Annotated in this window: 50 protein-coding genes and 1 riboswitch (1 of these 51 running past the window's edge); of the genes, 24 read left to right on the top strand and 26 right to left on the bottom strand. The window is 74.9% G+C overall.

Annotated features, from left to right (window positions below; translation table 11 throughout):
• The 3 genes from AB6N24_RS06080 to AB6N24_RS06070 all read right to left on the bottom strand — a co-directional run.
• Positions 1–1333, bottom strand: partial view of a cellulase family glycosylhydrolase gene (locus AB6N24_RS06080; protein WP_489672052.1) — the 5' portion only. Its footprint begins 917 nt before the window's first position; the window shows 1333 of its 2250 coding nt (coding positions 1–1333); it begins with the start codon at positions 1331–1333; its stop codon lies off the left edge, out of view.
• Between the two features lie 116 nt (positions 1334–1449).
• Complete coding sequence (locus AB6N24_RS06075) at positions 1450–3765, bottom strand: glycoside hydrolase family 6 protein (RefSeq protein WP_412868523.1); 2316 nt, start codon at positions 3763–3765, stop codon at positions 1450–1452.
• A 287-nt stretch (positions 3766–4052) separates the two neighbouring features.
• Positions 4053–5039 carry a LacI family DNA-binding transcriptional regulator gene (locus AB6N24_RS06070; protein WP_412868522.1) on the bottom strand — a complete coding sequence of 329 codons (987 nt, stop codon included), beginning with the start codon at positions 5037–5039 and terminating at the stop codon, positions 4053–4055.
• 132 nt (positions 5040–5171) lie between these two features.
• Here AB6N24_RS06070 and AB6N24_RS06065 point away from each other — a divergent pair, with 132 nt between their 5' ends.
• Positions 5172–7883 (top strand): substrate-binding domain-containing protein, encoded by a 2712-nt coding sequence (locus tag AB6N24_RS06065; protein WP_412868521.1) that lies wholly within the window; start codon positions 5172–5174, stop codon positions 7881–7883.
• Positions 7884–7961: 78 nt separating this feature from the next.
• On the opposite strand, the gene AB6N24_RS06060 is transcribed toward AB6N24_RS06065, so the two are convergent.
• Together AB6N24_RS06060 and AB6N24_RS06055 are read right to left on the bottom strand one after the other, a co-directional pair.
• The gene (locus AB6N24_RS06060) at positions 7962–9788 is read right to left on the bottom strand and encodes a DEAD/DEAH box helicase (RefSeq protein WP_412868520.1); all 1827 of its coding nucleotides are present in this window, start codon (positions 9786–9788) and stop codon (positions 7962–7964) included.
• Between the two features lie 214 nt (positions 9789–10002).
• Complete coding sequence (locus tag AB6N24_RS06055) at positions 10003–10422, bottom strand: CoA-binding protein (protein WP_412868519.1); 420 nt, start codon at positions 10420–10422, stop codon at positions 10003–10005.
• A 114-nt stretch (positions 10423–10536) separates the two neighbouring features.
• Here AB6N24_RS06055 and AB6N24_RS06050 point away from each other — a divergent pair, with 114 nt between their 5' ends.
• The 9 genes from AB6N24_RS06050 (at position 10537) to AB6N24_RS06010 (ending at position 18433) form a co-directional block, all read left to right on the top strand.
• Positions 10537–11994, top strand: coding sequence for an RNB domain-containing ribonuclease (locus tag AB6N24_RS06050; RefSeq protein WP_412868518.1), 1458 nt, complete (start codon positions 10537–10539; stop codon positions 11992–11994).
• Between the two features lie 157 nt (positions 11995–12151).
• Positions 12152–12739: a cardiolipin synthase ClsA gene (gene clsA, locus AB6N24_RS06045; RefSeq protein WP_412868517.1), complete on the top strand. Its 588-nt coding sequence runs from the start codon at positions 12152–12154 to the stop codon at positions 12737–12739.
• Between the two features lie 44 nt (positions 12740–12783).
• Positions 12784–13692, top strand: a complete 909-nt coding sequence (locus AB6N24_RS06040; protein ID WP_412868516.1) for a DUF881 domain-containing protein — start codon at positions 12784–12786, stop codon at positions 13690–13692.
• 22 nt (positions 13693–13714) lie between these two features.
• Complete coding sequence (locus tag AB6N24_RS06035) at positions 13715–14047, top strand: small basic family protein (protein ID WP_034628570.1); 333 nt, start codon at positions 13715–13717, stop codon at positions 14045–14047.
• On the top strand, positions 14044–15534 hold the full coding sequence (locus AB6N24_RS06030; RefSeq protein WP_412868515.1) for a DUF881 domain-containing protein: 1491 nt from the start codon (positions 14044–14046) through the stop codon (positions 15532–15534). The genes AB6N24_RS06035 and AB6N24_RS06030 overlap by 4 nt, the downstream gene beginning before the upstream one ends.
• A 133-nt stretch (positions 15535–15667) precedes the next feature.
• The gene (locus AB6N24_RS06025) at positions 15668–16189 is read left to right on the top strand and encodes an FHA domain-containing protein (protein WP_412868514.1); all 522 of its coding nucleotides are present in this window, start codon (positions 15668–15670) and stop codon (positions 16187–16189) included.
• Positions 16186–16998 (top strand): transcriptional regulator FtsR, encoded by an 813-nt coding sequence (gene ftsR / locus AB6N24_RS06020; protein WP_412868513.1) that lies wholly within the window; start codon positions 16186–16188, stop codon positions 16996–16998. Before AB6N24_RS06025 ends, ftsR begins: the two co-directional genes overlap by 4 nt.
• A gap of 76 nt (positions 16999–17074) precedes the next feature.
• Complete coding sequence (locus tag AB6N24_RS06015) at positions 17075–17641, top strand: bifunctional nuclease family protein (protein ID WP_412868512.1); 567 nt, start codon at positions 17075–17077, stop codon at positions 17639–17641.
• Between the two features lie 192 nt (positions 17642–17833).
• Positions 17834–18433 carry a MerR family transcriptional regulator gene (locus AB6N24_RS06010; RefSeq protein WP_412868533.1) on the top strand — a complete coding sequence of 200 codons (600 nt, stop codon included), beginning with the start codon at positions 17834–17836 and terminating at the stop codon, positions 18431–18433.
• A 67-nt stretch (positions 18434–18500) separates the two neighbouring features.
• On the opposite strand, the gene AB6N24_RS06005 is transcribed toward AB6N24_RS06010, so the two are convergent.
• Complete coding sequence (locus tag AB6N24_RS06005; RefSeq protein WP_412868511.1) at positions 18501–19277, bottom strand: ParA family protein; 777 nt, start codon at positions 19275–19277, stop codon at positions 18501–18503.
• A 168-nt stretch (positions 19278–19445) separates the two neighbouring features.
• Between AB6N24_RS06005 and AB6N24_RS06000 the strand changes: the two genes are divergently transcribed.
• The 9 genes from AB6N24_RS06000 (at position 19446) to AB6N24_RS05960 (ending at position 29656) form a co-directional block, all read left to right on the top strand.
• Positions 19446–22847 (top strand): pyruvate carboxylase, encoded by a 3402-nt coding sequence (locus AB6N24_RS06000; RefSeq protein ID WP_412868510.1) that lies wholly within the window; start codon positions 19446–19448, stop codon positions 22845–22847.
• A 78-nt stretch (positions 22848–22925) separates the two neighbouring features.
• Positions 22926–23579 (top strand): MBL fold metallo-hydrolase, encoded by a 654-nt coding sequence (locus tag AB6N24_RS05995; protein WP_412868509.1) that lies wholly within the window; start codon positions 22926–22928, stop codon positions 23577–23579.
• Between the two features lie 73 nt (positions 23580–23652).
• The gene (locus AB6N24_RS05990; RefSeq protein ID WP_258727079.1) at positions 23653–23859 is read left to right on the top strand and encodes a hypothetical protein; all 207 of its coding nucleotides are present in this window, start codon (positions 23653–23655) and stop codon (positions 23857–23859) included.
• On the top strand, positions 23856–24368 hold the full coding sequence (locus tag AB6N24_RS05985) for a GNAT family N-acetyltransferase (RefSeq protein ID WP_412868508.1): 513 nt from the start codon (positions 23856–23858) through the stop codon (positions 24366–24368). The genes AB6N24_RS05990 and AB6N24_RS05985 overlap by 4 nt, the downstream gene beginning before the upstream one ends.
• A 326-nt stretch (positions 24369–24694) precedes the next feature.
• Positions 24695–25156, top strand: a complete 462-nt coding sequence (locus tag AB6N24_RS05980; protein WP_412868507.1) for an SRPBCC family protein — start codon at positions 24695–24697, stop codon at positions 25154–25156.
• Positions 25153–25503 carry an ArsR/SmtB family transcription factor gene (locus tag AB6N24_RS05975; protein ID WP_412868506.1) on the top strand — a complete coding sequence of 117 codons (351 nt, stop codon included), beginning with the start codon at positions 25153–25155 and terminating at the stop codon, positions 25501–25503. The genes AB6N24_RS05980 and AB6N24_RS05975 overlap by 4 nt, the downstream gene beginning before the upstream one ends.
• A 449-nt stretch (positions 25504–25952) precedes the next feature.
• Complete coding sequence (locus AB6N24_RS05970; protein ID WP_412868505.1) at positions 25953–26399, top strand: SRPBCC family protein; 447 nt, start codon at positions 25953–25955, stop codon at positions 26397–26399.
• A 971-nt stretch (positions 26400–27370) separates the two neighbouring features.
• On the top strand, positions 27371–28384 hold the full coding sequence (locus tag AB6N24_RS05965; RefSeq protein ID WP_412868504.1) for a hypothetical protein: 1014 nt from the start codon (positions 27371–27373) through the stop codon (positions 28382–28384).
• 108 nt (positions 28385–28492) lie between these two features.
• On the top strand, positions 28493–29656 hold the full coding sequence (locus tag AB6N24_RS05960) for a tyrosine-type recombinase/integrase (protein WP_412868503.1): 1164 nt from the start codon (positions 28493–28495) through the stop codon (positions 29654–29656).
• 153 nt (positions 29657–29809) lie between these two features.
• On the opposite strand, the gene AB6N24_RS05955 is transcribed toward AB6N24_RS05960, so the two are convergent.
• Complete coding sequence (locus AB6N24_RS05955; protein ID WP_412868502.1) at positions 29810–30661, bottom strand: hypothetical protein; 852 nt, start codon at positions 30659–30661, stop codon at positions 29810–29812.
• A gap of 320 nt (positions 30662–30981) precedes the next feature.
• Between AB6N24_RS05955 and AB6N24_RS05950 the strand changes: the two genes are divergently transcribed.
• The 4 genes from AB6N24_RS05950 to AB6N24_RS05935 all read left to right on the top strand — a co-directional run bounded on the left by AB6N24_RS05950 (position 30982) and on the right by AB6N24_RS05935 (position 35662).
• Entirely contained in the window at positions 30982–32088 is a 1107-nt protein-coding gene (locus AB6N24_RS05950) for a carboxylate-amine ligase (protein WP_412868501.1), read from the top strand.
• 10 nt (positions 32089–32098) lie between these two features.
• Complete coding sequence (locus AB6N24_RS05945; RefSeq protein ID WP_412868500.1) at positions 32099–34252, top strand: ABC transporter ATP-binding protein; 2154 nt, start codon at positions 32099–32101, stop codon at positions 34250–34252.
• Between the two features lie 216 nt (positions 34253–34468).
• Positions 34469–35065, top strand: a complete 597-nt coding sequence (locus AB6N24_RS05940) for a hypothetical protein (protein WP_412868499.1) — start codon at positions 34469–34471, stop codon at positions 35063–35065.
• A 252-nt stretch (positions 35066–35317) separates the two neighbouring features.
• Positions 35318–35662, top strand: a complete 345-nt coding sequence (locus tag AB6N24_RS05935; protein WP_034626998.1) for an RNA polymerase-binding protein RbpA — start codon at positions 35318–35320, stop codon at positions 35660–35662.
• Positions 35663–35897: 235 nt separating this feature from the next.
• Here the strand turns inward: AB6N24_RS05935 and lnt are convergent, their stop codons facing one another.
• The 9 genes from lnt to AB6N24_RS05890 form a co-directional block, all read right to left on the bottom strand.
• A complete protein-coding gene (lnt, locus tag AB6N24_RS05930) occupies positions 35898–37463 on the bottom strand; it encodes an apolipoprotein N-acyltransferase (protein WP_412868498.1) in 1566 nt (521 codons plus the stop codon).
• A 371-nt stretch (positions 37464–37834) separates the two neighbouring features.
• Positions 37835–39496, bottom strand: a complete 1662-nt coding sequence (locus tag AB6N24_RS05925) for an amidohydrolase (protein WP_412868497.1) — start codon at positions 39494–39496, stop codon at positions 37835–37837.
• Positions 39497–39618: 122 nt separating this feature from the next.
• The gene (locus tag AB6N24_RS05920; protein ID WP_412868496.1) at positions 39619–42582 is read right to left on the bottom strand and encodes a DEAD/DEAH box helicase; all 2964 of its coding nucleotides are present in this window, start codon (positions 42580–42582) and stop codon (positions 39619–39621) included.
• Positions 42583–42591: 9 nt separating this feature from the next.
• On the bottom strand, positions 42592–43518 hold the full coding sequence (locus AB6N24_RS05915; RefSeq protein WP_412868495.1) for a diacylglycerol/lipid kinase family protein: 927 nt from the start codon (positions 43516–43518) through the stop codon (positions 42592–42594).
• Positions 43519–43629: 111 nt separating this feature from the next.
• Complete coding sequence (gene tatC, locus AB6N24_RS05910) at positions 43630–44415, bottom strand: twin-arginine translocase subunit TatC (protein ID WP_412868494.1); 786 nt, start codon at positions 44413–44415, stop codon at positions 43630–43632.
• Between the two features lie 45 nt (positions 44416–44460).
• A complete protein-coding gene (gene tatA / locus AB6N24_RS05905; RefSeq protein WP_412868493.1) occupies positions 44461–44787 on the bottom strand; it encodes a Sec-independent protein translocase subunit TatA in 327 nt (108 codons plus the stop codon).
• A gap of 81 nt (positions 44788–44868) precedes the next feature.
• The gene (locus AB6N24_RS05900; RefSeq protein ID WP_412868492.1) at positions 44869–45195 is read right to left on the bottom strand and encodes a hypothetical protein; all 327 of its coding nucleotides are present in this window, start codon (positions 45193–45195) and stop codon (positions 44869–44871) included.
• 55 nt (positions 45196–45250) lie between these two features.
• Positions 45251–46216 (bottom strand): helix-turn-helix transcriptional regulator, encoded by a 966-nt coding sequence (locus AB6N24_RS05895; RefSeq protein WP_412868491.1) that lies wholly within the window; start codon positions 46214–46216, stop codon positions 45251–45253.
• Positions 46209–47240: a helix-turn-helix transcriptional regulator gene (locus AB6N24_RS05890; RefSeq protein WP_412868490.1), complete on the bottom strand. Its 1032-nt coding sequence runs from the start codon at positions 47238–47240 to the stop codon at positions 46209–46211. The genes AB6N24_RS05895 and AB6N24_RS05890 overlap by 8 nt, the downstream gene beginning before the upstream one ends.
• Before the next feature lie 33 nt (positions 47241–47273).
• Here AB6N24_RS05890 and AB6N24_RS05885 point away from each other — a divergent pair, with 33 nt between their 5' ends.
• The gene (locus AB6N24_RS05885) at positions 47274–48431 is read left to right on the top strand and encodes a DUF3866 family protein (protein WP_412868489.1); all 1158 of its coding nucleotides are present in this window, start codon (positions 47274–47276) and stop codon (positions 48429–48431) included.
• A gap of 194 nt (positions 48432–48625) precedes the next feature.
• Here the strand turns inward: AB6N24_RS05885 and AB6N24_RS05880 are convergent, their stop codons facing one another.
• From AB6N24_RS05880 to AB6N24_RS05835, 10 genes are all read right to left on the bottom strand, one after another.
• Positions 48626–49117, bottom strand: coding sequence for a PH domain-containing protein (locus AB6N24_RS05880; RefSeq protein WP_412868488.1), 492 nt, complete (start codon positions 49115–49117; stop codon positions 48626–48628).
• A gap of 31 nt (positions 49118–49148) precedes the next feature.
• The gene (gene hisG / locus AB6N24_RS05875) at positions 49149–49997 is read right to left on the bottom strand and encodes an ATP phosphoribosyltransferase (RefSeq protein WP_412868487.1); all 849 of its coding nucleotides are present in this window, start codon (positions 49995–49997) and stop codon (positions 49149–49151) included.
• Positions 49998–50083: 86 nt separating this feature from the next.
• A complete protein-coding gene (locus tag AB6N24_RS05870) occupies positions 50084–50347 on the bottom strand; it encodes a phosphoribosyl-ATP diphosphatase (protein WP_258723153.1) in 264 nt (87 codons plus the stop codon).
• 9 nt (positions 50348–50356) lie between these two features.
• Positions 50357–51067, bottom strand: coding sequence for a nicotinamide riboside transporter PnuC (gene pnuC, locus AB6N24_RS05865; protein WP_412868532.1), 711 nt, complete (start codon positions 51065–51067; stop codon positions 50357–50359).
• Positions 51067–51561, bottom strand: coding sequence for a 6,7-dimethyl-8-ribityllumazine synthase (gene ribH / locus AB6N24_RS05860; protein WP_412868486.1), 495 nt, complete (start codon positions 51559–51561; stop codon positions 51067–51069). The genes pnuC and ribH overlap by 1 nt, the downstream gene beginning before the upstream one ends.
• The gene (gene ribB, locus AB6N24_RS05855) at positions 51558–53033 is read right to left on the bottom strand and encodes a 3,4-dihydroxy-2-butanone-4-phosphate synthase (RefSeq protein WP_412868485.1); all 1476 of its coding nucleotides are present in this window, start codon (positions 53031–53033) and stop codon (positions 51558–51560) included. Before ribB ends, ribH begins: the two co-directional genes overlap by 4 nt.
• Positions 53030–53674: a riboflavin synthase gene (locus AB6N24_RS05850; protein ID WP_412868484.1), complete on the bottom strand. Its 645-nt coding sequence runs from the start codon at positions 53672–53674 to the stop codon at positions 53030–53032. Before AB6N24_RS05850 ends, ribB begins: the two co-directional genes overlap by 4 nt.
• Positions 53674–54798: a bifunctional diaminohydroxyphosphoribosylaminopyrimidine deaminase/5-amino-6-(5-phosphoribosylamino)uracil reductase RibD gene (gene ribD, locus AB6N24_RS05845; protein WP_412868531.1), complete on the bottom strand. Its 1125-nt coding sequence runs from the start codon at positions 54796–54798 to the stop codon at positions 53674–53676. The genes AB6N24_RS05850 and ribD overlap by 1 nt, the downstream gene beginning before the upstream one ends.
• A 222-nt stretch (positions 54799–55020) precedes the next feature.
• Positions 55021–55155, bottom strand: a riboswitch (FMN riboswitch).
• Between the two features lie 326 nt (positions 55156–55481).
• Positions 55482–56153, bottom strand: a complete 672-nt coding sequence (gene rpe / locus AB6N24_RS05840) for a ribulose-phosphate 3-epimerase (protein ID WP_412868483.1) — start codon at positions 56151–56153, stop codon at positions 55482–55484.
• Between the two features lie 86 nt (positions 56154–56239).
• Positions 56240–57671: RsmB/NOP family class I SAM-dependent RNA methyltransferase (locus tag AB6N24_RS05835; protein ID WP_412868482.1), on the bottom strand; the 1432-nt coding region annotated here is incomplete at its 5' end.

The following is a 57671-nucleotide window of genomic DNA, read 5'->3' as shown; positions in this document are numbered from 1 at the left end:
CGCCCGTCGCCTCGCTCAGCGAGATGCCGGTCGTGCTGGCCGCGCCACCCAGCCTGACCTGGTGGTCGAGGCTGACGAACTTGCCGCCCTCCGCCCACAGCGCCGGCTCGACGAGCGCGTACTTCGCCTCGTCCCACGAGACCCAGTCATTGCCCAGCAGCCCGCCGGTGTCGCCCGAGTTCGGGTTGAGGACCCAGAACGTGTGGTGCAGGCGGTACTTCGCGATGAGGTCGCGCAGCGCCGTCATCCACTTCTGGTTCGGGCCGCCGTCCATGAAGCCGCCCCACTCACCGATGAGCAGCGGTGCGATGTCCTGCTTGTGGATGTAGAGCCAGTTCGGGTCCCACACGTCGCGCTCGAGCGTCGTCGCGTCCCACGTGCCCGTGAACCAGGGCTGCTCGAACACGAGCGGGCCGTAGTCGTGCGGGGAGTACACGAGCTGGTCCTGGTTCGCCCCGAGGTCGATCGGGTGGTCGGCGACGCCGCGCAGCTGCCCGCCCCACCACGTGTTGTACCAGTCGTCCTTGTTCTTCGACGTCCAGCTCGCGCCGTCCTTCGGGTACACCGCGGTGCCCTCGACGAAGATCAGCAGGTTCGGGTTGATCGCGAGGATCCGCTTGCCGGCGGTCTCGGCGAAGTGCTTGAAGTTGTCCGCGTCGGTGGTGTCGTTCCACTTCGCGAACTCGGGCTCCGAGAAGGAGCCGTGCGGCTCGTTCTTGACGTCGGCGCCGATGATCGTGTCGTTCGTCCGGTACCGGGCGGTGACCCACTCCCACGCCTCGTAGACCTTCTCGGTGGTGATGGAGCCCTTCCACCACATCGGGTAGACGTGCCCGGAGTTGTCCGCCTCGGCGCTGTGCAGGTCGAGGAACACCTTGAGGCCGTACTTCTCGCACAGCTCGAGGAACCGGTCGAAGATCTCGAGGTTGTCCAGGCCGACCAGGTCCGGGTTCGCGAACGTGTTGACGTTCGGTGCCGCGACGGTCGTGTCCTGGGACCACTCGAGGAGGAGCTGCGCGGAGATCGGCACGCGCACGACGTTGAGGCCGCGGTCCGCCATGGCCTTCGTCGTCTGCTCGAGGTTCGCGGACCACAGGCCGTGGAACACGCGCTCGCTCGCGTTGAACCCGAACCAGTTCACGCCGGTCAGCCAGACCTCCTGGCCGGCCTCGTCGACGATCTGGTTGCCCTCGACGTGGAGCCAGTCCTGCGTGGGGGCGGCCTGCGCGGGAGCCGCGAGGACCATCGGGCCGGCGAGGACCGCGGCGGCGGCGGCGGCCGAGACCGCGGCGCGCAGGCGGCGCGGGGCCGTCGACCAGGGGGCGTGGGACACGACGGGGTCCTCCGGTTCGGTGGTGCTGGTGCTGGTGCTGGTGCTGGTGGTCCGGGGTGCCGAGCCGTGGTCCCCGCCCGAGCGGGCGGGGACCACGGCCGACGGTCGTGCGGGTGTCAGCCGTTCGTGCAGGCCGCACCGTTGACCGCGAACGCGGTCGGGGCGTTGTTCGTGCCCGAGTGGCTGCCGTTGAAGCCGATGTCGGCGGTCGCACCGGGGGCGAGCGTGGAGTTCCACGACGCACCGGCGGCCGTGACCGTCGAGCCGGACTGGCTCCACGTGGCGCTCCAGCCCTGCTGGACCGTCTGGCCGTTGGCGAACGAGAACGTCAGCTTCCAGTTGGTCAGCGGCGTGGTCCCGGTGTTCTTCACCTTGACCGACGCCGTGAAGCCGGAGTTCCAGCTGTTGGCCGCGTAGGTCACGGAGCAGGTGCCGGTCGGGACCGTGTCAGCCGGCTTCGTGGTGACCGACAGCGCCGTCGACGCTGCCGAGACGTTGCCCGCGGCGTCCTTGGCCTTGACCGTGAACGAGTACGCCGTGGCGGCGCTGAGGCCGGTCGCGGTGAAGCTCGTGGTCGCCGACGTGCCCACGGACGTGCCGTTGCTGAAGATCTCGTAGCCCGTCACGCCGACGGCGTCGGTCGAGGCGGTCCAGGAGATCGCGGCGGAGTTCTGCGTGACCGTGCCGGCCACGAGGCCCGAGGGCGCCGTGGGAGCGGTCGTGTCGACCGGCGGGACCGTCGTGTCGTTCGTCGTGCGGACCGAGACCGCGGTCGACGGCGACGAGACGTTGCCGGCGGCGTCCTTGGCGCGGACCGTGAACGAGTACGCCGTGTTGGCCGTGAGGCCCGTCACCGTGAGGCTCGTCGAGGTCGAGGAACCGACCCGCGTCGTGCCCTGGTAGACGTCGTAGCCCGTGACGCCGACCGCGTCGGTCGAGGCGGTCCACGACAGCGCGACCGTGGTGTTCGTGACCGTGCCGGCCGTGACGCCCGAGGGCGTCGTGGGGGCGGTGGTGTCGGTCGGGTCGACCGTGCCGTTGCCCTCGATGACCGGGTACGCGTTCTTCACGAGGGTGACGAACTGCTCCTCGAACCACTGACCCGCGAGCGGGGCGTTGGGCGTGGCGCCCGTGAGCGCACCGGCGAGCTTCGGGGAGTTGAACGTCGGGTCGCACATGCGGTCGAACCGCTTGCCCTGGTCGTTCGGGATCTCCGACGAGGCGCCGTCGGACTCGCCCGGAGGCTTGACCCAGACGAACGCGTCGAGGTGCGAGGCCGCGTAGCCGGACGGCGTGGCCTTCGGGCGCTCACCGATGCCGGCGCCGAGCGGGTTGCACCACGCACCGCGGTGGTTGCGCTTGTCGATGCGCGACTGGTCGACGTAGGTGTCGAGCGTCGTGCTCGTCGACACGGCGGTCGGACGAGCGGGACCGCCCCAGCCGTTGCGCGAGGTGTCGATGACCATGCCGAGCGAGGACGGGAAGCCCTCGGCGACGAGCAGGCGGTGCAGGTGCGCCGTCCAGTCGATCTCGTCGAAGTCGGGGTTCCACTCGTAGTACTTGGCCGAGCGGACCTGACCGCTGCCGACCTGCTTGGTCGAGTCGGTCAGGAACGGCTCCTCGAGCGGCGTCGAGTTGGCCGTGTTCGTGACGAAGCCGTCGATCGAGGCGAAGCCGGCCTGGGTCGTCTTGGCGACGTCGGCGAAGAGCTTGGCCGCCGGGCCCGCGTTGGAGTCCCAGCCGAGCCAGCCCGAGTGGGCCGCGTCGATGTAGTTGTAGACGTTCGGGATCGCGTGCAGCTTGTCGAGCGCGTACTTGACGCCCTCGCGGTAGTACGGCGCCGACTGCTGGCAGGTCGGCTCCGAGATGTTCGTGATGAGGTTCGGCAGCGAGTCCGGCTCGATCACGGCCGCCACGCGGATGTCCTGGTACTTCGGGTCGGCCAGGAGCGCCGCGATCGGGTCGATGTACTCGGTCTTGTAGCGCGCGAGCCCGGCGTCCGTGGCGGGCAGCTCGCCGTTCGACGCGAGCGCGAAGCAGTCGCGACCCGGCAGGTCGTAGATGACGAGGTTGAAGACGATCGGCGTGCCGGCCTTCTTCTGCGCGACGGCGTTGTCGAGGTGGAACTTCAGCCCGTTGCCGTCGGCGTTGCCGGCGATGGCGCTGATGCGGTCCATCCACACGGCCGTCGGCTGGTTCTTGATCGCGCGCATCTTCGCGGCGAGCGCCGGGTCCGAGGCGCGCGTGGCAGCGCTCTCAACCGCTGCCGACCAGGTCGGGTTGACGTACTGCGTCGCACCCGCGAACGGGTTGTCGACGTGCGCCTCGGCCGCCTGGGCGCCGGTCGCGACGAACGTGAGCGGCGCGATGACGAGTGCCGCCGCGGCGGCGGCGGTGGTGGCGGCCCTCAGCCGCTTGGGGATCTTGGACACACGGTCCTCCGGGTTGGGATCGGCGTGCCGGTCCCGTAGCAGGAGGGTCCGGGCACGAGTCGCCCGGGGTGAGTCCTCGGCGACTGCCGTGAACCTCACACGCGGTGACGCGGCGCGGGCAGCGGGTGAAGCGATTAGGCGTTTCCGCGTTACCTAATCGTGACCTTGTCGGAGCCTCTCGCGACCGGACCGCGGGACCGCGCGACGGCGCGCCCGCGCTCGTGCGCGGCCGCCGCGGGATCGTGTAAGTGCTGGTCAGCGCGCTGCCGCACAGCGGCGCGCGCAGGTCAGCGCGAGCGCGGGCCCGTGCTGCCGCGCACCGCGATACCGCCGATCGGGACCGTGCGCTCGACGTCGGGTGTGCCGTCGAGCACGGCGAGGACCGCCTCGCCCGCGGCCGTGCCCAGGTCGCCGAGGGGGAGCGGGAGCGTCGTGATCGACGGCGTCGCGAGCCGGCACAGCGCGGAGTCGCTGCCCGCGAGGATCGACAGGTCCCAGGGCACCTCGAGCCCGGTCCGGCGCGCCACGTCGAGCGCCGCGACCGCCATCTGGTCCGAGTCGTACACGACGACCGACGGGGGGACCGGCGCCGTGAGCAGGCGTCGCGTCGCCGCCGCGGCCTCCTCCGGCGTCGCGTTGGTCGCCTCGTGCACGAGCGTGCCGCCGACCGCGTCCATCGCCCGCCCCAGCGCGTCGAGCCGCAGCCGGGTGCGGTGCAGCGTGGCCGGGGCCGTGACGGCAGCGACGTCGTGGTGGCCGAGCTCGAGCAGGTAGTGCGCGACCCGCGAGTAGGCCTCGTCCTCGTCGAGCGAGACCGACGCCAGGCCCTGCGCGACGGACGGGGGACCGAGCACCACGGCCGGCGCGCGCATGCGGCGCAGCGCCTCGACCCGCGGGTCCTGCGTCAGGACGTCGGTGACGACCATGACGTCGAACCGCCGCTCGGCCCACCACTCGCGGTACGTCGTGACCGCCGCCTCGGCCGAGTCCACGATCTGCAGCACGAGCGCGAGCCCCCGCTGCGCCACGACGTCCTGCGTCGCCGTGACGAAGTCGAGGAACGACGTCGCGTGCGCGGCGGCCCCGGCCCCGCGGCTGAGCACGAGACCGACCGCGCGGGGGCCCGTCCGCATCGAGCGCGCCGCCGCGCTCGGGCGCCAGCCGAACTCGTCCGCGACCCGCAGGACCCGCTCGCGCGTGGCGGCCGAGACCCCCGGCCGACCGTTCAGCGCGTACGACACGACGGCGATCGACACGCCCGCCGCACGAGCCACGTCGGAGATCGTGGGGCGGCGGGAGAGCGATCCTGGGCTGTCTGCTGCGGGTGTGACCACAATCGCCTAGTGTGTCGCCCGATGCGTGCGAGCGCATCGTCTCGGCTCCGATGACGTGGACGAGGAGTGTGCATGGGCACGATTCGGCGCGGCCCGGTGGCGGCGAGCGCTCGGCGCACCATCGGCGTCCTGTCCCCGGTCGTCGGGGGCTTCTACTTCGGCGGGCTCATCGCCGGCGTCTCCCGGGCGGCACGCACGTCGGGTCACCGCGTCGTCGCGGTGCAGACCTACCCCGCGGGCCTCGACCGCGAGCGCTACCCCGACGAGCCCCTGCTCGAGGTGCCGGTCGCGCTCGGCGCGGTCGACGGCATCATCATCATCGCGAAGGCGGTACGCCACGACCGGCTCGCGTCGGTCCAGGAGTGGGGCCGCCCGGTCGTCATGATCAGCGAGGACGAGACGCAGCTCCCCGCGCCCGTGGTCGTCCCCGACAACGCGGGCGGCGTCTGCGCGGCCGTCGAGCACCTCCTCGAGCACGGCCACACCCGGATCTCCTTCGTCGGGAACCTCGCGCAGCGCGACATCCGCGAGCGCTACGAGGCGTACCGCGACACGCTCGCGGAGCACGGCGTCGAGCCGGACCCCGAGTGGTTCTACGAGACGGTCGACAACCACGAGCAGGGCGGCGCGGACGCGGCGGCCCGGTTCCTCGCGGCCGGGGTGCCGACCACGGCGACGGTCGCGGCGACGGACCGCAACGCCATCGGCTTCTTGCGGGCGCTGCGGGCGAGCGGCCTCGTGCTGCCCCGCGACCAGGCGGTCGTCGGGTTCGACCACACCGAGAGCGGCGCGCGCCTCGTCCCGCGCCTGTCGACGGTCGACCCGCACAACGACCGCGTCGGGGAGCTCGCGGTCAAGCTGCTGCTGGCGCGTCTGCGGGGCGAGGAGGTCGCCACGGGTGCGCACCGGGCACCGGCCACGCTCGTGACGCGCGAGTCCTGCGGCTGCGGCGAGCCGAGCGCGACGCCCGACGCGTGCCACGACGACGGGGCGCTCGACACGTACGGCTCGACCCCGGCCCGGGCGCGGCTGCGGCGCCTGTCCGACACCGGTTTCGCCGGACCGTCGGCGGCGGCGGGCACGCGCCGGGCGGGCGACGAGGCGCGCACGAGCTGGCTGCACGCGGTGGTCGACCCGATCGCCGCGGCCGCCGAGCGCGGGTCGGCGCCCTCGGGTGTCGCCCTCGGCCGGCTCGCGGACCTCACGTCGGCCCTGCAGCCGCACCCGGAGGCGCTCGAGCAGCTGGTCTCGGCGGTCCGCGACCTCGAGAGCGAGCTCATGGGCGCGCTCCCACCGACGTCCGACCGGCTGCCCGTGCTCCGGCGGGTGACGACCGAGGTGCTGCTCACGCTCACCAAGGGCTGCACCCGGCCGATGCTCGCCCGCAGCGGCTACCTCGAGCGGACGATCGCCGACCAGTACGAGGTCGACATGGACCTCCTGCGCGGCAAGGGCCCGAGCCCCCGCGCGCTGACCTGGCTGCCGCGGGCCGTGCGCGGGCCGGCGTGCCTGGGCCTGTGGGTCGGTCACGAGCGCTCGCCGGGCGACCGGGAGATCGAGATCGTCGGCGTGAACGACACATCCGGCACGCTCTCGCGCCTCATCGGGCTGCGCACGCCCGCGAGCCAGTTCCCGCCCCCGGCGCTCACCCGCGCGGGGACGATCGGGAGCACCGAGCTCACGTTCGTCATCCCCGTGACGTTCGGCGGCAGCGACTGGGGCCTGCTCGCGATCGACGGGAACGTCGAGACCCGCATGACGAGCGCGCGGGACAAGTACAACCACTGGGCCGCCCTGCTCGCGGTCGCGCTCGACCAGGAGCGGCTCGTCGCCTCGCTGCGCGACCAGCGGCGGGCCCTGGAGCAGGCGGCGGCGCGCGAGCGAGCCCTGGCCGACACCGTGCGGGCGAGCGAGGAGCGGTACGCGCTCGCGTCGATGGCGGCCCAGGACGGCACGTGGGACTGGGACGTGTCCGCGGGCACGGTCTACTACTCGCCGCGGTGGAAGCAGACGCTCGGCTACGAGGAGGACGAGATCGGTGCGTCCCCGACGGAGTGGCTCGAGCGGGTGCACCCCGACGACCGCGACGAGCTCTCCGCGTCGATCGCCGCGCAGCTCGGCGGGGCGCGGACGCCGCTCGAGCTCGAGCACCGCGTGCGCACGTCGTCGGGCGACTACCGCTGGATGATGTGCCGTGCGGTCACCGTGCTCGACGACGCGGGGTGCCCGGCCCGCCTGGTGGGCGCGCTCGTCGACATGACCGAGCGCAAGGAGCAGGAGCTCGCGCTGCGCCGCAACGCGCTGCGCGACCCCGAGACCGGTCTCGCGAACCGCATGCTCTTCCTCGACCGGCTCGGCGCCGCGATCAAGCGCACGCGCCGTTCGGGGGACTTCGACTGCACGGTCGTGCTCCTGCGCGTCGTCGCGGAGCCGGGTCACCCGCTGCGCGACGACGGCACCGAGCTGGGCGACGGGGACGTCGAGGTGCGGCGCGAGGTCGTGCGCCGGCTGCGGCGCGCGCTGCACGAGGGGGACTCGGCGGCGCGGCTCGGGCAGGACGAGTTCGCGGTGCTGCTCGACGACGTCGGTGCGGGCGGCGACCCGGTGCGCGTCGAGGAGCTGCTCACCCACGTGCGGACCGACCTCGGCGTCGACGTCGCCGTGGGCGTCCTGTCGAGCATCCAGCGCTTCAACGACGCCGACGACGCCCTGCGCGAGGCAGACATCGCGCTCCTGCGGGCCCAGACGCAGCCCGACCCCCGGCGCCGCTCGACCGTGCGCTGATCGAGACAGCGCGCTCGTCGGGGGCGGCCGGGGGCCGGGTCGTGCTGCGGGCGAGCTCGGGCCGGGTGGCCCGCCGGCTCAGCGAGCGGCGTGCGGGCGGATGTGACGCTCGCGCGAGTCCGAGCGGTTCTCGGGGCGGCGCTCGCCACGGTGGGTGCTCGGGCCGGTCGGCCGCGAGGCGCCCTGGCCGCTGCGCGGGCCCGGTCCCTCGTCGACGCGGATGCGCAGCGGACGGCCGGCGACCCGCGCGCGCCCGATGCGGTCGAACGCCTCCGGGGTCAGACCGCCCGGGATCTCGACGAGCGAGAAGCTCGGGAAGATGTCGATCTTCCCGAGGTCCTTGCCGGTCAGCCCGCCCTCGTTCGTGAGCGCACCGACGATCGCGCCCGGCTGGGCGCCGTGCGTGTGCCCGACCGCGATGCGGTAGCGGAGCGCGCCGTCGGGGCGGTGGCTGGTGCGGCGCGGGCCGGAGCCGGACGCGGAGGACCGCTGCCCGTCACGCTCGGGGGACAGCGACGCGCGGGACAGCGCGTCGTCCAGGTCGTCGCCGTGCGTCGGGCGCGCGCTCGGGCCGGTGTCGCCGACGGCGAGCGCCGCCAGGACGGAGACGAGCTCGACCGGGTCGACGCCCGGGTTCGCGGCGAGGTACTCGCCGACCGCGGTGCGGTAGAGGTCGAGACGGCCGAGGGCGGCGCGCTCCTCGACCTGACCCAGCAGCTTCGTCACGCGGTGCGCGGAGACGTCGGCGGGCGAGGGGATCTGGATCTCCTCGAGGCGCTGGCGGGTCGTCCGCTCGATCGCGCGCAGGCGGTGCTGCTCGCTCGGGGTCACGAACGTGAGCGCCTCGCCGGTGCGCCCGGCGCGGCCGGTGCGGCCGATGCGGTGCACGTACGCCTCGGGCTCGGTGGGCACGTCGAAGTTGACGACGAGCCCGATGCGGTCGACGTCGAGCCCGCGCGCGGCGACCTCGGTCGCGACGAGCACGTCGAGCGTGCCGTTGCGCAAACGCTCGACGATCTTCTCGCGGTCGCCCTGCGCGACCTCGCCCGAGATGTACGCCGCAGGGATGCCGCGCTCGACGAGGGCGCTGCCGACCTCCTCGGCCGCACCGCGGGTCCGCACGAAGACGATGGCCGCCTCGGCGTCGGACACCGCGAGGACGCGTGCGAGCGCACCGGTCTTGTGGCGGAACGGGACGACCGCGTACGTCTGGCGGATGTCGGTGACGGTCGACGACTGGCGGGAGACCGTGATCTCGACCGGGTCCGTGAGGTGGTGCGCGGCGACGCGGCGGATCGCGGGCGGCATCGTCGCCGAGAACAGCGCGACCTGGCGCTGCGTCGGGGCGAACGCGAAGATCTTCTCGACGTCCTCCGCGAAGCCCATGCGCAGCATCTCGTCGGCCTCGTCAAGGGCCAGGAAGCGCACGTCGTCCAGGCGCAGCGTGCGCCGGTCGAGGTGGTCCATGACGCGGCCGGGCGTGCCGACGACGATCTGCGCGCCACGGGCCAGCGCACGCTGCTGCGGCAGGAACGGGGAGCCGCCGTAGACCGCGACGACCTCGACGCCGGGCAGGTGCCGGGCGAAGGACTCGATGGCCTCGGCGACCTGCATCGCGAGCTCACGCGTCGGGGTCAGCACGAGGGCCTGGACCTGGCGGAGCTCGGGGTCGATCGCGGCGAGGAGCGGCAGGCCGAACGCGGCTGTCTTGCCGGTACCGGTCTGGGCGACGCCCGTGATGTCGCGGCCGGCGAGCAGCGCCGGGATGGCCTCGGCCTGGATCGCGGACGGCGTCTCGAAGCCGAGGTCGGCGATCGCGCGCTCGAGGGCCTCAGGGAGGCCGAGGTCGGCGAAGGCGGGGCCGCTGGGGGCGGTCGCGGGCAGGGTGGGGTCTGTCATGGTCATGTGGGATCACCGATCGTGTGCGGGGGAGTGGCGTCGTGGCCGGCCAGGAGGGCCGTCCAGGAGGTCGCTTGTCCCGAACACATCGACGGTGCGGACACCGGCACAGACACACGAGGGAAGCGCGACAAACTCCGGGGGTGCTCCCAGACTACCGGGCGGTCGCGGTCCTGGCGTGGTGACCGGGGGTGACGTCGGGCACACGGGCCCCGCCTCGTCAGGCCAGGCCGCTGCGCCGCCCCTCGATGACCGGGCACGTGTCCATGACCACCGCGAGGCCCGCGTCGAGCGCGCGCTGCGCGGCCTCCTCGTCGACGACGCCGAGCTGCAGCCACACCGCACCGGCGCCGATCGCGATCGCCTCGTCGACGACGGCCCCGGCGAGCTGCGAGTTCACGAAGACGTCGACCACGTCCACGTGCCCGGGGACGTCCGCGAGCGCCCGGTACCCCGGTGCGCCGTGGACGGTCTCCGCCCGGGGGTGGACCGGGACGATCTCGTGCCCGAGCGTGCCCTGGACGTAGGCCGCGACGCCGAACGCGGCGCGTGCGCGGTTGGTCGACAGCCCGACCACCGCCCACCGCGCCGGGCTCGTCAGGAGCCGGTGGATCACCTCGGGGTCGTTGACGTGGCTCACCGGTCCAGCGAACCACAGAGGCCCGCCCGGCACAGGGGGTGTGCGCGGCAGGCCTCGCGGAACGGCGCAGCCGGGCGCCCGGCGGGCCTCGATGACCGGCCCTACTGTGAGGGCGTGCCGAGACCATCGCTGACCCTGGCCGCCGACGGCGACGTCCTGCGCGGGGCCTTCGCCGCCGTCCGCCGTGAGCTCGAGGTGCCGGAGGAGCTGCCCGCCGAGGTGCTCGCCGAGGCGCACGCCGCAGCGACGGCGGGCACCGACCCGTACGCGGACGAGCGCACCGACCTGCGCGACGTCCCGTTCGTGACGGTCGACCCTCCCGGCTCGACCGACCTCGACCAGGCGGTGCACCTGGCCCGCCGGCCGGCCGGCTTCCGGGTGCGGTACGCGATCGCGGACGTCGCCGCGTTCGTCCGCGCGGGCGGCGCGATCGACGCCGAGGCGCACCGGCGCGGGGAGACCGTGTACTGCCCGGACGGGCGCGTCCCGCTGCACCCCGAGGAGCTGTCCGAGGGTGCGGCGTCGCTGCTCGCCGACGTCGAGCGGCTCGCCGTCGTGTGGACGTTCGACCTCGACGCGGACGGGACGGTGACCTCGACGGACGTGCGTCGCGGCCTGGTCCGCAGCCGCGAGCAGCTCGACTACGCCGGGGTCCAGGCGGCACTCGGCTCGGCGGGCCGCGACGACCTGCCGACCCTCCTCGCGGAGATCGGGACGCTGCGCGCGCAGCAGGAACGGGCCCGCGGGGGTGTCTCGCTGGGGCGCCCGGAGCAGGAGGTCGTGCCCGACGGTGACGGCTGGCGCCTCGAGTATCGGGCGCCGCTGCCGGTCGAGGACCACAACGCGCAGATCTCGCTGCTCACGGGGATGGCCGCCGCGGGACTCATGCTCGACGCCGGGGTGGGGGTGCTGCGGACGATGCCCCCGGCCGACGACGAGGCGCTCGCCCGGCTGCGGCGCCAGGCGCGGGCCCTGGGCGTCGCCTGGGCCGACGGCGAGGAGTACGGCGACGTGCTCGCCCGGCTCGACCACGCCGAGCCGGCGACGGCCGCGTTCCTGTCCGCCGCGACCGCGCTCTTCCGCGGGGCGGCGTGGACGCCGTTCGACGGCACCCCGCCCGCGCAGGTGCTGCACGGCGCGATCGCGGCGCCGTACGCGCACGTGACGGCGCCGCTGCGCCGGCTCGTCGACCGGTACGGCCTCGAGGTGAGCCTCGCGGCCCACGCCGGCCGGGAGGTCCCGGGGTGGGTCACGGCGGCGCTGCCGACGCTCGGCGAGGAGATGGCGCTTGCTTCCCGGCGGTCGTCGGCGGTCGACCGCGCGTGCACCGACGTCGTCGAGGCGGCGGTGCTGGCCGCGCACGTCGGCGCGGTGTTCGACGGGGTGGCGCTCGACCACGACACCGTGCAGCTCACGGACCCCGCCGTCGTGGCCCGCTGCGACGGCGACGACCTGCCCGTCGGCGAGCACGTCCGGGTGCGTCTCGCGCGCGCCGACGTCGGTGCGCGCGACGTCCGCTTCACGCTCGACGGGACCGCTCCGCACGCACCGGCGGCACGCGCGCGACGCTGAGGCGTCCCGGGACCGGCGGGCGGCGACCGCACGCGGACGGGCGACGGACCGGGCGTCCCCCCGGGTGGCCGCCGGTGCCCCGCGTGTGCCGGTCCGGCGCGCCCGCGCTCGCGCATAGGATCGTCCCCGTCCATCCGGGTCGACGTCAGGGGAGGCAGTGACCGAGCAGGGTGCCGTCTCGGATCGCGTCCTGACCGTCCCGAACGTGATCAGCCTCGTCCGGCTGGTGCTCGTCCCGGTGTTCGCGGTCCTCATCGCGGTCGGCAACGACGGGTGGGCGCTCGTCGTGCTCGCGGTCTCGGGTGCGAGCGACTGGCTCGACGGGGTCCTGGCCCGGCGCCTCGGCCAGGTCTCCAAGCTCGGCCAGATGCTCGACCCCGCGGCGGACCGCCTCTTCATCCTCGTGACGCTGCTCGGGCTGGCGTGGCGCGACCTCGTCCCGTGGTGGCTCGTCGCCGTGCTCGTGGCGCGCGACGTGATGCTGCTCGGGCTGTTCGCGGTCGTCGCACGGCACGGGTACGGCCCGCTGCCGGTCCACCTCGCCGGCAAGGCCGGCACGTTCGCGCTGCTCTACGCCTTCCCCCTCCTGCTGCTCGCCGAGTGGCGGGCGCCGATCGGGACCGTCTCCTACGTCCTCGGCTGGGCTTTCGCGTGGTGGGGTCTCGCGCTGTACTGGTTCGCGGGGCTGCTCTACGTGGTCCAGGCGCGCCGCCTCCTCGCCGTCGACGAGCGCAGCGACGCATGACCTCCCGGCACCGTCCCGCGCCGCGGCCGACGACCGTGCCACGCGTGGCGGACGCGTCGATGACGTTGCTCAACGAGGTCATCCGCCGCCCGCTCGACCCCGGGTACGCGATGGTCGCCGAGCGGCGCCGGAGCCAGGGCGACCCGCCGCGCTCGAGGCCGCGTCGCGTGCTGCTGCTGCTGACGGCCGTCGCTCTCGGCATCGCGACGACGGCGGCGACCCTGGCGCTGCGGGCCCCCGAGCCGTCGGTGCTGGCGGCGCGCACTCTGCTCGAGGAGCAGATCGCGGAGCGCACCGCGAGCGTCGAGCGGCTGCGCGAGGAGAACGCCGACCGCAGCAGGGAGATCGCGGACCTGCAGGCGGCGGTGCTCGCGGCCGAGGACACCGAGCTGCTGGAGCGGGTCGCCGCGGACTCGCTCGTCTCCGGTGCGGTGCCGGTCACCGGCCCCGGCCTGCGGATCACGTTGAAGGACGGCCCCCCGCGGGCGCCGGGCGAGGAGTCGCTGTCGCGCGTCCAGGACCAGGACCTGCAGCTCCTCGTCAACGGGCTGTGGGCGGTCGGCGCGGAGGCGATCGCCGTCGACGGTCAGCGCCTGACGTCGACGACCGCGATCCGCAGCGCGGGCAGCGCGATCCTCGTCGACCTCGTCCCGCTCTCCGGGCCGTACGTCGTCGAGGCGATCGGCGACACCCAGAAGATGCAGGTGGGCCTCGCGCGGTCGACCGTCGGTCCGTACCTGAGCGACCTCACCGCGAGCTGGGGCATCGGCGTCGACATCTCGTCGCAGACGGAGCTCGCGCTGCCGGCCGCCGCGCGTCCGGGCCTGCGGTCCGCGAGCGTGCCCCTCGGCGTCCCTCTCCTGGGTGGCGCGGAGGAGGGCCCGGTGGGCACGGGCACGCCGACGGGTACCGTGACGGGCGAGCAGCAGGACCCGGCGGGGTCCGGGGGATGACGCGCATGAGGAGGAGCTGTCCGTGATCGCAGTGATCGGCCTGGTCGTGGGCGTCGTGGCCGGGCTCCTCGTGCAGCCCACGGTGCCCGTCGGCCTGCAGCCCTACCTGCCCATCGCGGTCGTGGCGGCGCTCGACGCGCTCTTCGGCGGTCTGCGGGCGCTGCTCGACGGGATCTTCGACGACCGGGTGTTCCTCGTGTCGTTCCTCTCCAACGTGGTGGTCGCGGCGTTCATCGTGTTCCTCGGCGACCAGCTCGGGGTCGGCACACAGCTCTCGACCGGCGTCGTCGTCGTGCTCGGCATCCGGATCTTCTCGAACGCCGCGTCCATCCGTCGTCACCTGTTCAAGGCATGACGCGCCCCCCGGAGCCCGGCGAGGCGGCCGAGGTCGACACGGGAGCGGTCGACCGGCCCGCCGCGGCCGGCACGCCCCTCGAGGCGACCCGGGCCGACGAGCTGCTCACCGACGAGCCCGTCACCGACGTGCCGCACCACGAGGTGCCCTCCGACGAGGCCGCGTGGGAGCGTGCGGCGCGCGCGGCGGCGCACGATGACGCACCCCTCGCCGGTGGGACGCCGACGGGCGCGCCCGACGACGAGGTGGCGCCCCCGACCCGGCTCGTGCCGCGCGTCGCGCCGGTGGCGCCCGCGGACGGTGACGCGGGGCCGGACGCCGCCGTGGGCACGGCCGACGCGTCCGACGTCGACGCTGCGGGCAGCGCGCTCCCGCGTCACGACCTCCGGGCCTTCGACGTGCCCGACGACCACGCGCCCGCTCCGGAACACGACTCACCTGACCACGAGTCACCCACCGACCACGCGCTCGACCACGACGCGACTGACCCCGACGCGACCGACCACGACGCGACCGACCAGGATGCGACCGACCTCGACGCACCCGTTCCCGACGAGCGCGCGGCCGGCGCGCACGACGCCGGCGCGCTCGACGGTGCGGACGGTGGCTCCCCGCACGACCCGGCGGGGCCCCCACCGGGTCCCGTGACGCCGGACCCGGCCTCGGCCGACCCGGGCGCGCCAGGACTGGAACCTGCGGCGCCCGTGCCCGCGCCCGTCCACGTGCCGGGACCAGCGCCGTCGTCCGGCGACGCCCCGCCTCCCGAGGCCTGGCGCACGCTCGGCCGCAGCCTGCGCCCCCGGGTCAACCGGGCCCAGGTCCTCGCGGGCCTGCTCTGCGGGATGCTCGGGTTCGCGGTGGTCGTGCAGGTCCGCCAGACGCACGACGAGGGCCTCTCGACGCTGCGCCAGTCGGAGCTCGTCGGCATCCTCGACCAGACGACCCGGCAGGGCGACGAGCTCGAGCGCGAGGCCGACTCGCTCGAGCGGACCCGCCAGAGGCTGCTGAGCGGCTCGACGAGCAGCCAGGCCGCGCTCGACGCCGCGATGAGCAGCGCCGCGACGCAGGGCATCCTCGCCGGCCGGCTGCCCGCCGAGGGACCGGGCCTGACCATCACCGTCGCCGACCCCGACGGCGTCGTCGCAGCACGGTCGCTGCTGAACCTCCTGGAGGAGCTGCGCAACGCGGGCGCCGAGGCCGTGCAGCTCAACGACCTGCGCATCACCGCGAGCAGCTACGTCGTCGAGGGGGAGGGCCGGGGGGTCGTGGTCGACGGTGTCGCGGTCGAGCCGCCGTACCGGTGGCTCGTGATCGGCGACCCCGCGACGATGGGCAACGCGATGGAGATCCCGGGCGGCGCGTTCCCGACCATCCGCAACGACGGCGGACGCCCGACCGCCGTCCAGCAGGACGAGCTCAGCATCCTGGCGACCCGCACGATCCCCGAGCCGCGGTTCGCGACCCCGCTCGCGCCCGAGGAGGGCTGAGAACCGTCCCGGTCGGACGTCGGTGCGGGTCGACCGGTGTCGTGTGCTGCATGCAGGGGCTGCGTCCGCATAGGCTGTGCGCGACCCGGCACCCGTGCCGTGGTCGTAGGCACGACGAGTCCCGGGAGGCGGCATGAGCGACGAACGGCACCTGCCCGAGCAGCGTGGTGCGCAGGACGCCGGGCAGTTCGCCCGGACGTCGTCCGACACGACGATCAGCTTCGGCAACCTGGACCCGGTCGACCTCGACCTGGTCGCCCCCTCGGGACTCACCGCCGACGAGCTCGCGGCGGTCCAGGCGCTCCCGCCCACGTCGGCGCTCCTGATCATGCAGCGGGGTCCGTCGGTCGGTGCGCGCTTCCTGCTCGACGCCGAGCGCACGGTCGCCGGGCGCAGCACGGACGCGGACGTCTTCCTCGACGACGTCACGGTGTCGCGCAAGCACGCCGAGTTCGTCCGCGAGGGCGACGACTTCGTGGTCCGCGACATCGGCTCGCTGAACGGCACCTACGTGAACCGGCGGCGGATCGACGCGGCCGCGCTGCGTGCGGGCGACGAGGTCCAGATCGGCAAGTACCGCCTGACGTTCCACCCGAGCCCGGCGCGGGACGGCGACCGTCGCGGCCCTGCGAGCTCTGCCGACGCCCGGTCATGAGGGCGGGCGAGCGCGCGTCCCGGCTCGCCGCAGGCTCGGAGGATCTCGCGTCGACCAGCACGGGGACGCCTGACCCGCGGTCGGGCGAGGACGTCGCCGTCGAGCCGTGGCCGCGTGGCATCTCGCGCCGTGCGTCGATGCGGATCTCCGACGTGCTGGCCGCGCTGCGCATCGAGTTCCCCGCGGTCACCAACAGCAAGCTCCGCTTCCTGGAGGAGCAGGGGCTCGTCGAGCCGGTGCGGACGCCTGCGGGCTACCGGCAGTACAGCCCGGCGGACATCGAGCGGCTGCGCTACGTGCTGCGCCAGCAGCGCGACCGGTACGTCCCGCTCAAGGTGATCGGCGAGCAGCTCGCCGCCCTCGACGCGGGGGAGGACGAGGAGCCCGCGCCGCGCGCCCAGCTCGCGACGCGCGACGGCGTCGTGCAGGGCCCGGCGGTCGCTGCCCGCTACACCGGGGACGCGCTCGCCCGGGAGGCGGGCGTCGACGTCGCCCTCGTCGACGAGCTCGTGCGCTCGGGCGTGCTGCGTCCGAGCGTGTCGGGCCACTTCGACCCGTGGGCGCGCGACGTCGTCGTGCTCGCGGCGGCGCTCGGGGAGCACGGGGTCGACGCTCGTCACCTGCGCGTCTTCCGGGCGGCGGCGGACCGTCAGGCCGACCTCGTCGAGCAGATCGTCGCGCCCTGGCGCGGTCAGAACGCCGCGTCGTCGCGTGCTCGCGCCGGCACGCTGGCCGCGGAGGTCGGCGAGCTCTGCACGCAGCTGCACACCGCGCTGCTCCGTTCGGCGGTCTCCGGTCTCACGTCCTGAGCGGCGGGCCACGAGGCGCCCGAGCGCGCGGGCTTCTCATGCAGACGCACGGCCGTTCGGGTCGTAGCGTGAGGGTGTGGCGGACGACGAGCAGCTGGTGCAGGTCGAGGTCGTCGGGGTGCGTCAGCACCTCGTGGACGACGAGCTCGTGGTGCTGCTCCTGGACCCGGCCGCGGAGCTGTTCGTCCCGATCCTGATCGGCCCGACGGAGGCGACAGCGATCGCGTCGGCGCAGGCCGGGATCGTGCCGCGCCGACCCATGACCCACGACCTGCTGTGCGACGTCGTGGCGGCGCTCGGCTCGGCGGTCGCGACGGTCGAGATCACGGAGCTGCGCCAGGGGGTCTTCCACGCGGCGCTCGTGCTCGCGTCCGGGGTCCGGGTCGACTCCCGCGCCTCGGACGCGATCGCGGTGGCGGTGCGCGTCGGGTGCCCGGTGCTGTGCGCCGCGGAGGTCGTCGCGGTCGCCGGGATCGAGGCGTCGGACGGCCCGTCGGAGCAGGAGGTCGAGCGTTTCCGGGCGTTCCTCGAGCAGGTGAGCGCGGAGGACTTCCTGACCGGGCAGGAGCCCGGACAGCCGGGGGCGCTCGAGGGTGAGGACGAGGGCGAGGACCCGGAGCAGCGGCCCGGCGCGGGAGCCTGACCCTCAAGTACCGGGTGAGACACGCCGGGGCGACACGCCGGTTCGGCGCGTCGCTCCGCGTCGTTGACGCCCCCAGGGTGCAGGCTTAGCGTTGCAAGGTCAGACATCCGAGGCAGGACGGCGCCGCAACGCAGGACGCGGCCTCCTGAGCAGGCGCCGATCAGGGCGGGTGCGGGCGTGAGTGGAGGACTCGTGAGCGGCAGCGGGGAGAGCGTGGAGGTCGCGGGCGGGGTCCCGCAGCGCGCACAGGGGCTGCTGTTCGGCGACGAGCTGCCGGACCTCGACACGGCGACCGGGTACCGCGGTCCCACGGCGTGCCGTGCCGCCGGCATCACGTACCGCCAGCTGGACTACTGGGCGCGTACGGGGCTCGTCGAGCCGACGATCCGCCCTGCGACCGGCTCGGGCACGCAGCGCCTCTACAGCTTCCGCGACATCCTCGTGCTCAAGGTCGTCAAGCGCCTGCTCGACACCGGGGTCTCGCTGCAGCAGATCCGCGCTGCGGTCGGCCACCTGCGCGAGCGCGGCGTCGACGACCTGGCCCGCATCACGCTCATGTCCGACGGCGCGAGCGTCTACGAGTGCACGTCCGCCGACGAGGTCATCGACCTCGTGCAGGGCGGGCAAGGGGTCTTCGGCATCGCCGTGGGGCGCGTCTGGCGCGAGGTCGAGGGCACGCTCGCGGAGCTGCCCACCGAGCGCTCGGACGACGACGCGCACGACGCCGTCCCGGCTCAGCCGAGCGCGGCGGACGAGCTCGCGGCGCGGCGGCAGGCCCGCACCGCCGGCTGACCGGAGCACGTGAGGACCCGGGTGCGCACCGCGCGTCCGGGTCCTGCTGCGTGTGCCGGCTGAGGCGTCAGCGCGAGCCGGGTGCTCGCAGCGCGCGCTCGAGGAGGTCCTCGAAGACCTGCGAGAGCTCGGCCGCGGCGGCCCCGGGCCAGGCGTGCACCGGCTGGGCGGCGCCCTGCGCCTGCTGCAGCGCGGCTCGCTCGGGGATCTGCGGGGCGAGCACGAGCGGTCCGTAGAGCGTGCGGAGCTCCTCGAGCCGGAACGCCTGCTCGACCGAGCGCGAGCGCACCCGGTTGACGACGACGCCGAGCGGCTGGAGGGAGGGCGCGACGCCGCGGCGAAGCTCGTCGATCGTGCGCATCGCCCGCCCGACGGCCATGACGGAGAACAGCCCGGGCTCGGTGACGATGACGGCCCGGTCGCTCGCGACGAGGCCGGTGCGGGTCAGCCCGCCCAGCGACGGCGGGCAGTCGACGAGCACGAGGTCGTACCCGCTGACCCAGGAGAGGGCGAACCGCAGCCCGTCGAGGCCTCCGCCGGCCTCGTCGAGCCGGTCGTGGCGCACGGAGCGGGGCGAGCCGACGAGCACGTCGAGGCCGTCGTCGGCCCACGAGCTGGGCACCGTGGCCCGCTGCATCGTCTCCGTGCTGGGGTCGTCCAGCACCGCGGCGACGTCGTCCTGGCCGTCCGCACCCGCGCCGAGCGCGAGCGTGCAGTCGGCCTGCGGGTCGAGGTCGACGACGAGCGTCCGCAGGCCCAGCTCGAGCGCCGCCGAGGCGAGGCCGAGCGTGACGGACGTCTTCCCGACACCACCCTTGAGGCTGCACACTCCGAGGACCAGCACGGCGTCACGGTAACGCCGTGATCAGTCCTCGCACGAATCCCTGCGCCGAAACAGAACCGTGGCAGGATTCCGACCGGTGCCCCGCACCGGTGTTCGGTATGCGGTTGGTCATGACCGGCCCCGGCGCCGGTCGCTACGGTGCTGCCGAATCTACGGATGGGGTGAGTCGTGTTCTCCAAGGTGCTGGTCGCGAACCGCGCTGAGATCGCCGTGCGGGCCTTCCGCGCCACGTACGAGCTGGGCGCGCGGACGGTCGCCGTGTTCCCGCACGAGGACCGGAACTCGGAGCACCGGCTCAAGGCCGACGAGGCGTACCCGATCGGGACGCCCGGCCACCCGGTGCGTGCCTACCTCGACATCGAGGAGATCATCCGCGTCGCGCACGACTCGGGCGCGGACGCGATCTACCCGGGCTACGGGTTCCTCTCGGAGAACCCGGACCTCGCCCGTGCCGCGCAGGCCGCCGGGATCACGTTCATCGGCCCGCCGCCCGAGGTGCTCGAGCTCGCGGGCAACAAGGTCCGCGCGCTGCAGGCGGCGCGCGACGCTGGCATCCCGGTGCTCCCGTCGACCGCGCCGTCCAAGGACGTCGACGAGCTCATCGCGGCGGCCGACGAGGTCGGGTTCCCGATCTTCGTCAAGGCGGTCGCGGGCGGTGGCGGGCGTGGCATGCGTCGGGTCAACACCCGCGACGCGCTGCCCGACGCCCTCGCCGCGGCGATGCGTGAGGCGGACGCCGCGTTCGGCGACCCGACGGTGTTCCTCGAGCGTGCCGTCCTGCGCCCGCGGCACATCGAGGTGCAGATCCTCGCGGACGGCGAGGGGAACGTCGTCCACCTCTTCGAGCGCGACTGCTCGCTGCAGCGGCGCCACCAGAAGGTCGTGGAGATCGCGCCGGCGCCGAACCTGGACCCGGAGGTCCGGGACGCGCTGTGCCGCGACGCCGTGGCGTTCGCCCGGAGCATCGGCTACCAGAACGCGGGCACCGTCGAGTTCCTCCTCGACACGGTCGGCGAGCGGGCGGGCGAGCACGTCTTCATCGAGATGAACCCGCGCATCCAGGTCGAGCACACGGTGACCGAGGAGGTCACGGACATCGACCTGGTGTCCTCGCAGATCCGGATCGCGGCGGGGGAGACCCTCGCGGACCTGGGGATCTCGCAGGACACGGTCCGGGTCAACGGGTCGGCGCTGCAGACGCGCATCACGACCGAGGACCCGGCGAACGGCTTCCGCCCCGACACGGGCCGGATCATCGCCTACCGCTCGCCGGGCGGCGCCGGCGTGCGCCTCGACGGTGCGACGGCGACGGCCGGCTCGGAGATCTCCGGGCACTTCGACTCGATGCTGGTCAAGCTCACGTGCCGCGGGCGCGACTTCCCGACGGCGGTGCGCCGTGCGCGGCGCGCGCTCGCCGAGTTCCGCATCCGCGGGATCCGCACGAACATCCCGTTCCTCCAGGCGGTGCTGGCGGACCCGGAGTTCGCGGCGGGCCAGGTGTCGACGTCGTTCATCGACGAGCGGCCCGAGCTGCTCGCGGCACGGGAGAACCGCGACCGCGGGACCCGGCTGCTGTCCTACCTCGGCGACGTGACGGTCAACCGGCCGCACGGTGCGCGGCCGGCGGACGCGATCGACCCGCGGACCAAGCTCCCGAAGCTCGACCTGACCGCTCCCGCCCCGCACGGCAGCCGCCAGCGGCTGCTCGAGCTCGGTCCGGAGGGATTCGCGCGGGCGCTGCGGGAGCAGACCGCGGTGGCGGTCACGGACACGACGTTCCGCGACGCCCACCAGTCGCTCCTCGCCACGCGCGTACGCACGCACGACCTGCTGGGCGTGGCCTCGACGCAAGCCCGCGCGCTGCCGCAGCTGCTGTCGGTCGAGGCGTGGGGCGGGGCGACGTACGACGTCGCGCTGCGGTTCCTCGGCGAGGACCCGTGGGAGCGGCTCGCGGCGCTGCGCGAGGCGATGCCGAACCTGGCGATCCAGATGCTGCTGCGCGGCCGCAACACGGTCGGGTACACGCCGTACCCGACCGAGGTGACCGAGGCGTTCGTGCGCGAGGCCACCGCGACCGGGATCGACATCTTCCGGATCTTCGACGCCCTCAACGACGTCGAGCAGATGCGGCCGGCGATCGACGCGGTCCGCGAGGCGGGGACCCCGGTGGCCGAGGTCGCGCTGTGCTACACGGGCAACCTGCTCGACCCGGCGGAGGACCTGTACACGCTCGACTACTACCTGCGCCTCGCGGACCGCATCGTCGAGGCCGGCGCGCATGTCCTCGCCATCAAGGACATGGCCGGCCTGCTGCGTCCGGCCGCCGCCGCGAAGCTCGTCACGGCGCTGCGGTCGCGGTTCGACCTCCCGGTGCACCTGCACACGCACGACACGACGGGCGGCCAGATGGCGACGCTGCTCGCCGCTGCGGACGCGGGCGTCGACGCGGTCGACGCGGCGAGCGCCGCGATGGCCGGGACGACGAGCCAGCCGCCCATGTCGGCGCTCGTCGCGGCGCTCGAGCACACGCCGCGGGACACGGGCCTGAGCCTGCGGACGGTGTGCGACCTCGAGCCGTACTGGGAGGCCGTGCGTCGCCTGTACCGGCCGTTCGAGTCGGGTCTGCCCGGTCCGACGGGCCGTGTGTACGAGCACGAGATCCCCGGCGGCCAGCTGTCGAACCTGCGCCAGCAGGCCATCGCGCTGGGTCTCGGCAGCCGCTTCGAGGACATCGAGTCGACGTACGCCGCCGCCGACCGGATCCTCGGCCGCCTCGTGAAGGTCACACCGTCGTCGAAGGTCGTCGGCGACCTCGCCCTGCACCTCGTCGCGCGCGGTGCGGACCCGGCGGAGTTCGCGGCCAACCCCCAGGACTTCGACATCCCGGACTCGGTGATCGGCTTCCTGTCCGGCGAGCTCGGCGACCCGCCCGGCGGGTGGCCGGAGCCGTTCCGCTCGCGTGCCCTCGCGGGCCGCACGGTGCGCGCGGCGATCACGCCGCTGAGCGACCAGGACCGTCAGGACCTCGACGGCGACTCCGCGACGCGCCGGGACCGCCTCAACCACCTGCTGTTCGCGGGGCCGACCAAGGAGTACGAGACGTTCAACCGTGCCTACGGGGACGTGAGCGTGCTCGACACGACGCGCTACCTGTACGGGATGGCGGCGGGCGACGAGGTCGACATCGTGCTCGGGCGCGGGGTGCGGCTCCTCGTGGGGCTCGAGGCTGTCGGTGAGGCCGATGAGCGCGGCATGCGGACCGTGATGTTCACGCTGAACGGTCAGATCCGGCCCCTGCAGGTGCGCGACCGCACGGTGGAGGTCGACATCGCGACCGCCGAGAAGGCCGACCCCGGTACGCCCGGGCACATCGCGGCGCCGTTCGCGGGTGCGGTCACACCGGTCGTCCAGGAGGGCCAGTCGGTCGAGGCCGGGCAGACCGTCGCGACCGTCGAGGCCATGAAGATGGAGGCCGCGATCACGACGCCGGTGGCCGGCAAGGTGCAGCGGCTCGCGATCGGGGCCGTCCAGCAGCTCGAGGGCGGCGACCTGGTGATGGTCGTCGCCTGACCGGCGGAGGTCGGCCGGCCTGGACGGTCGGCCGACCTCGCCTGGCGTGCGATCCCTCGGGGAGGACATGCTGGCCCCATGACGACCGAGCTGAGCTTCTGGGGCCACGCCTGCATCCGTCTCGACCGGGAGGGTCGGCGCCTAGTCATCGACCCGGGGTCGTTCAGCTCTCCCGACGCCGTCGCGGGCGCCCACGCGGTGCTCGTGACGCACGAGCACGCCGACCACGTTGTTCCCGACCAGCTGCGTGCCGCGCTCGAGGCCCAGCCGGAGCTCGAGGTGTGGGCCCCGGCGTCGGTCGCCGACCAGCTGGCGGGGGTCACCGGTGCGGCGGAGCGCGTGCACACGGTGGTCCCGGGCGACCGGGTCACGGCCGGTGGGTTCGACGTCGCCGTGGTCGGCGGGAGCCACGCCGTGATCCATCCCGACGTGCCGGGGATCGCGAACGTCGGCTACCTCGTCGACGGCTCGGTGCTGCACCCGGGTGACGCGTTCGACGTCCCCGAGGGAGTGGCGGGGGTGGACGTGCTGTGCCTGCCCGTGGCGGCGCCGTGGCTGAAGATCGGCGAGGCGATCGACTTCGCCCGGGCGATCGGTGCGCGCACGCTCGTCCCCGTCCACGACGCGCACCTGAGCGGCGCGGGGAACGCGCTGGTCGACCGGTTGGTGTCCGGCCTGGCACCGGGGGAGTACCGGCGCCTGTCGATGGGCGACAGGCTCCCGCTCGACTGACCGGACGGTGCGCCGCGCTGCCTGCCGAGCGCACCGCCACTACCGTGGACCGACCCGACCCAAGGAGCGCCCCGTGACCATCCCCGTGCCCGAGAACCCCGACGTCGCGCAGCCCGCCACCGTGCCGGGGGCGTCCGAGGAGGTCGAGCTCCTCGAGGTCGACGAGACGGTCCCGCCGCGCCCGGAGGAGGAGATCGCGGACGTCGCCCGCTCCCTCCCCGACCCGGACGGCCACGGCGGCACACCCGAGGCCGAGGTCACTGCCCGCGAGCTGCCGTGACTGCGACGGTCACACGGCTCGACGAGGACGACTGGGAGCGGCTCGCGGAGATCCGGTTGCGCGCGCTGCGCAGCGACCCGGAGGCGTTCGCGTCGTCGCTCGCGCGCGAGGAGCTCTTCCGGGAGCAGCACTGGCGGATGCGGCTGCGCTCGAGCCCCTGGTGGGTGGCGACCCCGCAGGGCGCCCCGGCGGTCGGGCTCGCCTGCCTGATCGAGGAGCCCGGCTCGCCCAGCACCGACCGCCATCTGGTCGCGCTGTGGGTCGCACCCGAGGCGAGGAACCGCGGCGTGGGCACAGCCCTGCTCGCGGAGGCGTCGCGCGAGGCGTCCGAGGCCGGAGCGGAGACGCTGTCCCTGTGGGTGCGGGAGGACAACGCGGCGGCCCTGCGCCTGTACGACACGCTGGGCTTCGCGGCCACGGGGGAGCGGCACCCGGTTCCCGGACGCGAGGGGCTCGTCGAGGTCCGGTACGTGCGCGTGCTGGCGCCGGGGGACGCAGCGGGCGCCTGACGCGCTCCCGTCGACGTCGCACCGACGGGCGCCTGGCGTGCGCGCGGTGCGGCGGCCCGCGTCGTCGGCGTGGCTGCCTCGGTGTGGTGTGCGGGGCCTTGAGCATGCCGTGACGCTCAGGCGTCGTAGGTCTGGCGCGGGCTTGCTGCGCTCCGTCGGGTTTTCTTCCTGCTGCGTTCCCGGTCCGGCGTGGGGTCGCCGGCCACCGGCATCCGGAGGCGGGTGCTCGGCGACGGTAACGGCGCGGAACATATCGCAACTGATGGTTGCGCTTACGGTCGCAGCGGCGTAGCGTCTTGCGCAACCGAACGTTGCAGGAGGATGCCATGGAGCAGGGAACGATCGAGCGGGAGATCTACGTCGACGCCTCGCCCGAGGTCGTGTTCGACGTCGTGAGCAGCCCGGAGCACCTCACGGGCTGGTGGCCCGACGAGGCGCGCTACGAGCAGGTGCCCGGTGCGCCGGGGGAGATCGTCTTCGGCGACCCGGCGGACGGCGGGGTGGTCGTGGCGTTCACCGTCGTCGACTCGCAGCCGCCGCGCACGTTCTCGTTCCGGTGGACCCACCCTGCAGGGGAGGTCGCCGCCGCCGGGAACTCGCTGCTCGTCACGTTCGAGCTGACCTCGTCGGGCAGGGGGACCCTCCTGCGGATGACGGAGACCGGCTTCCGCGAGCTCGGCTGGGAGGCGGCCGTCCTCGAGCACCAGTACCGCGAGCACGTCGCGGGCTGGGACTTCTTCCTGCCACGCATCGCGCCCTATGTCGCGACGCTCGAGGTGCGACCGTGAGCACCGCGACGGCCGCGCCCGTCGACGACGAGCTCTGGTCGGCCGTCGGGGACCCGACGCGGCGCCGCATGCTCGACCTGCTGCTCGCCGACGGTGGGGGCACCGCCACCACGCTCAGCCAGCACCTGCCCGTGACCCGTCAGGCCGTCGCCAAGCACCTCGGCGTGCTCGATCGCGTCGGGCTCGTCACGGCGGCACCCGCGGGCCGGGAGAGGCGCTACCAGGTCGACGAGGCGCAGCTCGCGCGTGCGGTGGCCCAGCTCACCTCGGTCGGATCCACCTGGGACGCCCGCCTGCAGCGCATCAAGCGCATCGCCGAGGCGATCGAGCGCGCGCAGCAGGACTGAGGGCGCGCGGAGGGCGCCAGGGCCAGGGGCACCCGGGTTGTACACACGGTGCCGGCCGACCCCAGGGCGGCTCGTGCGGGGGAGTGCGGCCCTCGAGAGAGGACCGCAGTCTCCGAGGCGGAGACGCGTTAGTGCGTGCGTCACGACCCGGGTCCTGAGACGCGCTGCGCGTGCGCAGTGATCGTGGCGCGTCCGTCCCGCAACGCGGCCTGCCTGGTGGACTCCGCGACGGGCCGGAGTGACTGGGGCGAGGGAGACACCAAGGCGCAACGACCGAGTGGAGGGAGTGTCCAAGCCGGCGGGGCCACCACGCGCACAGAGCGATCGAGCGGGTGGGGACGCGGAGCCGAGTGCACGCAGAGCCGGACGCACCGAGAACCGGACGCACCGAGAACCGGACGCACCGAGAACCGGCACACGAAGAACCGAGCACACGAAGGAGAGACGAGATGGTGGACATCCTGCACAGGGTCGGGGCCGTGACCCCGACGACGGCCGCCGTGTACGACGCGCTCACGCGGGTCGACGCGCTCGCGGCCTGGTGGACCGAGGACACGCAGGGGAGCGGCGACGCGGTCGGTGACACGCTGGCGTTCCGCTTCCCGGCGGGCGGCTTCGACATGGAGGTGGTCGAGCTGGTGCCGTCCGAGCGCGTCGTGTGGCGGGTCGTCGACGGGCCCGAGGAGTGGGTCGGGACGACCGTCGAGTGGGACCTCCGTCACGAGGGTGAGCACGCGATCGTGCTGTTCGCGCACCGCGGCTGGCGGGAGCCGGTGGAGTTCATGCACCACTGCAGCACCAAGTGGGCGTCGTTCCTCCTGAGCCTGAAGTCGCTCGTGGAGACCGGCGCGGGTGCACCCTCGCCGCGGGACGTGCGCATCGACAACTGGAACTGAGCCGACGCGTCGGGGACCGGACGAGGCCGCCGCTCCACGCCGTAATGTCATAATGTGCATTATCGGCGTTACACCAGGAGGCGGAGAGAGCGCGGAGAAGGGGCTTCCGGCTGCGGTGCCCGACCCGGTGTTCCGCGCATCGAGTCCGGTCCCGCCGTGGCGCCCGCCGGTTCGAGCGCACGACGACGAACGCGGCAACGTCCTGCGCGTGTCGGCGCCTGATGGAGCCCGGCGTCAGTGTCGCCGCGTCGACTCGGCTGCCGACAGCTCGTCCGTTCGTACCGGGCGGCTCCGACACGGCCGCTGCTGCGTCGGAGCCGCCCGGTACGAGCACGCCGGCGGGAGCGCCGCCCGAACGCCCGACGCTTCGACGTCCCCGCGAAAGTCTCGGTCCCGGAGCTGCTCGGCAGGCTGAGGTAGCACCGGCGCCGAGGTCGCCCCGACGCCCTGCTCCGCCGGCCGAGTCGATGCGTGCTGCGCCGGGCGCACGGTGTGCTCGACGCCTCGACGCCTCGACGCCTCGACGCCTCGACGCCTCGATGCCTCGGCGCTCGCGGACGCGTGGCATGTCGCAGGCCGGATGCCCGGCGTGCTCACAGCCTCCGGAGCGCCTCGCCCACCAGTCCAGCTGCGCCCGCCCCAAGTGCGTACATAACGGACATTATCTACGTATTACGTCCAGCAGGCACGCGCTTGACTCTAGCGCCTCGGTGGCGGTGCGCCGCCGCTCCCCTCCGTCGACGCCGGCCATCACTGCTCGGACCGGTGCACGGCACGGTCCTCGCGTCGCTGCCTGCACCGCGCACTCCCGGTCGAGCACGGGCCTCTGCGCTGGCGCCGTCGCGCGCACTCCCCCGCGCCCGGCGCTCTGCCCTTTCCGCCCTTCTCCTGCAGGCGGGCGCTTCCTAGGTTGGGCCTCAGGACGTCGGTCGATCCGACTCGTCCGTGCTCGAGCGATGCGGAGGCGCACGATGGCTCGTCGAGGGATGGTCGTCGCGCTGGCCGCGGTTCTCGTGGCAGCGGTGCCCACGCCCCCGGCCACGGCCGGGCTGCCGGGACCCCGGCCGGTGTGGTCGATCGAGGCGCTCTCCGCACCCTCGCAGCAGCATGCCGTCGCACGCGACGTGAACTCCTCCGGCCAGGTCGCGGGGTGGGTGAACGGCGACACCGTGCCGCATGCCGTCGTCTGGCAGCCGGACGGCTCGATGACGCTGTTCCCCGACGACCGGTACCCGTCCTCGTCGGCGACGGGGATCAACGAGCTCGGTCAGGTCGTGGGTACCGGAGGGGGGATGTACACGGCGATCCGACCTTTCGTCTGGGACGTCGCGACCGGGCAGGTCACCTGGCTGGGCGCGCTCGGCACGGGCAACGCCGCGTACGGGCAGGCGATCAACGACGCCGGTCAGGTCGTCGGGCACTCCCGGCTGCAGACGGAAGGTCCCGCCCGCGCCTTCCTGTGGGACCCGGCCACCGGGCGGATGGACGACCTCGGGACTCTCGGCGGGACGACGTCGGAGGCGCACGGCATCAACGACGCCGGTCAGGTCGTCGGGCAGGCGATGCGGGAGGACCAGCGCTGGAGGGCCTTCGTGTGGGACCCCGGCACCGGGGTGATGACGGATCTCGGGGCAGTCCGGGAGGACGGGCAGTCGTGGGCCGCGGACATCAACGACGCCGGGGACGTCGTCGGGACGTCGACCGTCGAGACCGGCTCCGCCGGCTTCCTGTGGTCGGTGCGCACGGGTCGCATGACCGCGGTGCCCGGCATGGCGTGGGCGACCGGCATCAACGAGCGTGGCGACGTGGCGGGCTGGCAGGTGACCGAGACCGGGTACGAGGCGGCCGCCGTGTGGCCGAGGTCCCGCGGGTCGGTCGTGCGCCTGCCGGCCCTCGGCACCGAGCAGCCGCCGCACATCGGCCCGGGCGGGTGGTCGTCCCCCGGGGACATCTCCGACGAGGGCGTGGTCGCCGGGCGCGCGTAGGGGTACCGGGACGACGGCAGCTTCCTCGAGACGCCGGTGCTCTGGGCGCCGCGCCGGTCCTGAGAGCGTCGGTGCGGTCATGTGGGTGGCGGGCGGCAGACTGCCCGTATGGGCGGCCTGAGCTTCGCGGACGAGGTCGACGTCAGCCCCGACTCGCCGCTGCTGCCCGTCTTCGTCGACTGGGTCACCGTCCTCACGGGCGAGAAGTCCCGCGCGACGGTCCGTGCGTACGTCGCCGACGTGCAGCTGGTCGCGCGTGCGCTGACCGAGGTCCTGGGGCGACACGTGCCGCCGTCTCTCGAGGGCGCCGCCTCGCAGCGGGTGCCGGCGGGTGTGAGCCCGACGACGTACCACGAGACGGTCCGGCTCGTGTCCGTGCTGACGCTCGGCGACCTGCACCCACGTCACCTCGCGGAGGCGTTCGCCGCGTTCGGGTCGCAGGCCCCGGACCGGCGCCGCGTCGTCCGCCCCGGGATCGAGACGGAGCCGCGCCGCGCCTCGACCCGCCGACGTGCGGCGGCCGCGTGGACGGCGCTGTGCGAGCACGCGCGCGCACACGGCCTCCTGGCGGCGAACCCGATGAAGGACCCGCGCATCAGCAGAGGCCCCAAGCCCACCTACTCCCCCACGCCCTTCGAGCTCCACGAGGCGGAACGCTTGCTGCGGACGGTCGCCACCGCCGACGCCGCCCGGACGTCGCGGCGTCCGTGGCCTGCGCGGGACCTGGCGCTGGCGTCGGTCCTGCTGACGTCGGGGATCCGGCTCTCCGAGGCGTGCGCGGTCACCGTCGGGGACGTGCGTGACCTCACCGGCTCCCCGCACCTGCACGTCCTCGGCAAGGGTAACAAGCACCGCACCGTCCCGCTGGCGCGTGCGACCGTCGGCACCCTCCAGACGTACCTCGCGGAGCGGGAGCACGGGCTCGGCGAGCCGCGGCCGGCGGAGGCGCTCTTCGTGCAGCGGGACGGGCGGCCGTTCACGCCTCGCGCCATGCAGCACCTCGTCTACCGCTGGTACGCGCGCGCCGGGATCACGCCGCGCGGCGAGTCGTGCGTGCACGCGTTGCGGCACACGTTCGCGACCCAGCTCGTGAACAGCTCGGCGTCGATCGTCGAGGTGATGGAGCTGCTCGGGCACGAGAGCCTCGACACCACGAAGAGGTACCTGCAGTCGGTCGGGTACGGCCTGCGCGACGCGGTCGAGGCGAACCCCGGCGCGCACCTGGTGCACGAGGTCACGCGTCCCGACGCGGTGGTCGACGCGCGGCGCTGACACGGGCAGGACGGTGCCGGGCAGCATCGTGCCGGGGCGCACCCCGCGGCGTCGCCGGCGCGCGACCGTCCCGCTCATGCGCACCGCACGCACGTCTCAGGCGCGGGCGTCCCCGAGCGCGACCGTCCCGCGGATGTGCACCGCACGCACGTGTCAGGCGCGGGCGTCCTCGAGCCGACCCAGCGCCCGGACGTCCCGGACGCTGACCTCGGCGACGCGTGGGTCCTCGGCGGCGAGGGCGGCCCGCACGGTCTGGAACGACAGGCGCAGCCCCCGCGCGCTGATCGCGAGTCCCGCCGGGGCGATGACGCCGGTGCGGCGGTCCTTGCCCGGGTGGATCCGGATCCACAGCGCCGCCGGGTCCGATCCGCTGAGCCGGCGCACGACGTCGCTCCGGGCGGCGAGCCACACCTCGAGCGAACGGCGGGCGGGGTCGGGCAGAGGCATGGACCCGGCGCGCAGCGTCACGACGTCGCGGCGCGGTCCGAGGTCCTCGACGCGCAGCCGCGCCAGGTCGTTCTCGCCGGCGCCCGTGGCGGCGAGCAGGTGGACATGCGCGGAGAAGCGTGCCCAGACGGCGGCGGGGACTCCCCAGGGGCTGCCCGAGGAGGCCATGGACAGCAGGTACCGGCCTGCACGCGGGTCGTGGACCGCGGCCGCCGTGTCCGGTCGGCTGAGGGCGTCCCCGACGTCGGCGAGCCCGGGGACGAGGTGGTGGTCACGCACGTACTCGGTGAGCGCCCGGGCGGCGCTCGCGCGCGCGCGGACCCCGGCGACGGAGGCGGGTCGTCCGTCCTCGGGGGTCTCCCGGGCGGCGAGCCAGGCCGCGAGGGCATCGGGCTGCAGCGCGTCCTGCGCGTGGCCGCGCCCGGCCTCCTCCGCGTGCTCGCACAGGTCGCGCAGGGCCCATCGGCGCTGACGCTGCGTGGACGCTGACGCCTCCAGCCCGGCGAGGTACCGGTCGGTCACGTCGTGGATGGTCAGGGTTCGACCTGCGCTGCTCATGGCACAGGTGTACCGGTTCTCACCCACACCACGGGCGCGGTCCGTTATCGCGTCACGCAATCGATAACGGAAACACGCCCCTTCCTCTCCCCTCCTTGCGTCCGTGCGCGGCGCGCACGCCGGGCCGGCCGAACTGCGCCAGGACCAGGAACGAGAACGCATGTTTCCGTTATCGCACTGCTCGATGCCTCCTGCTTCGTATCGGCACGACAGAGCCCGAGGTCGAGCCCCGAGGCCCTTCTGAGCTCGTTCCCTCTCCCTCGCCCCTTCGCGCACCTCCTGCACAGGACACACCCGCCGCTCGCCTCCACACTGTGCGCATGCGCAGCATCGGAATCGAGGAAGAGTTCCTGCTCGTCTCCCCCGACGGGGCGCCGCGAGCGGTGGCCGCCGCGGTGCTGCAGCACGCGTCCGCCGGCAGGCCCGAGCCGGTCCCCGACTCCACACCGGGCGGCGAGCTCGAGAAGGAGTTCACGCAGGAGCAGGTCGAGACCTCGACGCACCCGTGCACCGACCTCGACGCGCTGCTGACGGAGGTGCGGTCGGGGCGTGCTCGGGCCGACGCGTCCGCCCAGCACGCGGGCGCGCGCGTCGCCGCTCTCGGGACCGCACCCCAGCGTGTCGCAGCCACCGTCATCGCGAACCACCGGGCCCGGCTGATCCGGACCGAGTTCGGGCAGGTCGCGCGCGACCAGCTGACGTGCGGCTGCCACGTCCACGTGGAGGTGCAGGACGACCACGAAGGTGTCGTCATCATCGACCACCTGCGCCGCTGGACACCGGTGCTCCTCGCCCTCAGCGCGAACAGCCCCTACCACCAGGGCGAGGACACGAGCTACGCGAGCTTCCGCTCGCAGGTGTGGGGACGGTGGCCGACCGCCGGGCCGACCGCCCCCTTCGGCGACGTCGCGACGTACCGCTCCGTCGTCCGGGACCTCCTGGCGAGCGGCACGATCCTCGACGACGGGATGGTCTACTTCGACGCCCGGCTGTCCGCGCGCTACCCCACCGTCGAGGTGCGGGTGCCGGACGTCTGCCTGGACCCCGCTGACGCGGTGCTGCAGGGCGCCCTCGTCCGCGCGCTCGCCGACACGGCGGTCGCCGAGGCGCAGCAGCCGACCTTCCTCGAGCAACCCCGCACCGAGCTCGTGCGCGTCGCCGCGTGGCGTGCGGCACGCTCCGGCCTGAGCGGCGGGCTCGTCGACCCGGTGCACGGCACCACGGTGCCCGCCGCCGACGTGGTCGCCGGGCTCCTCGCCCACGTGCGGCCGGCGCTCGAGGCCTCCGGCGACCTCGAGTGGGTGACGAGCCACGTCAAGGAGGTCTTCGCGCGCGGCAACGGCGCGATCCAGCAGCGCCGGTGGCGCGAGGACGGGGCGGACGACTCGGCGCTCGTCGCCCGCGCGGTCGAGGCCACGCTTGCCTGAGACTGGTCCCATGACCCCAGAGCCGGACGGCATCCCCGGCACCTCGCACCCCACCGCCCCCACCGGGACGGGCCCCGCACAGACTGCGACCTCGACGACCGCGCCCGCTGCCTCCGCCCGCGCCGGCGACGCGGGCCTGCTGCGGCGCATCGGCGCCCTGCTCGCGCCGCACCGCGGGGCGCTGCTGCTCGTCGCGCTCTCGATCGTCGTGGCGTCGGTCCTCGGGATCGTCACGCCGTTCCTCACGCAGAGGGTGTTCGACGACGCGCTGTTCCCGGTCGACGGCTCCGGGGTCGACCTGCCGCTGCTCACGGGGCTCGTCGCCGCGATGATCGTCATCCCGCTGCTGAGCGCCGCGATCGGGGTGGGGCAGACGTACCTCACGACCAAGATCGGCAACCTCGCGATGGCCGACCTGCGCGGCCGCCTGTTCGAGCACCTCGAGCGGATGGAGCTCGCGTTCTTCACCGCGACGAAGACCGGCTCCATCCAGTCGCGCCTCGCGAACGACGTCGGCGGCGTCCGCTCCGTGCTGACCACGACCGCGTCGTCGATCCTGTCGAACACCGTCACGGTGCTCGCCTCGCTCGTCGCGATGCTCCTGCTGAGCTGGCAGCTCACGGTCGTCGCGGTCGCGCTCATGCCGGTGTTCATCGTGCTGCAGCGCCGCGTCGGCGCCCGGCGGCAGGTCATCGCGCGCCAGACGCAGGAGTCGCTCTCGGACATGACGGCGATCACCGAGGAGGCGCTCAGCGTCTCCGGGGTGCTGCTGACCAAGGTGTTCAACCGCTCGGACACCGAGATCGCCCGGTACCGCGCGGAGAACGACCGCCAGGTCACCCTCCAGGTGCGGCAGGCGATGGCCGGCCAGGGGTTCTTCGGTGTCGTCACCGCCTTCATGGCGATCACACCGGCGCTCGTGTACCTCGTCGCGGGCTACATGATCGCCGGACGTGCGGGGACGGCCACGCTGACCGCCGGCACGCTCGTGGCGTTCTCCACGCTGCAGGCCCGCCTGCTCATGCCCGTCATCTCCCTCATGCGCGTCGCGCTCGACGTGCAGACGTCGCTCGCGCTCTTCCGGCGCATCTTCGAGTACCTGGACCTCACGCCGGCGATCACCGACCGGCCGGGCGCCGTGCACCTCGACCCGCAGCGGACGCAGGGCCGGGTCGAGCTGGACCACGTGTGGTTCCGGTACCCGCCCCCGCCGCGGCTGACGCAGCCGGCACCTGCGCCGGGAGGGCGCGGAGGCGGCGGCTTCGGCATGCGCGGGGCGATGGTCGGTCTCGCGGCGCCGTCCGGCGGCGGGCACCCCGGCGGCGGCGGGGCGGTCCGGCTGCCCCGCGACGAGCCGGCACCCGGCGCCGGCGACGCGCTAGCCGGCTCCCGACGGCGCCCGTGGGCTGTCCGCGACGTGTCGCTCGTCGTCGAGCCCGGGCAGCTCGCCGCGTTCGTCGGGCCGTCGGGCGCGGGCAAGACGACGCTCAGCTACCTGGTCCCGCGGCTGTACGAGGTCGACCGCGGCGCGGTGCGCGTCGACGGCCACGACGTCCGCGACCTGGCGCTCTCGAGCCTCGCGGACACCGTCGGCATGGTCACGCAGGACCCGTACCTGTTCCACGCGACGATCGCCGACAACCTGCGCTACGCCCGTCCCGACGCGACCGACGACGAGCTCGTCGAGGCGTGCCGCGCGGCCAACATCCACGACCGGATCGAGGCGTTCGAGCACGGCTACCGGACCCTCGTGGGTGAGCGCGGCTACCGGCTGTCCGGCGGGGAGAAGCAGCGGATCGCGATCGCGCGCGTGCTGCTCAAGGACCCTCGCGTCCTCATCCTCGACGAGGCGACGTCCGCGCTCGACAGCGCGTCCGAGCGGCTCGTGCAGGGTGCGCTCGCGCGGGCGGTGCGACAGCGGACGACGCTCGCGATCGCGCACCGGCTCTCGACGATCCGCGACGCGGACGTCATCTTCGTGGTCGACGACGGCCGCGTGGTCGAGCGCGGCTCGCACGACGAGCTCGTGGCCGCTCCCGACGGGCTGTACGCACGGCTGTACGCCGAGCAGTTCGGCGGCGGGCGGGTCGAGGCCCGGTTCTCCGACGGGGTCATGTTCACCGACGGCGTCGTCCTCGCGCAGCCGGCGCCGCCGCACGCCTGATCGTCGACGCCGGGGGGCCGACCGCGGTGGGTCGGTCGACCCGTCCGCACGGGGCAGCCACTCTGCTCGCGTCGACCTCCTCGCCCGCAGGTCCCCGCCGGCCCCGCACCCGCACCGGCCCGCTCGCGCCAACCACAGACCCGGTGCCGGCGACCCCGACCGCCGTCGGCGACGACCCGCCGCCTCCCCCGCGCCCCTGTCGGCGACCGTCACGCCATGAACCCCGACGACGACCAGCTGCTCCCGCGCCCGCGCCCCCATCGGGAGACCCTCCCGCCGGACGAGCCCGCCGGGCGCTCCCTTGCGGACGACGGGCCCGGCCCCCACGCTCCCGCGCCGGACTCGCACCCGACACCCGCGGCGGTGCCGGACCCCTGGGACTCGCTGCGACTCCCGGAGCACGAGACGCCCGACGCGGTGGGCCGCACGGTCGAGAGCGCCGACGAGGCCCTGGCGCTCCTGCTCGGCCTCGTCGGACGCGACCGCTCGGGACCACCGGCGCTGTGGTTCGTGCTCCTCGACGCCGACGACCGGGTGCTCCCCGTCGTCCTGCCGATCCCCGAGGTCCCGCTGGTCGCGGACCCGGTCGTGGCGGCGAACCTGCTGCACGTCCTCGCCTCCGTCCTCGAGCACGACGCCCCCGGCGGCTCGCTGCTCGTGGCGTACGTCCGCCGCGGAGGCGGCGACCGCGGCGCGTTCGAGGGCGGGTGGTCGCGCGTCCTGCAGGCGGAGGCCGCGCAGGCGGGGGTGCGTATCCGCGCCGAGGTGGCCCTCGGGCAGGACCGGGCCCGGGTCCTGGACCCGCGCTGGTGACGGGTGTCACGCACGAGCGGGTCACCCGCGACGGCCCCTGATCGACCCCGACCAGCCGGTAGGCGAGACGTCCGTCACATCCGCGCGGCGCCCCGTGCGGGGGTTCGTCCGGGTATGCCCGGCTCGGCATCTGCGCTGCTCCTGGCCCCGCGCGCGTTCACGAGACCTTCACGGCAGACTGGAACACCCAGGGTCCCTCCATCGTTGAGCCCGGTGGAAGATCTCGTAAGGCAACAGCACGGAGGTCCACAGATGTCGAACCGGTCACTGCGCGGGATGCGCATCGGTTCTCACAGCATGGAGACCGAGGACGGCGTCGAGTTCGCCCCTCGTCTCCAGGCGCACTACGACTGTCCCAACGGTCACACCATCATCCTCCCGTTCTCCGTCGAGGCCGACGTCCCGCTCGTCTGGGAGTGCCGATGCGGTGAGGAGGCGCTCCTGCGCGACGCGTCGCGCCCGGAGCCGAAGGCCGGCAAGCCGCCGCGCACCCACTGGGACATGCTGCTCGAGCGCCGGACGGTCAAGGAGCTCGAGGAGCTCCTCGACGAGCGTCTCGGCCTGCTCCGGGCGGGCAAGCTGCGCCGCAGCGCGTGACGCCGTGAGGGCGTCCGCACCGCGATGAGGTGAGGATCCACGAAGGGCGGGTACCGGCAGCTGCCGGTACCCGCCCTTCGCCGTGCGGCCCTTGCGGGTCGTCCGTGCGCGCCGGCGCGGCGCGCACGGGGTCGTGCGCTCCCTCACTGGCGCGGCGGGCGCCGACTCGTGCCCTCCCCCGCCGTCGTGCGCCGCGAGTCCTCCGCCGACGCCCCGGCGTGCGTCCGCCCGGGCCTCAGCCGACGCCGTCCGGTCGCTCCCCACGCCGGATCCGCCGCGCACCCGCCATCCCCGTCACCACCATGCACAGAGCCAGCACGTCGACGACCCACGCCGGCCACCCGCCGAGCCGGGACGCGAGCGTGAGGGAGTCGCGCAGCGGCAGCGACGCGACCAGCTGCTCGGCGGTGAACAGTCCGGTCTGCTCGCTGACGACGCCGTTCGGCTGGATCACCGCGCTTACCCCGACCGTCGAGATCTGCACGGTCGCCCGACCGTGCTCGACGGCCCGCACGCGGGACATCGCGAGCTGCTGCGTCGACTCGGCCGTGTAGCCGAAGGACGCGTTGTTGGTCTGCACGACGAGCACCTCGGCGCCCGCCCGGACGGCGTCACGGGGCAGCGCGTCGTACGCGACCTCGAAGCAGATGACGTCACCGATCCCGACGACGCGGCCGAGCCGCTCGGACTCGAGCGGGACCAGACCGACCTTCGTGCCCGGGAGCATGTCGTTGCGGACGAGGTCGACCGCGGACGAGAACGGCCGGACGAGCGACCGGAGCGGGATGTACTCGGCGAACGGCGCGGGGTGCTGCTTCGAGTACGTGGCCACGACGCCTTGTGCGGGGACCCACAAGACGGCGGTGTTGTACCGGCCCCCCGACTCGGGGTACTCGACCGTCCCGACGAGCATCGGCGCCCCGACGGCCCGCGCCGCGGCGTCGATCTCCTCTGCGGCCTCGGCGTCCACCTGCGGGTCGACGTCGGTCCCGTTCTCGGGCCACAGCACGAGGTCGAGCTCGCCGGGCTCGACCTGCTCGAGCAGCGCGTGGGTCCCGACCGCGTGGTTGTGCAGCACCTCGCGCTGCTGGGCGAACGCGTCCAGGCCGGGCGTCGGGACGTTGCCCTGCACGGCCCCGACCTCCAGGCGCCCGGACTCCGCGTCCGACGGGAGCGGCACCAGGAGCGCACCGACGACGATCGCGAGCGCGGCACCGACCCGCAGCGCCGTGCTGCCGACCGCGAGCCGACGCGCGGCGAGGACCGCGAGGGCGAGCAGGACGCCGATCGCGGCGGTGAGGAGCGACAGGAGGGGCGCTCCGCCCCACGAGGCGTAGGCGAGGACCGGGGAGTCCGCCTGGGAGAACGCGAGCCGGCCCCAGGGGAAGCCGCCGAAGGGCCAGGCCGACCGCAGCTCCTCGACGGCGACCCAGAGCACCGCGAACACGATCGTCTGCAGCCCGGCGTTGCGCCACACCGCGTTGCCGCGCCGGGCCCAGGTCCACGCGGCACCGAACAGCGCGACGAAGCCGGCCTCGACGACGGACAGGGCGACCCACGGCACCGGGCCGACGGCGTAGTCGGCCCACGCGATGTGCGGGAGGAAGAAGACGAGGCCCCAGACGAGGCCGAGCAGGGCGTTCCACCGGGCGCTGTCGCGTCGCATCGCGAGGAACAGGGCGGCGACGGCGAGGTAGGCCGTCCCCCACCACCCGAGGTCGGGGAACGCCGCCCAGGCGAGCACACCACCGACGGCGGCGAGCACGAGGCTGAGCGCTCGCGAGGGCTCTCGGGCTGGCACCGCAGAAGCCTACGTCAGCCGGGTGACCCGGCCGACCGGCCCGCGTGTCCTTCGTGCCGGACGCCACGACCGTGTGGTGCGGCGTACGTTTTCTACTGAACACGCGGGCCCAGCCGGGTCCTCCTGTACGGGCGGCGGGCCCTGGGTGCTCAACGCATCTCCGGACCGACCGTCGTCCGCCAGAGCGGAACACCACGTGAACCTACCGGCTGCTCAGCACGTGTCAAGGCCGCGTCGTCGCAGGTCATGCGTCTAGCGGCTGGTCAGCGCGGCCCGTCCCGGCGTGTCGTGCCGGGTGGTCCCGGCGTGTCGCTCGGTGTGTCGGCGTGACGGTCGACACGTCCGCCCGTTGGGGTGGCGCTGCGGTGCGGTCAGCCGAGCTCGTCGTGCAGGACGACGCCCGCACGCACCGTGCGCAGGCAGCGGGGCGCCGGGGCGCCGGGGCTGACGTCGGGCAGGAGCGGTGTGCCCGCGCGGGCGTCGGTGCTCCACGCGGAGACCCGGCCGTCGGCGGCCTGGACGGTGAGGTGCTCGGCCCGCCACACGGCGAGGTGCGCGGGTGCGCCGAGCCGGATCTCCCCCGCGCCGGTGTGGTCGAGTCCGGCGGCACGCCAGCCGCCGCGCGTGTGCGCACGGAACGCCGCGCGCGCGGAGATGCGCTGGTCGGGGGCGTGGTGCGTCACCGCCGCGCGCACGGCCCCCCAGGGGTCGAACGGCGTGACGGGCGAGTCGGACCCGAACGCCAGCGGGATGCCCGCGGCGGCGAGGTCGGCCAGCGGGTGCAGGGCGTCGGAGCGCCCCTCGCCGAGGCGCCGGGAGTACATGCCGCCGGTACCGCCCCACGCGGCGTCGAACGCGGGCTGGGTGCTGACCCGCACGCCGAGGAGCACGAGCGCCGCGAGCGTCGGGGCGTCGATCATCGACGCGTGCTCGAGCCGGTGGCCCGCGCCGCGGATCGCACCGACCCCCTCGACGTCGACGGCGGCGCGCAGGCCCACGAGGACCTCGTCCATCGCTCGGTCGCCGATGACGTGGAAGGCGGCGTGCGAGCCCGCGCGCGTGACCGCGGCGACGTGGTTGCTCACCTCGCCGGCGCTGAGGTGCAGGACGCCGCGGGGGTGCTCGGTGCCGGCCGGGGCGTCCGCGTACGGGGAGCGCAGCGCGGCGGTGCGGGAGCCGAGCGAGCCGTCGACCGACAGGTCGCCCCCGATCCCCGTCAGCCCGGGGATCGCTGCGAGGAGGTCGCGGGCGTCGTCGCTCGTGACGCACAGCTCGGCGCGGTAGCCGACGACGTGCGGCAGGCCGGACCCGGCCTCGGTCGTCATCCCGAGCAGCGCCACGAGGCCCTCGCGGGTGTCGACGTGCGGCGCGCTGTGCTCGTGCAGGGCGACGATGCCCGCGGCGGCTGCGGTGCGCAGCACGCGCGCGTAGAGAGCGTCGCGACGGGCCGCGTCGACGTCCCGGGCAGCGTCGCGCGCCGCGTGGTGCGAGTCGAGCGTCACGAGGCCGTCGTCGCGCCAGCCGCGCAGCGCCGGGAGCCCGAGCGCCTCGGCGAAGGACGTCGAGACGACGGCCGAGTGCACGTCGACGCGGGCGAGGTAGACGGGTGCGCCGCCCGCGGCGCGGTCGAGCTCGTCGCGCGTGGGCGCACGGCCCTCGGGCCAGGCCAGCTCGTCCCAGCCGTGACCGAGGAGCGGGAGGCCGGCGCGCTCGCCACCCGTGGCGCGGACGTCCTCGGCGGCGGCGTGCACGGCGTCGAGCGCGTCGGCGAGCGACGTCACGCCGGCCGCGGCCGAGAGGTCCACGCCCTCGAGCGCGAAGCCGGTCTCGAGCACGTGGGCGTGCGCGTCGACGAACGCGGGGGCGACGAGTGCGCCGTCGAGGTCGACGACCTCGTCGGCACGGTCCGCGAGCCCGTCGGCGGTGTCGTCGGCACCGATCCACACGATGGTCCCGTCCTCGACGACGAGCGCCTCGGCGAAGGGGTCCGCGGACGAGTGGACGACGCCGCGCCGGTACAGGGTGGAGGTCACACCCGCACGATAGCCAGGTTCACCGCGCCTGACCTGCGAAGGAGCCTGCACGAGCGGGCACGGGGGCCGAGCAGCGTCCTCCCCCGGTCGCTGGCGCCCGTCCCAGGCACCTCACAGGCGGCTCACAGCGACGAGTAGGAGACCACGCCCCGGCGAAGCGCTCCGACCGCGCGTCCCGCCGTCTGCCGCACGTGCGGGTCGGGTGCCGACTGCGCGAGCTGGTCGAGCAGGTCGATGACCTGCTTGCACCAGCGCACGAAGTCGCCCGCCGCGAGCTCGCTGCCGCGCAGCACCGCGTCGAGGCTGCGGCCCGCCGCCCACCGGTGGATCGACTGCACCAGGCCGAGGTCGGGCGGCGCGAGGGTCTCGAGGCGGTGCTCCCGCTCGAGGTCCTCGAGCTCCGACCAGATCCGGACGGTCTCGTCGAGCGCACGCCCGAGCGTGCCCGCCGGCCCCCCGGGGATGCCCGGCTCGGCCTCGCGGTCGTCACGCCGCGCCGAGTAGACCAGGGCGGACACCGCGGCGGCGAGGCCGGGGGCGTCGAGCTCGTCCCAGGCCCCCCGGCGCAGGCACTCGGCGAGCAGCAGGTCGTTCTCGGCGTAGAGCCGGCGCAGCCACCGGCCGTCCGGGGTCACCACGGTGCGCGTGCCGGCGCCCGGGCGTCCGGCGACCGACCCCCGGACCGGCACGGGCGGCCACGCACCGTCGCCGTCCTCCGGGGTGCCGGGCGCGCTGGCGGGCTCGGGCTCGGCGGTCGTGAGGTAGCCGAGCCGGAGCAGGACGTCGCACGTGCGGTCGAAGACCTTGGCGATCGACCCGGTGCGCCCCTCGATGCGGCGCACGAGGGAGTCGTGCTCGGCACGCAGGCGCTCCCAGCGCTCCGCCCAGCGTGCGTGCTCCTCCCGGTCGGGGCACTGGTGGCACGGGTGCGCGCGGAGCCGGCGGCGCAGCTCGTCGAGCGTGGCGTCCTCGCGGGCGCCGGACCTCCCGCGCGCCCGACGGCCCCCGTCGCGCCGCGTGCCGTCTGCGGACGGCAGCTCGACGACGAAGTCCCGCAGCGTCGCCGCGAGGTCACGCCGGGCGGCGGCGACGCGCCCGTTGAAGCCCTTGGGCACCCGCAGGTGCCCGACGGTCGTCACGCCGCTGCCGACGTCGGCGACGGCGAGCCGCCGGACCTGCCGGTCGGTCGTCAGGACCGTCGGGCGGGGACCGTCGAACCCGCCGGCCGTCCCGGGGTCGAGCACCACCGCGTGCGCGCCTCGGCGGCCCCACGGCACCTCGACGACGTCGCCGACCCGCAGGCCCTCGAGCGAGCGGACCACGTCGGCGCGCCGCGCGGCGGACGACTCCTTGGCGATCGCCCGCTCACGTGCGGTGATCGCCCGGCGGATGCCCGCGTACTCGGAGAAGTCCCCGAGGTGGCAGCTCATCGCCTTCGCGTACCCGTCGAGCGCCTCGGTGTGCGCCTGCGCCTGCCGGGCGAGCCCGACGACGCCGCGGTCCGCCTGGAACTGCGCGAACGACGTCTCGAGCACCTCGCGTGCGCGGTCCCGGCCGACCTGCGCGACGAGGTTGACGGCCATGTTGTACGTGGGCCGGAAGCTCGACTTCAGGGGGTACAGGCGCTTGGACGCGAGGCCGGCGAGGGCCACCGGGTCGAGCCCGGGGTGCTCGACGACGACCGCGTGCCCGTCGACGTCGATGCCGCGGCGCCCCGCCCGCCCGGTGAGCTGCGTGTACTCCCCCGGCGTCATGTCGACGTGGTTGGACCCGTCCCACTTCACGAGCTTCTCGAGCACGACCGAGCGGGCGGGCATGTTGATGCCGAGCGCGAGCGTCTCGGTCGCGAACACGACCCGCACGAGCCCGCGCGCGAACAGGTGCTCGACCGTCTCCTTGAACACCGGGAGCATCCCCGCGTGGTGCGCCGCGATGCCGCGAGCGAGCGCCTCGGTGAACGCCCAGTACCCGAGCACCTCGAGGTCCTCGGGCGGGATCGACGCGCACCGCTCCTCCACGACCCGCCGGATCTCGGCCTCGTGCGCCGGGGTGGTCAGCCGCAGCCCGGCCGCGAGGCACTGCGAGACGGCGCCCTCGCACCCGGCGCGCGAGAAGATGAAGAAGATGGCGGGGAGCAGCTCGGCCTGCTCGAGCACGTCGACGACCGCGAACCGCGGCGTCGGCCGGTTCCCGCCCAGCGCGTTCGACGGCCCGTGACCCCGGCCACGGAACCCGCGGTCGCCGGGACCCCGCCGGCCGCGGTGCGGTCCGTCGATGCGCTCCTGCCGGCGCAGGAGGTGCGTGATCTCCGGGTTGATCGGCGGGTTCGGCCCGGGGTCGGTCGGGTCGACCTGGCCGGCGTAGAGGTCGAGCAGGTCGCCACGGATCAGCACGTGCTGCCACAGTGGGACCGGCCGGCGCTCGCTGACGACGACCTGGGTGTCGCCGCGGACCATCGTGAGCCAGTCGCCGAACTCCTCGGCGTTCGAGACGGTGGCCGACAGCGACACGAGCTGGACGTCGTCAGGCAGGTGGATGATCACCTCCTCCCAGACCGGGCCGCGGAAGCGGTCGGCGAGGTAGTGCACCTCGTCCATCACGACGTAGCCCAGCCCGTCGAGCGCGCGCGAGCCCGCGTAGAGCATGTTCCGCAGCACCTCGGTGGTCATGACGACCACGGGCGCGTCGCCGTTGACCGAGGTGTCGCCCGTGAGCAGGCCGACATTGTCCGCGCCGTGCCGCCGCGCGAGGTCCGCGTACTTCTGGTTCGAGAGCGCCTTGATCGGGGTCGTGTAGAACGCCTTGCGCCCTGACGCGAGCGCGAGGTGCACCGCGAACTCGCCGACGACCGTCTTGCCCGCACCGGTCGGCGCCGCGACGAGCACGCCGCTGCCGCGTTCCACGGCCTCGCACGCCTCGACCTGGAACGGGTCGAGGCCGAACTCGAAGCCCTCGGCGAACCGGGCGAGCTCGGTGCGTTCCGCCGCGGTGCGCCGCCGGGCCGCCGCGTACCGCTCGGCCGGGGACGGCGCGGTCGAACCTGCTGCTGCGTGCGACGCGGGTCGCGATCGTTCGGTGCGTGCCACTCCACAACCCTAGGCGCTGGTGCCCCCGAGCACCCGGACAGCGCCCGGGTGCACGTCGGCGCGCAGCGGGAGGGGGCCGAGGCGCTCGCCGTCGGCGAACGCGTGCGGGGGCTCGGCGCCGAGCCGCTCGACGGGCTCGATCAGCACCGACCTGGAGCGCATGACCTGCACGGCGGGGTGCGTCACGTGCCGGCCGGCGTACATGCCGGGGAAGATGCGCACGACGCCGGCCTTCGTGAACGGCCCGGCGACGACGACGTCGAGCAGGCCGTCGTCGAGGACCGCGCCGGGAGCGATGTGCACGCCGCCGCCGAACCACGGGGCGTTCGCGACGGCGACGAGAGTCCCGGCGGACTCCCACACCCCGTCGTCGAGGGTCAGCCGGTAGCCGTAGGGCCGGAAGCGCGCGAGCTCGCCCGCGAGGGCGCGGACGTAGCGTGCGCTGCCCCGCGGCCAGGTGAGGGCGTTGGCGCGGGCGTTGACGGCGGCGTCGATGCCGCACGAGAGCACCCCCACGTACCATTCGCGCGCGGCGTGCTCGGGCGGGCCGGCGCTCACGGCGTCGATGGACCGGGGGCCGTGGTCGAGCCCGCGCTCGATCGCCGCGACGTGCTCCTCCACGCCGCGCTGCGGTATCCCGAGCGCCCGGGCCAGGTCGTTGCCCGTGCCGGCGGGCACGATCGCGAGCGGGAGGTCGGTGTCGGCGACGACGTTCGCGCCGAGGTGCACCATGCCGTCGCCTCCCACGACGACGAGAGCGTCGAGCCCCTCGACCGCGGCGTGGCGCGCGGCGGCACGCGCCCGCTCCGCGTCGGGGGCCGACAGGTCGACGACGATGTGCCCGCGCGTCCGCAGCCGCGCGACCGTTCCTGCTCCGACGCGCGCACCCCGCCCACGAGCCGCGGTGGGGTTCACGACGACGCCGAGGCGGCTCACGCGGCCCGTCCGGCGGCCGGGAGGCGACCGGCGGACGCGGGAGGGCGCCGGGCCGGCGGCGTGGCGCCCTGCCGGCTCATCGACGCGACCGCGGCGCGGTGCGCGCGCCGCTCACGACGTGGTCAGGCCCTCGCCGGGGACCGAGCCGTCGAGCCGCGGGAGGCCCTCCGCGAGCCGCTTGCGGTCGACGCGCCGGTCGTGCAGCAGGCAGATGCCGAGCGCCAGGAAGTAGAGCCCGCAGATGGGCAGGGCCATGACGATCATCGTCACCGCGTCCGGCGTCGGGGTCATCACCGCGGCGAAGACGAACGCCAGCAGCACCGCCCAGCGCCAGCCGTGGCCCCACGTCGCGGCCCGCACGAGCCCGGCCAGGTTGAGGCACACCATGATGACCGGGAGCACGAACGCGACGCCGAACGCCAGGATGAAGCGCATGACGAAGCTCAGGTACGTCTGGGCGTCGACGAGGTTGGTCGAGTCCTCGGGGATGAAGTCGGTGAGGACCCGGACCGCCGCGGGGAGCGTCGTCCACGCGAGGAACGAGCCGCTCAGGAACAGCGGGACGGCGGCGGCGACGAAGCCCACCGCGTAGAGCCGCTCGCGCCGGGTGAGCCCGGGGGTCACGAACGCCCACAGCTGGTAGAGCCACCACGGGCTCGTGAGGATCGCGCCGAGGAACAGCGAGACCTTGACCCGCATGTCGAACGCCGTCGCCAGGCCACCGAAGTTGACGGAGGCGGAGGCGCCACGGTCGGCCGCGGCGTCGAGCAGCGGCTCCTGGAGCGCCTCGAAGACCGGGTCGAACAGCAGCCACCCCGCGACGGCGCCGAGCACGAGCCCGCACGCCGCGAGGAAGAGCCGCTTGCGGAGCTCGAGGAGGTGCTCGCGCAGCGGCATCCGGCCGCCGGGTTCGCCCCGGCGGCGCTCAGCAGGCACGACGCGTCAGGCCCGGGGCTGGCCGCCGCCCTCGACGGGCGGCTCGGCCGGGCGCACGGGCTCCGCAGCGACGACGGGATCGGGGATCGAGCCGTTCGCGTACGGGGCGGGCGGCGTCGCGGGCGTCGTGTAGCTCGCGGGCGTCCCGGCGACCGGCGCCGCGGGGGTTCCCTTGTCCTTGTCGTCGGTGAGGTCCTTGACCTCGCTCTTGAAGATCTTCAGGGACTGGCCGACGCTGCGCGCGAGGTCGGGAAGCCGCTTCGCCCCGAACAGCAGGATGATCACGATCACCAGGATCAGGATGTGCGTGGGCTTCACAGCGTTGCCGAACATGGGGTGCTCTCCCTCGAACATCGGTGGGTCAGACGATCCTAACCCCGTCGAAGCGCTTCGACCGTCGATCCGGCGATCTGTTCAGCGGCTGTACGCCCGCCACCGTGCGTACGTCTCCTCGTGCTGCAGGCGGCGCACCGCACGCCGACCCGCGGCGGCGCGACGCAGCTCCGCGAGGCGCTCCCGGAGGACGTCCGTGTCGTCGACCAGCTGCGCGCGCACCGGCTCGGGCTGCCCCGCGGCGTCCGCGAGCGCGTCGACCTGGTCGGCGAGCCGTCCGAGCACGTCGGAGGCCTCCGCGGCCGCGGCCCCGAGGTCCTGGACCTTGCGCCAGAGGCTGCGGCCGAGGAGGACGGCGCCGGCCACGGCGGCGAGGACGAGGACCGTCCAGACGAGGAACCAGAGCATCGGGCCAGCGTAGTCGTCAGTCCGGTGCCGGGACGCGTGCCGGGCCGACGGGGGGTCAGTCCGCGAGGGGGCCGTAGGCGTCGAGGGCGGCGCGGGCGACCGCGGAGACGTCGGCGGCGGCGTCGGCGGGGCGGACCTCGAGGATGTCGTCGGCGGCCTGGAGGAGGAGGTGGCGCAGGAACGCGCGGTTGGCGATGCGCAGGTCGACCTCGAAGGTGCCGTCGTCGTGGTTGCGGACGGCCTCGACGGGGACGTTCTCGGCGACCCAGCGGCCCTGGCTGGTCAGGTGCAGGGTGACGAGACCGCCGGCGGGGTCGGGGCGGAAGACGTCGGCGTCGGCGCGCACGCGGTGGGGCCGGGCGGGTTCGTCGAGGACCTCGGCGCGCAGGATGCGGTCGACGCGGAAGAGGCGTTCGTCGTCGGCGCGCAGGCACCAGGCGAGCAGGTAGGAGCGCTCGTCGTCGGTGACGAGGCGGACGGGGTCGACGTCGCGGGTGCTGGCGACGTCGGCGGCGTTGACGTAGCGCAGGCGCAGGCGGCGGGAGTCGCGCAGTGCGGCGGAGAGGGCCTCGACGACCTCGGGGGCGCCGTCGACGGCGAGCCGGACGTCGATGGTCGCGGCTGCCTCCCCGGTGGCGGCGGTGAGCTTGGCGAGGGCGGAGGACAGGACGGCGGCGCGAGCGGGTTCGAGGCGGGGGCCGAGGGCCTCCTCCATGGCGCGCAGGGCGGCGACGAGCGCGACGGCCTCGCGGGTGCCGAGGCGCAGGGGGCGGGTCATGCCGCGGGACTCGGTGAGGCGGACGACGCCGGCCTCGTAGGACGCGGCGTCGAAGTCGATGAGGTCGTGCGGGAAGTACCCGGGGGTGCCGGTCATCCAGAGGGTGTCGACGTCGTCGATGACCTGCGCGGGGGTGACGCCGAACTGCTCGGCGACCTGCTCGACGGGGACGCCGGCGTGGCGGTCGAGGTAGGTGATCATGCCGAGCATGCGCAGGAGGCGGTCGCTCGCGCGTTCAGCCATGGTCGGCCCCCCGGGTGACGAGCTCGGCGGCGGTGCGCAGGAGGCGCAGGACGGTCGCGCGCAGGGGTTCGGGGGCGAGCACGACGACGGCGTCGCCGTAGCCGACGATCTCCTCGGCGAGGTCCCACAGGGCGGTGAAGGGGATGCGGACGACGTCGCGGTCGGCGAGGACGGCGGCGACGCGCGGGTCGGCGAGGTCGACGTCGTCGGGCGTGGTGGCGGGGGTGCGGACGGCGCGCACGCGCAGCGCCTCGGCGCGCTCGGGGCGGATGGCGAGGGTCGCGATGCGCTCCTCCCCCGCGGCCCAGCTGTGCAGGGCGGTGCCGAGGCGCGCGGGGTCCGGCTCGGGGAACGCGCCGGGGGCGCCGACGGTGCGGACCTTGCCCTCGATGCGGCTGAGCCGGAAGGAGCGGGGGGCGTCGCGGTCGCGGTCGTGGCCGACGAGGAACCAGCCGCCGCGCCGGGCGAGGAGCTTCCAGGGTTCGACGACGCGCTCGCGGACCTCCCCGGTGCTCGCGGCGCGGTAGGTGAAGCGGACGGCCTGGCGGGCGTGCACGGCGTCGAGCAGCGGGCCGAACGCTCCCCCGGCGGCGCGCACGCGGGGGGCGAGCCCGGCGACGAGGTCGGACGCCTCGGGGGCGTCGCCGACGGCGCGGAGCTTGGTCAGGGCCCGCTCGGTGTCGGTGCGCACGGACTTGTCCTGCCAGAACTCCGAGGCGAGCGAGAGCACCCCGAGCTCGGCGGCGGTCAGGTCGACGGGCGGGAGGGCGTAGGCCTCCTGGTCGATCCGGTACCCGATGTCGTCGCCGTGCCCGGCGCCGGTGACGGTGAGCACGGGGATGCCGAGGTCACGGAGCGTGTCCTTGTCGCGCTCGAACATGCGTTCGAACGCGTCGTCGGACGGGGCGTCGGCGTACCCCGCGACGCTGCGACGGATCTGCTCCTTCGTCATGCGCCCCGAGGTGTTCACCAGGGCGATGACGAGGTTGAGCAGCCGTTCGGCGGGGTGGATCTGGTCGGGCATCGGCTCCACCGTAGTCGCCGGTAGCCTGCAGCGGTGATCACGTGGCGTGCGGGTGTCGTGGTGTCGGGCGGCGCGTCGTGGCCGGGGGCGGTCGAGATGCAGGTCGAGCTCGAGGGCGAGCCGGTCGGCGGGCTCCCCGCGGACGGGCGGGTGCGGGCGCTCGCGTACCCGGGCCTCGTCGGGGAGCCGCAGGTCGGCGACCGGGTGCTGCTCAACGTGTCGGCGCTCGCGCGCGGGCTCGGGACGGGCGGCTACGCGATGGTCGCCGCGCTCGCGGACCGCGTGCCCGCCGACCCCCCGGCCGGGCCGGGGCACCTGGTCAAGGCCCGGTACACCCCGCTGCAGGCCACGGTGCTCGGCGTCGACGACCAGGAGTCCGCGCACCACGAGGTGCTGCGCGACGCGGACGACCTCGCCGGGCTGCCCGTCGTGGTCGCGGACCTGCACTCGGCGCTGCCGGCCGTCGTCGCGGGCGCCCGGCACTCCGCGGCGCTGCACGGGCGGCCCGAGCCGCGCGTCGTCTACGTGATGACGGACGGCGGCGCCCTGCCGGCGTGGTTCTCCCGGACGGTCGCGGGGCTGCGCGACGCGGGCTGGATCGAGGCGTGCGTGACGACCGGGCAGGCGTTCGGGGGCGACCTCGAGGCCGTCACGGTGCACACGGGCCTGCTCGCGGCCCGGCTCGTCGCCGGCGCGGACCTCGCCGTCGTCGCGCAGGGGCCGGGCAACCTGGGCACCGGGACGCGCTGGGGATTCTCCGGGGTCGCCGCCGGCGAGGCCGTGAACGCCGCCGGGGTGCTCGGCGGGCGCGCCGTGGCGTCGCTGCGGGTCTCCGGGGCGGACGCGCGCGAGCGCCACCTCGGCGTCTCGCACCACTCCACGACCGCGTACGGGCGGGTGGCGCTCTCGCCCGCCGACGTCGTCGTCCCCGGGCTCGCGGCCGCCGGGGCGGGGCTCGACGAGCTCGACGCCCGGGTGCGTGCGCAGACCCGGGTCCTCGCCGCTCCCACGGGGCGGCACCGGCTCGTCGACGTGCCGACCGGGCCGGACCTGCTCGAGGCGCTGCGCGGGACGCCCGTGCGGCTCTCCACGATGGGGCGCGGGCTCGACAGGGACCCGGCGTCGTTCCTCGCCGTCGCGGCCGCCGGGGTGCACGCCGAGCGGCTCGCTGCGGGGTCCGCGAGCGCCTGAGCGGGCCGGGGCGGGCCCGGCGCGGTCGTCGCGCGGGAGTGCGGGAGCACGACGGGCGGCCGCCGGCGTGACGCCGGGTCCCGCTACCAGGCGCGAAGCGGGGTGCGGGGTGCGGCCACCGGGCGTGCAGCCGGGTGGGGCCGCCAGGCAGGCCCCGGTCGTCCGGCGGGGTGCGTGGCGCCGGAGGCTTGCGGTCAGTCGTCGCGCGGGGTGCGGGAGTGCAGGGCGACGAGGGTCGCGAAGCGCCGGGCCTGCGCGTCGGCGTACGCGCCGTCGGAGCGCTGCACGCCCATGACGGCGAGGGTGTCGCCGTCGGCGAGGTCGAGCTGCACCCAGGGGCGGCCCTGGCCGAACCGCACGGAGACGATCTCGGCCCAGGTGAGCCGCCGGGTGAGCAGCAGGTTGCGGACGGTCACGCCGTCGCGGTCGACGCGCGCCTGGACGCTGGCCTGCCGCCAGCAGAACCAGGCGATCCCGGCGCCGAGCAGCCCCATGCCGAGCTGGTCCCCGAACGACTCGCCCTCGGGCCCGATGGACGGCAGGGCGACGACGAGGGCGGCGGTGAGCCCGAGGACGAGGACCATGAGCGCGAGCGTGACGAGGCGCGCGAGCCGCGGACGGAACGTCGCGTAGAGCTCGGCGATGCGGTCGGCGTGGGGTCCGGCGTCGGGGTCGCCGCTGGTCATGCTCCCTCTCCTGGGGCGGTGTGCCGCGGGGTCAGAGCCGGCACGCGTGGATCGACGTCACCAGGATCGCGCGCGCGCCCACGTCGTACAACGCGTCCATGACGCGGTTGGTCTCGTCGCGCCGCACCATGGCGCGCACGGCGGCCCACTCGCGGTTGTGCAGCGGGGACACGGTCGGGGACTCGAGCCCCGGGGTGATCGCGACGGCCTGGTCGACGAGCGCGAGCGGGACGTCGTAGTCCATGAGGACGTACTGCTGGGCGGTCAGGACGCCCTGGATCCGGCGGGTCAGCACGTCGAGCCCGGCGGGCTCCTCGCCGTCGGCGCGGCGCACCAGGACGGCCTCGGAGCGCAGGATCGGCTCCCCGAAGATCTCCAGGCCGGCGGCGCGCAGCGTGGTGCCGGTCTCGACGACGTCGGCGATGACGTCGGCGACACCGAGGCGGATCGCCGTCTCGACCGCCCCGTCGAGGCGCACGATCCCGGAGACCTCGACGCCGCGCTCGCGCAGGTAGTCGGCGACGAGCACCGGGTAGGAGGTCGCGACGCGGTGCCCGGCGATCTGGGCGATGTCGGTGAGCTGGCCGGCGGGGGCGGCGAAGCGGAACGTCGAGCGCGCGAAGCCGAGGCGGAGGTGCTCGGTCGCGGTCGAGGCGGAGTCGAGCAGGAGGTCCCGGCCGGTGATGCCGACGTCGACGGTCCCCTCCCCCACGTACACCGCGATGTCGCGGGGCCGCAGGAAGAAGAACTCCACGTCGTTGTCGGGGTCGGGCAGCACGAGCTCGCGGGAGTCGCGGCGCTGGCGGTAGCCGGCCTCGCGGAGCAGGTCGGCGGCGGGCTCGGACAGGGAGCCCTTGTTGGGGACGGCGATCCTCAGCACGTGGTCCTCACGGGGTGGTTCGGTCGGGTGGCGGCCCGGGCGCGCGGCGGGTGCGCGGCTGTCCGGGCCGGGGTCGTGCGGGCGGCTCAGAGGTGGGCGTAGACGTCCTCGAGCGTGAGGCCGCGCGCGAGCATGAGGACCTGCAGGTGGTAGAGCAGCTGCGAGATCTCCTCGGCGGTGCGCTCGTCGCCCTCGTGCTCGGCGGCCATCCACACCTCGGCGGCCTCCTCGACGATCTTCTTGCCGATCGCGTGGACGCCGGCGTCGAGCTCGGCGACGGTTCCGGATCCTGCGGGGCGGGTGGTGGCCTTCTCGGCCAGCTCGGCGAACAGCGAGTCGAACGTCTTCACGCGCTGAGCCTAGACGCCCGCGCGCTCGGGGGCGGGCGCGTCCACCGCGAGCGTGCCCGCCCCGGCCGACGCGGTGACCTCCTGGGCCTGCCCGGTGCGCTGGGCGCGGACCCACACGGTGAACCCGTAGAGCACGACTCCCCCGTACACGGCGTAGAGCACGGCCGACGGGTAGTACCCGGCGCGCAGCAGCAGCGGGACGCCGACGGCGTCGACCGCGATCCACACGAGCCAGAACTCCGTCCACCCGCGGGCCATGCCGTAGGTCGCCAGCAGGCTGCCGGTGAAGATCCACGCGTCGGCCCACGGTCCCCACGAGCCGAGGGCCTGGAAGACGAGAGCGGTGACGACGGTCCCGACGACGGCGGCGACGAGCAGCTGGACGCGGCCGCGCGTGCCCGCCCAGGACGGCACGATCGCCGGGCCGTCGCCGGCGCCGCGGGCCTGGCGCCAGCGCACCCACCCGTAGACCGCGACGACCACGAAGAAGACCTGCCGCCCGGCCTGCCCGTACAGGTCCTTGGCCTGCGGGGTGTCGAAGACCCCGCCCAGGAACACCGTGAACAGCAGGACGTTCCCGACGATGCCGACGGGCCACGCCCACACCCGCCGGCGCAGGCCGCCCACCGCGGACGCGAGCCCGAACAGGTTGCCGACGACCTCGCGGACGAGGATGGGCGCGCCCGCGACGACGAGCTGGGCGTCGAAGAGCCAGTCGATCACCGGGCCCCCCCGAGCGGCGCCCCGAGCGACCCGCGCAGCGCGACGACGGTCGCGACCGCGGCCTGCGCGGCCTCGGCGCCCTTGTCCTCGTGCGACCCCGGCAGGCCCGCGCGGTCGAGGGCCTGGGCCTCGTCGTCGCACGTGAGGACCCCGAAGCCGACCGGGACGCCGGTGCGGACCGCGACGTCGGTCAGCCCGAGGGTCGCGGCCTGGCACACGTAGTCGAAGTGCGGTGTCCCCCCGCGGATGACGACGCCGAGCGCGACGACGGCGTCCGCGCCGTGCTCGGCCGCGTGCTTCGCGGCGACGGGGAGCTCGAACGTGCCCGGGACCCGCACGAGGGTCACGTCGCTCACGTGGGCGTCCGCGAGCGCGCGCTGCGCGCCGGCGAGCAGGCCGTCCATGACGACGGTGTGCCAGCTCGCGGCGACGACGACGACGCGCAGCCCGCTGCCGTCGACGGTGAGGGTGGGGGCTCCGGCGCCGCTCATGCGGGGGTCTCCTGGTTCGTGGGGGTCGGGACGGGGGTGGGGACGGTGCTGGCCGTGGGTCGGGTCGCGCCGTCGAGGACGTGGTCGGCGGTGTCGGTGCCCGGCCGCGGCGGGGAGGCGTGCACCGGGTCGACGTGCACCGGGTCGACGTGCACGGGCTCGACGGTGCGGGGCCGAGCGTCGGGGGCGGGCATCCCGCGGGCGTCGAGGCCGGGCAGCACGTGGCCCATGGCGCTGGCCTTGGTGCGCAGGTAGGCCTCGTTGTGCGGGGTGCGGCCCACCTCGAGGCCGCGGACCTCGGTGACGGCGACGCCGTGGGCCTGCAGCCCGGTGACCTTCGCGGGGTTGTTCGTCAGGAGCCGCACGCGGGTCACCCCGAGGTCGGTGAGGATCGCGGCGGCGGCGCCGTACTCGCGGCGGTCCGCGGGCCAGCCGAGGTCGAGGTTCGCCTCGACGGTGTCGCGGCCCTCGTCCTGCAGCGCGTAGGCGGCGACCTTCGCGAGCAGGCCGATGCCGCGGCCCTCGTGCCCGCGCAGGTAGACGACCGCGCCGCCGTCGCGGGCCGCGAGCGCGAGGGCGGCGTCGAGCTGGGGGCCGCAGTCGCAGCGGGCGGACCCGAAGGCGTCGCCCGTGAGGCACTCGGAGTGCACCCGCACGACGGGGACGTCGGCGAGGCCCGCGGTCGAGACGAGCGCGACGTGCTCGGCGCCGGTGCGCAGGTCGCGGTACCCGTGGATGCGGAAGTCCCCGTGGCGGGTCGGCAGGTACGCGGTGTGGGTCGGGTGCACGCGGGGCTGGGTGGGCGCGTGCGGGGCGCCGGCCCGGCCGGCGGCGTCCGGTGCCTCGACGGGGTCGTGGGTGCGTCGCCAGGCGACGAGGTCCTCGATGGTGAGCAGCACGAGCCCCTCGCGCTCCGCGAGACCGGCGGCCTCGGGGAGGCGGACCATCGTGCCGTCGTCGTTGACGAGCTCGGCGATCGCGCCGACGGGCTCGAGACCCGCGAGGCGGCACAGGTCGACGGCGGCCTCGGTGTGCCCGGCCCGGTGCAGCACGCCGCCGGGGACGGCCCGCAGCGGCAGGACGTGTCCGGGGCGGATGAGGGACTCGGGGCCCGACGCGGGGTCCGCGAGGGTGCGCAGCGTGTGCGCGCGGTCCGCGGCGGAGATGCCGGTCGTGACCCCGCGCGCGGCGTCGACCGTGACGGTGTAGGCGGTGCGGCGCGGGTCCTCGCTGCGCGGGACCATGAGCGGGAGCTCGAGGGCGTCGGCGCGCGCGGCGGGCATGGGCGCGCACAGGTAGCCCGAGGAGTGCCGGATCGTCCAGGCGACCCACTCGGGGGTCGCGGACTGCGCGGCGAGGATGACGTCGGCCTCGTTCTCCCGCTCCGGGGAGTCGGCGACGAGCACCGGCCGGCCGGCGCGCAGCGCCTCGAGCGCGTCCTCGACGGTGCCGAGGCGCACGGGCGCGCTCACCGGCTCACCCTGCCGGTCGCCGTGCCGGTCGCGAGCAGGCGCTCGACGTACTTCGCGAGCACGTCGACCTCGAGGTTCACGCGCGAGCCGGGCGCGAGGCCGCCGAGCGTGGTCGCCTCGAGCGTCGTGGGGATGAGCGAGACGCCGAACGCGTCGTCGGACACGTGCGTGACCGTCAGGGAGACCCCGGAGACGGTGATCGACCCCTTCTCCGCGACGTACCGCGCGAGGTGCGGGTCGAGCTCGACCTCCACGTCGTCCCACCGCGGTCCGGGCCGGCGGGCGCGGATGGTCCCGACCCCGTCGACGTGCCCCTGCACGACGTGCCCGCCGAGGCGTGCGTCGGCCCGCAGGGCGCGCTCCAGGTTCACCGGGCTGCCGGCGACCAGGTCGCCGAGGGCGGTGCGGCGCAGCGACTCGGGCATGACGTCGACGGTGAACGTGCCGTCGTCACCGAGGGCGGCGACCGTGAGGCACACCCCGGACACCGCGATGGAGTCCCCGAGGCGCGCGTCGGACGCGACGAGCGGCCCCCGGACCGTCAGGCGGGCGTCCGCCTCGCCGCCGCCCGCGGTGCCGTCGTGGGCGCCGGGCTCGACCGCGACGACCGCGCCGACCTCCTCGACGATGCCTGTGAACATCAGCTCTCCTCGTTGGTCGTGCTCGTGCCGGTCAGGGGTGCGGGGGCGTCCGGGGTCGCCACGACGAGGACGTCGGGCCCGAGGTGGACCACCTCGCGGGGGGTCAGGCGCAGCGCGCCCGCGATCGTGGTGACGCCGAGGTCCGCGAGCGCGGGCCGCCCGGCGCCGAGCAGGACGGGTGCGACGTACGCGTGCACCTCGTCGACGAGGCCGGCGCGCAGGAACGCCGCGGCGAGCATCGGGCCGCCCTCGACGAGGACGTGCCGCACCTCGCGCCCGTGCAGGACGCGCAGCACCTCGTGGGGGTCGTGGGCGCGCACGTGCACGAGCTCGCCGCCGGGGCCGTGCAGGCGCGCGCCGGCGGGCAGGTCACGGTGCCCGACGACGACGCGCAGCGGCTGGTGGTGCGTCAGGGCACCGTCCGCGGTGCGGGCGGTCAGCGAGGGGTCGTCGGTGAGCGCGGTGCCCGTGCCGACGACGATCGCGTCGACCTCGGCGCGCAGGTCGTGCGCGTGCCGGCGGGACTGGGCGGAGGTGATCCAGCGGCTCGACCCGTCCGCGGCGGCGACGCGACCGTCGAGGCTCGTGGCGAACTTGAGCGTGACGAACGGGCGTGCGCGCTCGACGGCGGGCAGCCAGGCCCCGAGGGTCTGCCGGCCCTGCTCGGCGAGCACGCCCACGTGGACGTCCACGCCCGCGGCGCGCAGGCGGTCCGCTCCCCCGGCGGCCTGCGGGTTCGGGTCGGCCACGGACACCACGACGCGGGCGACCCCCGCGTCGAGGAGCGCGACGCTGCACGGGCCGGTGCGGCCCGTGTGGTCGCACGGCTCGAGGGTCACCACGGCGGTCGCGCCGCGCACGTCGTGGCCGCGGCGGCGGGCGTCGGCCAGGGCCGCGACCTTGGCGTGCGCGGTCCCGGCACCCCGGTGCCAGCCCTCGCCGAGGACGGCGGCCGGGTCCGGCGCTCCCGACGGGTCGAGGGTGGCGCCCGGCGCGAGGAGCACGCAGGCGACCCGCGGGTTCGGCCCGTGGGCGGGTCCCCGGCGGGCGAGGTCGAGGGCGTGGCGCATCGCGGCGGTCTCCGCGGGGGTCGCGGCCGCGGGGGTCATGGCCGCGCGGGTCATGGCCGCGCCCGGTGCGGGGCGTGTCGCGGCGGGCTCCGCGGGAGCGCCCGGCGCGGGACGGGGCGCCCCGGTGCGGGCGGGCGTGCCGAGGAGCGTCGCGCCGTGGTGGGTCTCGGTGCCCATCGCCGTCCTCCCGTGCCGGTCAGGGCTCCGGGGTCTCGGCGGAGGACGACCCCAGGGGTCGCCGCTGCCACGTGCACGCGACCGTCGGCCGCGGGCACGCCACGTCTCCTCCCATCCGGACTTTCACCGTCGGTCCCGGAGTTCCACCAGGTCAACCGCTCGGCTCACGAGGAGCCTCACGGGTCGCGGACTGTCACCGCCGGCTCGGAATTGCACCGACCCCGGAGCACGTGTGTGCGTGTTCTTGCTGAGCAACGATCATGGCACACCCCGCATTCCCGCCCGCCGGGGTGTCCGGGTGCCGACACTCCCCCGCCCCGGGCGCGCGGGACCGTGACCCGGTCCCCCGTCCCGCCGTGCGGGCCGCCCCGCCGTCGACGCCGTGCGCGGACGCTCAGGCCGCGCCGGACACGCTGCGCCGGTCGCGTCGGCCCGGACCGGCTCGGCCGGACAGGGCCCGCCGACAGGCTGCGCCGGTCACGCTGCGCCGACAGACTGCGCCAGTCACCCGGCGCCGGACACGCCGCGCCAGTCAGGCCGAGCCGGGCACGCCGCGCCGGTCACTGCCCAGCGCGCAGCCCCTGCTCCGCGAGGTCGCGCAGCGCGGCGATCTCCGCCGCGACGTCGTCGGCCCCGTAGACCGCCGACCCGGCGACGAAGACGTTCGCCCCCGCCGCGGCGACGCGCTCGATCGTGCTGCGCGACACCCCGCCGTCGACCTGGATCCACGTGTCCGCGCCGGCCGCGGTGATCGCCGCGCGGGCCCGGCGGATCTTCGGGAGCGTGCCCTCGATGAACGTCTGGCCACCGAACCCCGGCTCGACCGTCATCACGAGGATCATGTCGAGCTCGTCGAGCAGGTCGAGGTACGGCTCGACGGGCGTCGCGGGCCGCACCGCCACCGCGGCGCGCGCCCCGAGGGAGCGCAGCTCGCGGGCGAGGCGCACCGGAGCCTGGGCGGCCTCCGCGTGGAACGTCACGGACGCGGCACCCGCCTCCGCGAACGCGGGCGCCCACCGGTCCGGGTCCTCGATCATCAGGTGCACGTCGACCGGGACCGGCGAGGCCTCGACGAGCCGCTGCACGACCGGCAGGCCGATCGTGAGGTTCGGCACGAAGTGGTTGTCCATCACGTCGACGTGCGCGTAGTCCGCGCCCGCGATCGCGGCGAGGTCACGCTCGAGGTTGGCGAAGTCGGCGGACAGGATGCTCGGGTTGATCAGCGCGCGCACCCGGTCAGCCTAGTCACGAGGCAGCACCGCACGCCGACCGGCGGCCCCCGGCCCCCGCGCCGTGGCGCCCCGGGCCGCCTCCCCGGTCAGGACGTGCGCCGCAGCAGCGTCAGGTGCATGGCGTCGGTCCCGTGCACGTGCGGCCACAGCTGAACGTCGTCGCGCTCCGGCAGCTCGATCGCGGGCGCCACGGCCAGGACCGCCGCACGGGCGTCGAGGACCTCGACCCCGTCGCCGGCCTTCGTGCGCGCCCGGACGACGTCCTTGACGACGAGCTGGGTCTCCGCGAGGTGCGGGGAGCACGTCACGTAGGCCACGACGCCGCCGACGCGGACGGCCGCCAGCGCCGACGTGAGCAGCGCACGCTGCAGCTCGGCGAGTCCGGCGAGGTCGGCCGGGGTCCGCCGCCAGCGTGACTCGGGGCGCCGGCGCAGCGCCCCCAGGCCGGTGCACGGTGCGTCGACGAGGACCCGGTCGTAGGCGCCCGGCTCGTCGGTGCCCAGCGTGCGCCCGTCGCCGGTGCGGACCTGCTCGACCGCCCCCGCGGGGAGGCCGGCGACGGCCTGCTCGACGAGGCGCGCGCGGTGCGGCTGCACCTCGTTGGCGACGAGCCGGGCCCCACGCTGCGCGGCGACCGCACCGAGCAGGGCCGCCTTGCCCCCGGGTCCCGCGCACAGGTCGAGCCATCGCTCGTCCGGGCCGTCGAGCGGGGCACCGGTGAGCGCGAGGGTCACGAGCTGGCTGCCCTCGTCCTGCACCCCTGCCCGCCCGTCGCGGACCGCGGCCAGCGCCGCGGGGTCGCCGCCGCCGTCGAGCACGAGCGCAGTCGGGGCCCACCGGCCCGGGCGGGCGCCGGCGTCCGCGGCGAGCTCGCCGGGGTCGACCAGGCCGGGGCGGGCGACGAGCGTCACGTGCGGGGCCTCGTTGTCCGCCCGCAGGAGGTCCTCGAGCTCGCCGACCGGGCGCCCGGACCCGGCGAGGGCCTCACGCAGCGCGCGCACGACCCAGGCCGGGTGGCTCTGCGTGACCGCGAGCCGCGTGGTGTCGTCGGCGGGCTGGGCCGCCTCGGCGACGCGGTCGAGCCACGTCTCGAGCGGCTCGCGCGACGCGGCACGCAGGACGGCGTTGACGAACTGCGACGCGCCGGTCCCGGCGCGCTCGCGGGCCAGGCCGACGGTCTCCGAGACGGCAGCGTGCGCGGGCACCCGCATCCCGAGCACCTGGTGCATCCCCAGGCGCAGGAGGTCGAGCACCGGCGGGTCGATCGACGCCGCGGGACGCGACGCGCACAGCTCGATCACGGCGTCGTAGCGCCCGCGCAGCCGCAGCGTCCCGTAGGCGAGCTCGGTCGCGAACGCCGCGTCGCGCCCGGCGACGCGGCGCTCGCGCAGCAGCGGCGGCAGCACCAGGTTGGCGTAGGAGTCGCTCGTGTCGACGGCCCGCAGGACGTCGTACGCGGCGCCGCGCGCGGGGTCGCCCGCGCGCCGACGGGCCGACGGCGCCGCGGCCGTCCGGGAG

This window comes from Cellulomonas jepli, assembly GCF_047229345.1.
Classification (GTDB): Bacteria; Actinomycetota; Actinomycetes; order Actinomycetales; family Cellulomonadaceae; genus Cellulomonas_A.
This window is presented reverse-complemented; position numbering and strand designations above follow the sequence as displayed.

Bases quoted from the DNA above. Each gene is read 5' to 3' on its own strand.
- AB6N24_RS06065 (WP_412868521.1), top strand. From the start codon at position 5,172: ATGGGCACGATTCGGCGCGGCCCGGTGGCGGCGAGCGCTCGGCGCACC.
- AB6N24_RS06060 (WP_412868520.1), bottom strand. From the start codon at position 9,788: ATGACCATGACAGACCCCACCCTGCCCGCGACCGCCCCCAGCGGCCCC.
- AB6N24_RS06030 (WP_412868515.1), top strand. From the start codon at position 14,044: ATGACGCGCCCCCCGGAGCCCGGCGAGGCGGCCGAGGTCGACACGGGA.
- AB6N24_RS06025 (WP_412868514.1), top strand. From the start codon at position 15,668: ATGAGCGACGAACGGCACCTGCCCGAGCAGCGTGGTGCGCAGGACGCC.
- ftsR (WP_412868513.1), top strand. From the start codon at position 16,186: ATGAGGGCGGGCGAGCGCGCGTCCCGGCTCGCCGCAGGCTCGGAGGAT.
- AB6N24_RS05995 (WP_412868509.1), top strand. From the start codon at position 22,926: ATGACGACCGAGCTGAGCTTCTGGGGCCACGCCTGCATCCGTCTCGAC.
- AB6N24_RS05980 (WP_412868507.1), top strand. From the start codon at position 24,695: ATGGAGCAGGGAACGATCGAGCGGGAGATCTACGTCGACGCCTCGCCC.
- AB6N24_RS05970 (WP_412868505.1), top strand. From the start codon at position 25,953: ATGGTGGACATCCTGCACAGGGTCGGGGCCGTGACCCCGACGACGGCC.
- AB6N24_RS05965 (WP_412868504.1), top strand. From the start codon at position 27,371: ATGGCTCGTCGAGGGATGGTCGTCGCGCTGGCCGCGGTTCTCGTGGCA.
- AB6N24_RS05960 (WP_412868503.1), top strand. From the start codon at position 28,493: ATGGGCGGCCTGAGCTTCGCGGACGAGGTCGACGTCAGCCCCGACTCG.
- AB6N24_RS05955 (WP_412868502.1), bottom strand. From the start codon at position 30,661: ATGAGCAGCGCAGGTCGAACCCTGACCATCCACGACGTGACCGACCGG.
- AB6N24_RS05950 (WP_412868501.1), top strand. From the start codon at position 30,982: ATGCGCAGCATCGGAATCGAGGAAGAGTTCCTGCTCGTCTCCCCCGAC.
- AB6N24_RS05945 (WP_412868500.1), top strand. From the start codon at position 32,099: ATGACCCCAGAGCCGGACGGCATCCCCGGCACCTCGCACCCCACCGCC.
- AB6N24_RS05940 (WP_412868499.1), top strand. From the start codon at position 34,469: ATGAACCCCGACGACGACCAGCTGCTCCCGCGCCCGCGCCCCCATCGG.
- AB6N24_RS05935 (WP_034626998.1), top strand. From the start codon at position 35,318: ATGTCGAACCGGTCACTGCGCGGGATGCGCATCGGTTCTCACAGCATG.
- tatC (WP_412868494.1), bottom strand. From the start codon at position 44,415: ATGCCGCTGCGCGAGCACCTCCTCGAGCTCCGCAAGCGGCTCTTCCTC.
- tatA (WP_412868493.1), bottom strand. From the start codon at position 44,787: ATGTTCGGCAACGCTGTGAAGCCCACGCACATCCTGATCCTGGTGATC.
- AB6N24_RS05900 (WP_412868492.1), bottom strand. From the start codon at position 45,195: ATGCTCTGGTTCCTCGTCTGGACGGTCCTCGTCCTCGCCGCCGTGGCC.
- AB6N24_RS05895 (WP_412868491.1), bottom strand. From the start codon at position 46,216: ATGGCTGAACGCGCGAGCGACCGCCTCCTGCGCATGCTCGGCATGATC.
- AB6N24_RS05890 (WP_412868490.1), bottom strand. From the start codon at position 47,240: ATGCCCGACCAGATCCACCCCGCCGAACGGCTGCTCAACCTCGTCATC.
- AB6N24_RS05880 (WP_412868488.1), bottom strand. From the start codon at position 49,117: ATGACCAGCGGCGACCCCGACGCCGGACCCCACGCCGACCGCATCGCC.
- ribH (WP_412868486.1), bottom strand. From the start codon at position 51,561: ATGAGCGGCGCCGGAGCCCCCACCCTCACCGTCGACGGCAGCGGGCTG.
- AB6N24_RS05850 (WP_412868484.1), bottom strand. From the start codon at position 53,674: ATGTTCACAGGCATCGTCGAGGAGGTCGGCGCGGTCGTCGCGGTCGAG.
- ribD (WP_412868531.1), bottom strand. From the start codon at position 54,798: ATGACCCGCGCGGCCATGACCCCCGCGGCCGCGACCCCCGCGGAGACC.